The following is a 57,096-nucleotide window of genomic DNA, read 5'->3' on the forward strand; positions in this document are numbered from 1 at the left end:
GCAGTCGCAGGTGATCGCTGAAATGGTTGAGGTCGCGGCGCAAGGTCATCTCGGAAACGTCCAACAGTGCGGCCATTTCCTTCAGGTGAATGGCGTTCTGGTCCTGCAGGGCTTGTTGGATAAGCTTCAATCGCTCGGCTTTTCTACTGTCCACGAGTCTTCCAGGGCTTGATTGTTGGTGTTAAATAAGTAACATTAATTGTTAGTATTGTAACTAAATTATGTAGACGCTGGGACAAGCGCCTCACAATCATTGGCAACATACAGGCAAGGGCCCATTAAATGAACAGTCTCCCACCCGCCGCATTGGCCAAGTACATCGATCACACGTTACTGGCGCCCGACGCCTCCCAGGCACAGATCCGCACCTTGTGCGAGGAAGCCCGCGAGCATGGCTTTTATTCGGTGTGCCTCAATTCTGCGCAAGTGCCTTACGCCGCTTCGTGCCTGACCGACGACAGGGTGGTGATTTGCGCCGTGGTCGGCTTTCCACTGGGCGCCGGATTGAGCGATACCAAGGCTTTCGAAGCCCAACGAGCGATTGCCGCCGGGGCAGGGGAGATCGACATGGTGCTCAATATCGGCTGGTTGAAGGACGGGCTGCTGGACGCCGTGCGCGAAGACATCGCGCTGGTCCACCAGGCTTGCCGCGCCGTGCCGTTGAAGGTCATCCTGGAAACCTGCTTGCTGGACGACGAGCAGAAGGTTCAAGCCTGCGAGATCTGCCGTGACCTGGGTGTGGCCTTCGTCAAGACGTCCACCGGGTTCAGTCGAAGCGGAGCTACGGTCGAAGATGTGGCACTGATGCGTAGAACTGTGGGTGCCGGGGTTGGGGTGAAGGCTTCTGGTGGCGTGCGCGATTATCCGACTGCGTTGAAGATGATTGAGGCCGGGGCCACACGCTTGGGCAGCAGTTCAGGGATTGCGATTGTCGGTGGGGCGATGACGGCGGCGAGTGGTTATTGAAGCGTTTTTTCGCGGGGTAAGAATAGTTGCCATATGATAACTCAACTAAATAGTCATTTAGTTGAGTTATGCCCAAACCTTGGGATGTGAGAGGCCGTAGTGAGCGTGGAAGCGATAGTTACAAGCATCAAGGATAAGTGGGTCTATTTTACGGGGGGCAATGCTGAGCTCAATGCTTTTTGGCTGAAGTATCTGGCCGCGTTCGTAGTTTGGGCGATCGTGACAGGGCTTATTTATTGGGGAATCAACTCGGAGAAAAAATTCGGGGCCCTTAATATCGCGCGCAAGCATGTGCTTTGCGGTGTGTTTATGGTGGTTTTTTCTGTGGCACCAGGTACGTACGTCTGGTACGCGTTTATCGATTTCAAGCACAACCAACAGCTTAAAGCCGCGAATACGCTTGCTGAGTCACTGAAAAGTTGGTCGAGTGCCTGTGAAAAGGCCAAACAGACCAATGCATGCCCAGAGCCTCCCGACATCCCAAAAATGCTTGAGCCAGTCTTCGACACGATGACGCAATCAATGAGTTTTCTTGCAGGCTTGATGGGACTCTTGGGCGGCGCGCTGGGCGTCAATCTCATTACCGACGGATTACTGCGACGTGAAAAGCCGGTGCCGCGCTCAGGCCAATTCAGTGGAACGCGCATCCGCAAAACGATAACGCTGGAAGTGAACGGGAAAGTGCTGCAGCACGAAACCATCGTGGATTATCCGGACAAGCGTTAATCACGAGCAGTTGCGTGCACGACGGCGAATTTCTCGACTCAGAGAAATTCGGCCTGGTGAAAAGCAGCTGTGGAGATACCCGTGGGCGGTATATGCGGGTACGCATAATGTATATTATGTTAAATTACGTGTCAGGGTGGAACTTTCTATACTTGTGCTTGATGTGACGAGTCTGAAATTTTGAGAATCAAGGACATTAAAAAAAATCCAATACTTTCATAGGGCTGCGCATTTCAGTCTCTATTCGGTCTCCACTGTTGGAACCTATAAAAGATAATATCCGAATTTCTATATTGAAAAATGCTGACTTAAATAAAGATAAGGTTTTTTCAGTGTTTAAAAAAAATTCTCTAATTCAATGACTTATAAACTGTTGATGACAACCAAAAATGATAGTTTCTGAAGACAATAAAAATGATAGCAGCTTGGCTTTTTAGACGCGCCAGCTCTCTTGCTAAAATTAGATTAAACGACTAGCCTTTGACCAAACATATTAGGATGTGAACTGGAATGCGGTCGCCGAGCCCTATCTACTCAGGATTCGATAAGATTATGAAGGATGCCGAATCCTATTATCTTGGGCATCCTGATGTTCGACGTTATCTTTTGGATTTTGATGAGTCACTTGAAGCGCCTCGCTATGCTGAATTAGGTCGAGAATTTATCTCTGAGTTTATAACTGCGAATACTACAGTCGAATCGTCAGCCTTGTTTGGCGCCAGCAGAGTAATTGTTGAGCGCTTGCTTCTATGGTGTTGGGAAATACAGAAAATTTCCGTATGTGCAATGGGTTCTGACGAGTTTAAATCTTTTCTACGTTTTAACTCTTTTCCTCCTTCTGCATGGGTTGGAACATCGCCTCGCCACCGGTTTGTGTATAACGATGATGATGAGGAATATTCAATAAATAATAAATGGCGCTCTTTTTGCGTTAAGCCAGATGGCTCGACGCTGCCTACAAGATTTAATTTAGAAGTTATACGCTCGATATGTTCGCGTTTTTTTGAATTTTTGATTAGTCGAAAAATTCGGACTCACAATCCAACCAAGGGTCTAGCTCCATTATTTTTGGAAGAGTTGTCAAGAGATAGTGGTGCAATTGGTAGAGGTGTTGGAGCGATTCATCTAAACTTTGCTGTCTTATCAGCTGCAGATTTATGTGAGCAAGACGCAGATTTTGAGAGAGCACTTTTTATCATAGCAATGACAAGGTACTTGCTAGTTCCAATGAGGAAGTTGGCAGCGACCAAAAAGCACGTACCCTCTATGGGGTGTTTTGTAAAAGAGGATTGTTGGTATTATGAAGGGAATGATCAAACTACATCTCGCAGATCAAAATTACCGCTAGAGTTCATTCCCTACCTTGAGCGTTACTGTATTAGTAGACAGATATTTTCGTCGTCGCATAATTTGGATCGAGAGCCTCTGCTCATAACAAAGCACGGTCGTTCGGGTGTTTCGCAGAGACAAATTAGAAATATTGTGAAAGACGTTTTGCTACACGCAGAACTGATGATGGTCCGCTCCGGACATTCGAGGTCGGACGCAGCGATCCTAAGAACTGCAACACTTTACTCGCTTAGGGATGCAAGTATCAGGAGTTGCTTGGCGGAACGAGGACTTTACGAGACCCAGCAGCGACTAGGGAATGAAAGTGTGTGGTCGGTAATTAAGCGCACTTTCAGTTTCGTTGAGCCGTTCAGTGGGGACGCGGATAATTTTCAAGGCAATCAATTTACTGATCATAGTGGGTTGTGAATTTTAGCATTTCAAATGCTGCAACCACTGTCGAAAGAACTCTAACTTATTGCAGTAGCTTGAGCATGACTTCCGCCCTCCTCCCAATACACGATTTCCGCCTTTGAGGATTGGCGGAAATTCGAGAGCTGGCGCTCCTCCCTGTGCCTGGAAGACTTGGGTCGCAGATCAGAATGTCCGCCGCCAAAAGCAGTCATTGATAGATCCTATATGGCGGTAATTTAAGATTTGCGCCTTTACGCGTTAGTGACCTGCGCTCTAGCGCACTAACAGGGCTTTAGCTTTTCGATCTGCGCAGTGGAGTGCCAGAAAGGAAATCCAAATTTTATGTGGCCGGCGAAGTGTATGATTACGCCAGCTGTATACTTGAATCTGATGATCTTTATGTTTGCCATGAGACGTCATGCGCGACGGAGAGCGCTTTAAGTAATTGCTTTAGGGAAATAAGTTTAACAGTCTTCGGCAGGAAGCTACTCATTAGCCTGCATCAGTTCCAGAGTGATATGATCTGGCCCAGTCACATATACAACTAGAGTTCCCTTGCGTGGGCCTGCGGGAATCGCTTGAGGCTTGCCTCTTGCTTTCCAGCCTGCTTGCTCAATGCGTTCGAGTACGGCGTATATGTCTTGCACCCTCAATGCCAAATGCGCTGAACCAATCGCTGATGCCGTAGGTGTAGTGATACCGTGGTGGTCACCCTGCGAATATTCCAGCAACTCTACTCGACTGCCATCCGGGCCTTTGACTATCGCCGTTCGCACGCTCGGATCGGCGGTGCCGGTTACTTGCAAAATGAATGATCCGCCCATTTCCGACTGACGCTCAAGAATGAACCCAAGTCCAATTGTCCAGAAGCGAATGGCTTCTTCCAATGAACTGACTGCGAAGCCAATATGATCGACGGCATGCACCATGTGGTTAGAATTCATCAAATGATCCTTTAAAGGTTCACGGGCCAAATAGGGAGTTGAGCTTGCACATCCAGCTGTTACGGCCAAAACACAGAAAATAAATCTGTGAGAGGTACGCATAATCAGGCCAATCCAAGAGAGGCAACATTTGCGATTTTTAGACATTGAGTATTCCTCTGACCGGTCTTATTCTCCATTAGGCATTCAGGATATGGCTACCTCGGATATGACATTGGATAACGTAAACCAGCCATGAACCGCGCGCTTATGCCACTGCTGGCGATAGAGCAACGCGACCGGGCGATCCGCGAAACGGCGGCCCACACTCATACGACAGGCCAACTAATCGCAAGCCTTGCCGGGCTGCTTTCCGTGAGCACTGACGGCGGCTCATGGGTAGTGCCGGCTAGCCATGCCATTTGGATACCTCCCCGTGTCGCACACGCGATGATGTCGCATGGCGCTTTTGCAGGAGCGATGGTCTATATCGCGGAGCAAGAGTGCGGGATCCTGCATCAAATGCCATGCACATTTAGGGTCAGCAGTTTGCTGCGCGAAGCGGTAAGCCGCGCTGCGTCGTGGGGACAACCACCCCGCAACGAAATGGAGTCGCGGGTTGCAGCAGTCATCTTGGATGAAATTGCTACCTCACCCGCTGAACCCATCGGTCTGACGCACCCCAATGACCCGCGCTTGAGGCGTATCACCGATGCGATACTTGCTCAGCTTGATGACAATAGATCACTTGAGGATTGGGCTGCTTGGTCAGGTATGGCACCTAGAACACTTGCCCGGCGTCTGGTCGCTGAAACCGGTTTTAGTTTTTCTGAATGGCGACAACGTGCACGCACGTTGCGCGCTATTCAACTATTAGTCGAGGGGATGTCAGTGACGACAACGGCGATTGAGCTTGGCTACGAAAATATTAGTGCTTTCATTGCCATGTTCCGTCGGATAATGGGTGTTACGCCAGGACAATATGTGCGAGCGCAGACACTGATTAGCAAAGAGGCAATTTCTAGATCACGTTGATGGGTGTAAGAACCGCTGTACCATCCAACCCGATCTTGCACGGTATGCGTCCGGCCAAGTCATCTACCAGTGCCGGGAGTTGATCGGTATCCAGCTCCATTTCGCTGGATTGGGCACACTCCTGAATGACCTGGGCTTTGAAGGAGTTGGAGTCGGAATAGCGTGTTGGCTGCATGAAATACCCGCTTAAAAGGCTAGAACTGGTGTCCACTTAAACTTAAGTGCATACCATGTCTGGGCTTTGCGGGGTTGGGTACCCCCTCTGCTCTGAATATCGTCTGGATGTCTGATGAACCTGCGCGCAATCATTATTCTCGGTGCCTTGAGCGCCTTCGGCCCCTTGGCCGTCGACTTTTATCTGCCTGGCTTCCCTGCCATTGCCCTCGCGTTTGGCACTGACGAGAAGCATGTCCAGTTGACCCTGGCGTCATATTTTCTGGGCTTGTCCATCGGTCAACTGGCTTACGGGCCGGTGGCGGATCGCTTCGGCCGACGTGTCCCGCTGCTGTTCGGGGCTTCGCTGTTCACCCTCGCATCGCAGGCGTGTGCCTTCGCGCCGAATCTGGAATGGCTGATCGGCGCGCGCTTCGTTCAGGCGCTGGGCGGCTGTGCGGGGATGGTGATTGCCCGAGCCATTGTCAGCGACAGGTGCGATGCCGTTCAGTCGGCCAAAGTATTCTCGCAATTAATGCTGGTGATGGGCTTGGCGCCGATTCTGGCGCCCATGCTCGGCGGCTTGCTGGTCAACCTCTATGGGTGGCAGTCGATCTTCATCAGCCTGACGGCGTTCAGTGCGCTGGCTTCAATAGCCGTGGCGCTGGGCCTGCCGGAAAGCATGCCCGCCACTCATCCTCGCCAGCCTTTATCAGGCGCACTGACGCAGTACCGCCGCTTGTTGGGCGATCGTATTTTTCTAGGCCACGCGCTCACTGGCGGGATCGCCATGGCTGGGATGTTTTCTTACATCGCCGGTTCGCCGTTCGTGTTCATCAAGCTCTACGGAGTGCCGCCTGAGCACTATGGCTGGCTGTTCGGTACCAATGCGGCGGGTTTCATTCTGGTCTCGCAGCTCAATGCCCGGTTGGTGGGCAAAAAGGGGCCTGCGTTCCTGCTGTCGCGGGTTATCTGGATGTACCTCGCTGCTGCACTGGCATTGTTGGTGATTGCCGGTCTGCGCACCGAACAGCTCTGCCCCCTGCTGGTGCCCTTGTTTGTCTGCATTGCCTGCCTGGGCTCCATCACCCCAATGCCTCAGCCTGCGCCATGAACGGGCAATGGGCGCGTGCGGGCAGCGCGTCGGCATTGCTCGGTTGCCTGCAGTTCAGTGTGGCGGCAGCAGCGGCCGCGCTGGTGGGTGTGCTTCACGATGGTACGGCGTTGCCAATGGCGCTGGTTATCTGCTCATGCGGTGCGTTGGCCGTGACGCTTGCAATGCTGACCCGCCGTTTGCAGAACAAACGTGATGTAGCGCTCCCGGGCTCATAGGAGATTACTCGATGCTTCACCGCCGAGTAACGAAACAGGTACATACGGCAATGATCAGCAAGGCCAGAAACATGCCGCCGAAGCCTTGGGACAGGCCCAGGTTCCAGCCGGAATACTGCCCCGCCACCACCGCACCGACGCCGAAAATCAGCAGGGTGAAGAAGCCTGCATGACGCTGCAGGCGACGTTGCTCAAAGTAAAGCACCCAGAGGTCAGCGGCTTTGATGGCTCGGTTGATTGCTGCCAGTAGCGAGCCTCCGAACATGCCAAGGAGGAAACCAATCCCGGCGACGATCTTGGGCTCGGTGACATTCAGGTAGGCGCTGACCATGCTCGTCAGGTACAGCGAGCAGGCAGCACCCGTAACCAAGAACACCATCCAGGCGCGCCAGTCGGGCAAGTCGTCCTTGTGCCACCAGCTCGCAACTACGGCCCCAATGAGGCCCGCAATCAAAAATTCGAACCTGTCGATCTTGTCGAGCAGGCGCTGTAGATACTCCATGCGCTCGATTCCGTGGGGCATGTTTTTTGGAATTGAATCGGCTCACACAGCACTCCCAGCTCGGAGCAATGGGTGTGGTGGGTCGGAAACGAAAAAGCAGCGGGAGGTGTCAAGTCTCGGAAAGGCGCCTAACTGGTAGCACAAGTTTTCACGCTATGGATTCGAAAGCACTGGACCCATTAATCGCTGGTTAATCCCGAACTCTGAGAATGGCAAACGGAAGCGTGGCAACAGTATCTTCCATGACCATTATCAGAGAGATGCAAAATGAACCTTCGCAAGCTTGCCATTATTTCACTGCTCAGTATCAGTGCCACTAGCGCGCTCGCTGAAGGCGGTGCTGACCGTTTGATACAACGAAATTTGGAACAGCAGCAGGCCTATCTGGCCGCTCAAAAGTCCGCAGAGACGAAGTCAGAAATCGCAAAAAAACAGCCGAGTGTTGATGCCCCTAAAACTCAGTCGAGTTCAAACGATAGCTGACATCTGGCCGCTGGTAGGTCGCCCTTAGGTGGCTTGCCACAATCATATGAGACAACCGCTACCCAATCGCTGGAGCCCAGCTTCGCTCCCCTAACAGCTAGTGCTTCCAAAGGCTGCCCTGGCTGCAGTGAAACTCAGGCAATAAAATCTATGGTCACCCCCATTTTTGCAATACTGGGTGACGTGGTTGGCTTGCTTAAATCTATCCGGCGTCTGTTTGGGGCAGGCCCCAGCGCCACGATGAGAGTCGCGCCTGACGATCTTTAAAAACCCGTCGGCTTCTGAAGCTGATTTTTATGTCAGGATTTTCGTCAGGCCGGTGCGCCGTTCACATCATCTGTTGTTCAGCTATCGCAAAACCTGAAGGTGAATCGTTCTACTGCAACAACCGCAGGGTCAGGCGTTCAAGGCGTCTGGCCCTGTTTCATATTGCGTATGGTGAGCGGCTATTGCCCGAGCGATACGCGCCAGTTTGTTAGCAAGTGCACAAGCCACGTAAGCGCCTGGGCATCACACCTTGCGTGATGAAACCGGCTGCCACCTATGCGGCAGCAACTGATCGATTTCACTCGCCCGCTGCGTCGGCAGGCGCGTAAGCACATCCTTCAGATAAGCATACGGATCATGACCATTCAGCCGCGCAGACTGGATCAAGCTCATGATCGCCGCCGCCCGTTTTCCGCTGCGTAGCGACCCTGCAAAGAACCAGTTCTTGCGCCCAAGAGCCCATGGCCTGATTTGGTTCTCAGCCCAATTATTGTCTATGGGCACGACCCCGTCATCGAGGTAGCGCGACAGCGCTGCCCAGCGTTTCAGGCTGTAATCGAGTGCTCTGCTGATGCCTGAACCTTCGGGTACAAGCTCGCGCTGAGCGCTCGTCCAGGCATGTAGCATGTCCATTACCGGGACGGCTTTTTCTTGCCGTATTCGGCGCCGTAAATCCGGTTCCAGGTCGCGGACTTCGCTCTCGATTTCGTACAGCAACTGGATATAGCGCAAGGCTTGCTCAGCAAGCGTGCTTTTATTCGTAGCATGCAGCTCGAAGAATTTGCGCCGCGCATGGGCCATGCACCCGATCTCGGTCACGCCGAGTTCGAAACTGGCTTTGTAACCGCCAAAATCATCGCAGACCAGTTTGCCCTTCCAGTCTTTCAGGAAGTTGCGAGCGTGCTCACCGGCGCGGCTGGGGCTGAAATCGTAAACCACCGCTGACAGATCCGAGAATTGGCTGGTGGCGTAGGCCCAAACATAGGAGCGATGGGTTTTCTTTGTTCCCGGCATGAGCATCTGCACCGATGCGTTTGAGCGCGCAGCCGCATGGGCAGTGAGTGTTGTCCGGTTCGTGATGGATCAACGTGCGTGGAAATTCTGCCGGCAACGCGGTGCGCTGGGGATTTTGCTTTTTCTCGGTCGGCGCAGGCGCTGTTTGCAAGGCTTGAAGCTCAGCTTCAATCGTGGCGATATCGGTATCGATCAGGTCATCGAGCAAGCTGGCCTGCTCAGGGTTCATCTGCTCGCTGCGCTTGGCAAATTTCAAGCGCTTGAGCTGCGCGATCTCGAAGGTCAGCTTCTCGATCACCGTCTGATCGCGGTTGGTCTTCTTGCCAATGGTTTCGACCGTCTTACCCATTGCATCGACTTGCAAGAGCAACTGCGCAGCTAAGGCACGCAGTTGCGTCAGGAGTCATTTGGTCGAGATTGGGAGAAGAATTCATGCTGCAGATTGTGCCAGAGCAGGCCGTTCGCAGCGATACACCGATAGGCTAATGGCAGCCGTTAAAGCAGTGTGATCACACCGCCAGCCCCAGCGCGCTGCCAAGGCAAGCCCAGCACTAAAGCCTGAAGTTGCTCGGTATCCAACTCAAGTTCAGAGCCTTGACGAATTCCTGGTCAGTGAAACTTTCCTTGATTCAATCGGCGGGCAGCCAGCCAGATGCCAAACCCATCATGCACCAGGACTTTCATGCGAGTGGCGCGGCGGTTGGCGAATAGATAAGCACAGTGCGGCTTCGCCGCACCGAACACCGCTATCACCCTGGCCAACGCAGTGTCGGTGCCAGCACGCATGTCCATGGGTTCGGTGGAGAGCCAGATGGCATCGATGCGGATCATTGGGTGAGCCCTCGAATGAGTCGGGCGCATCCTTCGGGATCGGAAATTGGCCACTTCACCGTAAGCGTTTGCTGGCCAATCGGTAATTCAATGATCGCCGACGCTTGAGCTACTGGTTTCGATTCGACTTTCAAAGGAATGAACGCTGGCAAGGTGGCGACCGGCTGATCGCGGTAAAGCGGTAGCCAACGGCGCACGACATTAGCGTTGATACCATGACTCATCGCGATGGCTGCCACGGAAACGCCAGGTTGCAGGCATTCATGGACGACTTGGGCCTTGAAGGATTTTGTGTAGGAATTACGTTGGCGCATGGCGATCCTGACATTAAGGGTAGTTGTGTCCGCATAAAATTACGCGGACACAATTGCCCTTATTGGCCGGGGTCGGAAGGTGGGTTTGCCGGTCCCTTACCCTGCACGCTACAGGCTAGACCTTCAACCATGTGCCGGAACAGATGAAGAAAGAAATGCCAGCCACTTCAGGAGTCGCCAGAGCATCAGTTTTCTTTTAACTGGTGGGGCACTCACGCTGCACTCAGCTGGCGCTTGTAACTTCAACCGTGCTAGTTGCGTATTTCCCCCAATACCACCACAAGCATTCTACGAGCTGTTCGTTGATGCGCCTTGAAGGTCTGCGTTCTCAGACAGGTTATCGACGCCGCCCTGGAAAGTACGGCGGTAAGCCAGCGGTCGCCTCACCCAATTTGCTGAAGCGCCAGTTCGATGCTGCGTTCTCGACTCCTTGGGCTGCTGTGGCTCCTCTCCTCTCCCCCCCCCTTCACTTAGAAGCCGCTTCCATTTCTTCCTGCACCTGTCTGATCAGGGAGGCTAGATTAACTGTTGGGTCGAGGATCAGGAAAGTCTCGATTATCAGAGTGAGAGGATGAACGCCAGTGCGCTCGGCCAATGCAGCTGCCTTGTCAATGGTAACGTTTTTCAGCCCGCGCTCTAGCGTGCTGATGTAGGTCCTACTGCTGATATCGTAGAAATCTTCCTGCGTTAAGCCCCGACGAACCCTGGCATTTCGGAGCGCAATCCCGAACGCCTGCTTCACTTCCATGACCATTCCTCGCAAAAGGAACGATGAAGCCTTTTTGATCACTATAGGGCTACAATCTATAGTGTTCATTTCGGTAGAATTGCGTTGCGGCAACGCAAACCCGCAAGGGAAATTTCTTGGCGCTGCTGTGGGCTTTTTTTCTATCCATCGCAAGCAGAGCATTTTCCAAAACCGATGCCTTCTACCAGTCAGGGTGCCCTAATTGATTTTTGTTTATGACCCCGCTCAGCGTGAGGTACGGAATTGGACTCACGGCGAAATGGAGGGACTATGCTTTGTTGCCACTATCATCTCCCTGCACACGGGGCAGACCAATCGTGCAGCCATACTCAACTGTGCTTACGAATTACAGTACTACCTATCTGCAGTCACGGACGTAGAGGTTAGGCATGTGCACATGATGTGCCCTCCGTCCATCAGCGGTCGCACCTACTGGACTTTAGAGGAGCTAGAGAGCGTTACCGTCTTTAACGGCATCTCTACTGATCAAAGCGCGGTCGTTTACCGAACTGCTTCAGCCAGTTACAAACTGGGTGACCTGGATCTTCGTCGGAAAAAGAAATCACGGGTGTTGTATTGCCCCAGGCACCTTCAACAACAGAACTTTCAGCTATCAGAGAACTATTCGGCAGCATCCAATACCCAGCTTTTTGGACCCTTAGGGAGACAGTGAGAAATATAAGCTTCCATCAACCGCTCTATTAGTACTTTGCATGTTCAGGCCTGCTGGCCGCTACAGGTCAGCCAAGATAGTTGAGCTTGCTATACCGTCGTAGTCACTGCTGGTTCAATGACTCCGACCTGAATGACCTCCTCGGCTAACGCGCTGACTAGACAGCGCTGGCTGAATAACCGCATGGATACCAAACATGGAGATATGATGTGGTTTCACAGAGCACTCGTTCGCATCAGACTTTGCCAGGCGGTCGCATGCGATTCAAGCACCGACCTGCATCGAATTTCATCAAAGCGCTTCCAGGGCGAGGAAATTTCTCCAACGCACAACAACCCTGCCGCTCATCGTGTGTTCGGCAAATTAAGACAGTTACTCGCTTTCTGCGTTGGAGATAGTCTCCATCAGTGCTTGATGCACCTAGTATTACTATGACTTTTGAAACTCAAAAAGGGGGGATAATGAAGGGGAGACGAAAAGTAAAGACACTCAAGTGGAAAATGAAAGCAGATTTTGAAGAGCATGCTCAGGGCTTGCTTCGGAACAGATCTGATAAACAGAACAGGTTTCTGGACCGGGCCCTGTTAGGCGGATGCGAACTGGAACCGGGTTGAAGGCTCGCCGGCTGATCCACGCATCTAGGGATAACGTTTCAGTAAGAAATACCATAGATCTTTTGAACCCTCACCAAGTCAATGGATGTTTTCAAACACGCAACCAAGGACTGCTGATGGTGGGCGATGTTGGCTATTTGTCGGGGTTTGGTGGCTTCACTTCGGGCAGGGCTAACGTGTTCTGCACAGGAATCCGTTGCGCAGCATAACGCCGATTGATTTCGTCCAAGCACTCACGCATGGGGGCCTTAGCCTAAGGAACCTAGTAGCATGTTCTCTGTGTGGCCGATACGGCACGTCAACTAACTGTAGGTCAAGACATCATAGGAAGCACTCGCCAAGCGTGAGCACCTAATTGCGGCAGCACGATGACCAAGAGGGCTTAAACATGACCATGCCGATTGAACGTACCCGGGCAGTCATCCAAACGGGGGCGTTTCTGCTCGAGCTCTCCCGAGACTTATCGATGCCAGAAAGGGTACGCCGTGACGCCAAATTCCTCCTGCGTCACTATCCATCTCAGTTTCAGGTGCTTCTGGCAGGACGGATTGAAGAAGCGTCAGATACTGACGTGTCCCCGATGGGCCCAGTCTTCAGCTCCGCAATCGATAGCAGCTACCACACCCCGTTCGTTTGCTCTGCAGCCGACAAAGCTTCCAGAGGACATGCTGGGATCGCGCCATCAAAGCCGTGACTGACGCTCGAAAGGTTGTGTTTTTTACCGGCGCCGGCATGTCTGCTGAACGTGGAGTTCCGACTTTCCGTGACAAACTCACAGGCCTTTGAGAAAGGTACGATCCTGAGCGGTTGGGAACGGCAAAGTTTAGCCTTCAAAAGAACAGCAACACCGAGGACAGCGGAAAGAATGGAGCCCATTAGCACCCCAACCTTCACCTCATCGACCAAATGCAGGTTATCCGGGAAAGCCAGCGCCCCGATGAACAGGCTCATTGTGAAACCAATTCCGCACAGCAGCGCTACACCGTACAGCTGAGACCAATCACATTTCTCAGGCAGCTTGGCCAGCCCTGCGCGAATAGCCAGCGCAGCCAAACCAAACACGCCAATTTGCTTGCCTAGCAATAGCCCAAGCGTTACTCCCAGAGGTACCGGGTCGATCAGGTTATTGGGCGAGATACCGGCAAGAGAGACATCCGCATTGGCAAAACCGAAGATGGGTACAACGGCGAAAGCGACCCACGTGGGCATCACCAGGAACACAATAACGCTCAGTGAGGCCAGCAACATGCTGACCGACAAGCCGCTGGTGTAAAACAGGGCGATGATCAGTACAGAACCAAGGTCATCAAGAATCGCCAGCGCGGACAGAAAGATTCTCAACGAAATGGGCACACGTTTACCGAGCAGCGACAGTACGCCCAAGGCAAACGCGATACCGGTCGCTGCAGGAATAGCCGACCCTTGGCGAACAGTGCACGGTACTCAGCCGCGAAATGGCTGAGCGTCGTCTTGATGGTGATGCCAGGCTGGTTCATGTGGCTGGCAATTTTTTCTTATCAGCTAACACGTAACAGGAAGTCTAAAACCGTAGTTGAATATGCAGATCAATTCGGCTGAGTTTCTCCAAAAAAGCCTCTGCGCCAAGCCTGGCCAGCATCCGCTGACCAGGCAATGCAACTAAAGTCTGCTTGCGCCCCCGTTGCGATCTATCGGTCGATAGACTGGCCGACACACCGTAATCCCGAACAGTCAGGTACTCACCTGCCCTACCGCGCTCAATCCTCGAGCGCACGAACGCGCTGCATGCGCTTCTGCTCTACCGGTGCAGCGGCCACCTGCAGCTCAAAGTCGAAATCAATCCGCGCAAAGCGCCCTTGCACGCCCAACTCCCGCGCCAGTTGCTGATCGTCGCTGAAGCGGATTTCGGCGATCAGTTCATCGCGTGTGGCATACGCAAAATCGTCGTGCAAGTACGGGTCATCCGACAGGTTGATCTGTGTGGTCAGGTGCCGGTAACCCGGTGCCGAAATAAAGAAATGGATATGCGCCGGCCGCTGCCCGTGGCGCCCGAGTTGATCAAGCAACTGTTGGGTCGGCCCGGTCGGCGGGCAGCCATAACCCGACGGCACGATGCTGCGGAAACGATAGTTGCCCTGGGCATCGGTTTCGATGCGTCGACGCAGGTTGAACTCCGATTGCGTCGGGTCAAACCACGAATACGTGCCGCCGGTATTAGCTTGCCACACATCGACAATCGCGCCGGCTAGTGGATTGCCGTCGGTATCGCGCACCTGACCACGCATGAACAGCGGCGCGGCGGCATCGGTCCCATCATCCAGCCGCGCTTCGTACTTGGACAACGGCGCACCGGCCACGTAAAGCGGGCCTTCGATGGTACGCGGGGTGCCACCGGTCTTGCCGGCCTCGACATCGGCGGCGTCCATCAACATGTCCAGGTAATGCTCCAGCCCCAGCCCCGCGACGAGCAGCCCGGCTTCCTGGTTCTTGCCCAGTTCGTTGAGGTAGTTGACCGCCTTCCAGAATTCTTCGGGGGTCACCTCCAGGTCTTCGATGATGTTCACGGTGTCGCGCAGAATTCGGTACACCAACGCTTTGGTGCGCGGGTTGCCGCCATCGTTAAGGTTGCCGCTGGCCTCTTCAAGAAACTGTTGAGCGTGGTCGGTCTGTGACAGTCGGGTGGACATAGTGCATTCCTCATCTTGTAATTATTGGGTGAATGACAGGCTTAGCGGTCATCTTCATGGATCGACGAAGGGTGCCGGCACAAGGCGTTCACTTCGATGGCCATATAAGGGAAGAGCGGCAGTTGCATCAGCAGGTCGTGAAGGTCTTGCACGCTGTCGACATCAAACACGCTGTAGTTGGCGTAATGTCCGGCGATACGCCACAGGTGGCGCCATTTTCCTTCCTGTTGCAGACGCTGCGCCAGGGCCTTCTCATCGACCTTGAGGCTGGCCGCGCGCTCGGGGTTCATGTCCAGGGGCAGGTTCACGGTCATTTTCACATGGAACAACATGGCAGGTGCCTCTCAGTGTTTGTCACGACGAAAGAACGCCAGGCGCTCCTCATCGATGGCCAGGCCCAGGCCCGGTGCGGTGGAGACATGCAGGTGGAAATCACGGTACACCAGCGGCTCCGTGAGGATGTCGTCGGTCAGTAGCAGTGGGCCGAACAGTTCGGTGTCCCACGCCAGTTTGTTCAGCGTGAGGAATGCATGCGCCGACGCCAGGGTGCCGATACCGCCCTCGAGCATGGTGCCGCCGTACAGGCCGATGCCCGCCGCCTCGGCGATTGCCGCCGTGCGCAACACCGCGCGGGGGCCGCCGTTCTTGGCGATCTTGAGGGCGAACACCGACGCCGCGCCTTCGCGGGCCAGGTTGAAGGCGTCCTCCACAGATTCGATGGATTCATCCGCCATGATCGGTGCCGGGCTCGACAGGTTGAGCCGCGCCATACCACCGCGGTTATTGCGGGTAATCGGTTGCTCGATCAGGTCGATACCGTTGTCGCCAAGCACCTTGCACGCGCGCAATGCCACCGCCTCGTCCCACGCCTGGTTAACGTCCACGCGCACACTGGCGCGGTCGCCCAGGGCCTTTTTGATTGCGATCACGTGGGCCAGGTCGTGGTCGACCTCACCGGCGCCGATCTTCAATTTGAAGATGCGGTGGCGGCGCAGGTCGAGCATTTTCTCGGCCTCGGCAATGTCCTTTTCGGTGTCGCCGCTGGCCAGGGTCCAGGCCACCGGCAACGCATCGCGCACGCGGCCGCCGAGCAGTTCGCTGACCGGCAGGTTCAAGCGTTTGCCCAGCGCATCGAGCAAGGCGCTTTCGACGCCGGACTTGGCAAAGGTGTTGCCCCGAATACTGCGCTCCAGGCGCAACATGGCCGCATTGATATTGCTGGCGTCCTGGCCGATCAGCAGCGGCGCAAAATGGCGATCGATGTTGACCTTGATGCTGTCGGGGCTTTCATTGCCGTAGCTCAGGCCGCCAATGGTGGTGGATTCGCCGATGCCCTCGATGCCGTCGGCGCAGCGCACGCGGATGATCACCAAGATCTGGTTCTGCATCGTGTGCATCGCCAGCTTGTGCGGGCGAATGGTGGGCAGGTCGACGATGATGGTCTCGATCGACTCTATGGCGCAAATGGGCATGGCGATACCTGTTGAGTTCTTTTTAGATTTGATCCGATTCTGTTCCCTATTCTTCAGGGCATCCAATATAGAATGAGTCTCGAACAATACCCTTAGGGTATGGAGGGAGTGATCATGGAACTACGTCACCTGCGTTATTTCCAAGCGCTGGGGGCAACCCTTAACTTCACCCGCGCCGCCGAACGCCTGCACATCGCCCAACCGCCCTTGAGCCGGCAGATCCAGCAACTGGAGGATGAGCTGGGGGTTGTTCTGCTCGAACGCGGCCGGCCGCTGCGGCTGACCGAGGCCGGACGGTTTTTTTATGAGCATGCCAATGTGCTGCTGGAACAGCTGAACACGGTGTGCGCCAACACGCGGCGCATCGGCCAGGGAGAGAAGACTTGGCTGGGCATCGGCTTTGCGCCGTCGACCCTGTATGGCGTGTTGCCGGAACTGATTCGCATGCTGCGCACCCACGAGGCGCTGGAGCTGGAATTGGGGCTGTCGGAGATGACCACCTTACAACAGGTCGAAGCGCTCAAGGCCGGGCGGATCGATGTGGGTTTCGGGCGAATCCGCATCGACGACTCGGCCATCGTCCAGCGCGTACTGGTGGAAGATCGACTAGTCGCCGTATTGCCCGCCCGCCACCCGTTGCTGGCCGCACCAGCCACCCTCGCCCAGTTGGCCGCAGAGCCTTTTGTGCTGTACCCCGGCAATCCGCGTCCCAGTTATGCAGACCATGTGATCGCGCTGTTCGACGCCCATGGCCTGAGCCTCAAGGTGGCGCAATGGACCAACGAATTGCAGACCGCCATCGGCCTGGTCGGCGCGGGCATGGGTGTGACGTTGGTACCGGCTTCGGTGCAGGTGCTGCACCGCGCGGACATCGGCTACACGCCTGTTGTGGAAACCACTGCGACCTCGCCGATCATTCTGAGCCGGCGGATGAATGACCAGTCGCCGGGGCTTACACATTGCCTGCAGTTGGTGGAAGAATTGATCTGAGTTCCTCCGGCCGGGTTTGTCTGAACCCGGCTACCGTTCGCTCTCCAGCGAACGTGGCATTCAGCAAGCCTTGGAGGCTTCACCCAGGCGGTGATAGGCGCGGTTGAAATATACCAGGCCCTCGTCCGCACCGCTCTGGCGAATGGTCTGCACCTCGCAGTAGAAAATACTGTGGGAACCCACTTCGTGGACCTGCGCGATCCGGCAGTCGAAGTTCACCAGCGCTTCGAGCATCACCGGCGCGCCGCTTTCCAGGGTGGTCCACCCCGTCACAGCAAAGCGCTCATCCATGCTCAGCGTGCGGTCGGCGAAAGCACCGGACAGGTGCTGATGATCGCCGCATAGGGTGTTAACACACACCACGCCATTGCGCTTGAAATGCTCGTTGGAATGAGAGGAACGGTTCATGCACACCAACAGCGTGGGCGGTGAGTCGGTCACGCTGCAGACCGCCGACGCTGTAAAGCCGAACCGTCCTGCGGCGCCATCGGTGGTGATGACCGACACGGCACCGCCCAGCATGGCCATTGCATTGCGAAAGCTGCCTACATCTATCATGGTCGTTCCCCTTAGATATCCAGCACGAGTTTTTTGGATTTGGCTCGTGAACAGCACACTAGAATTTGGTCATTGCCGGCCTTTTCATCGTCCGTGAGGTACACGTCGCGATGGTCCGGCTCTCCTTCGAGCACGTCGCACAGGCAGGTCCCGCACACCCCCTGCTCGCAGGAAATCTCGATCTTGACGCCCACCTGCGCCAGCGCGGCGAGAATGCTCTGCCCTTCGGCCACCTGCACGGTCTTGCCGCTGCGTGCGGCCACCACTTCAAAACTGCCACCCGAGTTGTCCACTTCCACCTGGAAATATTCCTTGTGGATGTGCGACTCGCTGTAGCCCTGCTTGCGCGCGCCCTGGATCACCCAGTCCATGAACCCTGCGGGGCCGCAGGTATACATGTGCACGCCGGCCTCGCCCTTGCCCAGCACCTTGGCCAGATAGAGCTTCTGCTCGGGCCCTTCGTCATCGAAGTGGGTGAACACCTGCGCGGCAAACGGTGCGCTGGCCAGTTCCGCGAGGAACGCACTGCGCTTACGCTCACGCCCGCAGTAGTGCAGTTCGAAAGTTTGGCCGGCCGCGTGCAACGCATAGGCCATGGCAATGATCGGCGTGACACCGATACCGCCACCCAACAGCACTGAACGCCGCGCATCGGCCGCCAGCGCAAACAGGTTGCGCGGCAGGCTTATCTGCACCTCGTGACCTTCGAGCAGGATGTCATGCACCCCGACCGAACCACCGCGCGAGGCCGGATCCCTGAGCACACCCAGGCGATACAGGCTCGGGTCGGCAGGGTTGCTGCACAACGAGTACTGGCGCACCAGCCCCGGCCCGATATGGATATCGACGTGCGCACCGGCATCGAACATCGGCAGCGGCGCGCCGTCACGGCGGGTCAGGTCCAGGACGACAACACCGTCCCCTTGCAGCTCGCGCTTGCGCACGACTACGTCCAACAGTTCTTCAGTCATGGCCATTATTCCATGGAGTTCGCAAAGGCCGCCGTAGCGGCCGGTATCAGTCAGCGCATGAACAGGCCGCCATTCACATCCCAAGTGGCTCCGGTAGCGAAATACGCCTCGGGGCGTGCCAACTGCACAATCAAGTCACCGAGAAAATCCGCATCGCCCAGGCGCTGCACCGGAATATTGGCCATCAGGCCCGGCAAGCGTTCGGCCGGAATCGCCGCGCGCACCGCCGCCGATTCGATAGGGCCTGGGGCAATCGCGTTGACCGTCACCCCGCGCGCGGCAAATTCCTTGGCGAAGATCTTGGTCAGCGTCACGATGCCGCCCTTGCTCGCGGCATAATGCGCGCCGGTCGCGGTGCCGCCGTTTTGCCCGGCCAGGGAGGCCATGTTGATGATGCGTCCATAGCCGGTTTCGGCCATGTGCGCGCCCAGCACCTGGCAGCCAAGGAACACACTGCGCAGGTTCAGGCCGACCACGGCGTCGAATTCCTCGGGGCTGATCTGCATCAGCGGCGTGGTCTTAGTGACGGCCGCGTTATTGACCACCACGTGCAGCGCGCCGAAACGCGCCAGCACCTGCTCCAGGCCCGCTTCGAAATCGGCCTTGCTGCCGGCGTCCAGTTGCAGCGCAAGCGTGTGCTCGCCGGCGGGATCCAACTGTTTGGCGCAGGCTTGCGCGGCGTCAAGGTTGAGGTCGGTAATGACCACCGAGTACCCGGCCCGCAGCAGGCTCGCGCAGAAATGCTGCCCCAGGCCCTGACCCGCGCCCGTCACCAATGCGATCTGGCTCATTTCGGCGCTCCTTAAAGGATGTAGCCGATACCGGCAAGGGCATCGTCACTGTTGATCAGGCTGACCACTTTGCGCTGGATCTTGAAACCACCCTCGCTGCGGATCAGTTGGTAGGTGAGGTCGGCGCTGTAGAACTTCAGGCTTTCCTTGCGGAACTCACGGATGTTCTGCGCGCAGCGCACCGTCACCTGCACGCCGTCATCGGCCAACACCCGAAACCGCGACTGCATGCGCACCGTGCGCGGTTGCGGGCTGGTGGAAATCGATTCGCCGCCGGTCAGGCGTTGCACCCGCAGCTCACGCATATGATGGTCGTCGTAGGCGTAGTTGAGGGTGTTCTCGAAGTCGGTTTCCAGAGGATCGATGGGTATGATGTAGGTGCCCTTCTCGGTCCACATCTTCAACCAGCCGTCGTATTCCCCGTGGTCGAGCATGTCGCCTTCCTGCCAGATGAAAGCGGTCACTTCGTGCAGTAATTGCAGGTTCATAAGGTTCTCCACGGGTCAGGCCGACATCATCTTTTTCCACTGCTGATAGGCCGCGCGCATGCCGGTTTCGGCACTCACATCGGATACCAGCCCGTCTGCACTGGCCTGCTCGCCGGGCAAGCCGCGGTTGAGCATGATCCACAGGCGTTCACCGGCGCTGGCGCCCTTCTGGACCCGTTCCCAGGCCTCGGAATCGTCCGGGGTGCCGAAGCCCATCGGGCCCTGGAAGTGCTCATGCAGACGCAGGCGATAACGGTTGGCCACGGCCGGGCCGCCGTCCATGGTGATCACCGAGTGGTGGATTTCGGTCTCGGTCACCGAGATCGGTTGCAGCACCCGGAAGAACGCCATCGAGCAAGCGACATTGGGGAACAGGTTGAGGTTGAAGCCGGTGCCGCCGACCGCACGCACGATCCGGCGCACCTGTTGCTCTTCGATACCTCCGTCACGCAGCTCGGCCGCGAGGCCTTCGAAGCGCTCGGGGATCGGTTTGTCCAGGTCGGCTTCGAGGTCGATCAGGTCGGGAATCATCACCATCACGCTGTGGCCGTTGCCCAGGTCCTCGACGTAGCCGGGGCCCTTGACGAAGTCGAACAGCGCCAGGGTCTGCTCGTCCACCGACGACAGAAAGCTCTTGTGCACCAACGGGAAGTGGTAGGCGTCGGTGGTGTTTTCCAGCTGGATCTTCCAGTTGCCGGGGAAACGGAAGCGGTGTTCGCCCGGGACCTTGATGCCATAGCCGGCGCCCTGTTTCATGAACAGGTTCATCCATTTTTTCGCCGCGCCGAGGTAGTCCTCCAGCGGCTCGATGTCGTCCTTGAACGTGGCGAAGATCATGCCGGCATAGCTTTCGGTGCGCAGGCTGACCAGAGGCAGCTCGGCCTTGTCGATGCAATCGCCGTAGCTTTCCGGGTGCGGAATACCGCGCAGCGAGCCATCGAGCGCGTAGCCCCAGCCGTGGTACGGGCAGACGAAGCTGTTGGTCTTGCCTTTCTTGTGTTCGCATACGGTGGCGCCACGGTGACGGCAGCGGTTGAGCAGCACGTGCACGTCTTTCTTGCGGTCACGCACCACGATCACCGGCTGCTTGCCGATATAGGTGGTCTTGTAGCTGCCGTTGTCGGGGATCTCGCTTGCGTGGGCAACCCAGATCCAGGTGCTGTAGAAAATCTTCTCCAGCTCGGCGTCGAACAGTTGCGCGTCGGTGTACATCGAGGTGTGGACGCGGTCGGCCTGAACCAGGTCGGCGGGGTCGACGTCAAGGTTTACTGCGGGAATCAGCTTGCTCATGGGAGTGTCCTCGTCGGCATCAAGTACGCTGAATGATCAGCTCGCGCCCAACCCGGGCTTCGATCTTGGTGTAGCGCCACAGCTTGTACGGGCCATCTCCCACGGGTGTTGTGCGAAACAGGTTGCAGGCGGCATGCACGGTATCGATGTCCGGCACGTCGGCCAGCAGGTAGGTGGTCCAGGGGAAGCCATCGGAAGGCCCGACCATGCTCTGGTCGTCATCCATGTTGCCCAGCACCTTGACGCCGGCGAGGTCGTGAATGCCGTTCCACATTGCACTGAACGCTGCCCACACCTGCAATTGCTCGTCGCGCGCGGCATCGAAAAAATTCTGGTTGATGCCCATGCAGAACAGCACGCGCAAGGTCTTTTTATCGCTCATTTTATTTCCTCGACGGTTAGAGGTAGCCAGGCAAAGGCTGTTTGCCGAAGAACATGGCTCCGGCGTTTTGATAGGTGATGTCGCCCATGAAGGCGTGCTGGGTCACCACTTGGGCGTCGTTGACGCAGCGGGCCAGCGGGCTGTCGTTGTACACGCCGCTCATGCCCGAGAGCATTTGCGCGGTACGCGCCACATCGGCGGCGACGCGGGTGGCATGGGTCGACGACAGCCGCAGCAGGTTAGTCGCGGTCACGGGTACCGCGTCGCCGGCCAGGACGTAGTCCCAGGCGCGGTCGATGGATTCGTAGAAAAACGCCCGTGCGGCACGCAACTCGGCTTCGGCACGGGCAATGTCGACCTGGGCCAGGGGCCGATCGGCAATCGCCGGGGCGCCAGTGACCGAGACACGCCCACTGGCCATGTCGGCCAGGGCATCGAGTGCCGCACGGGCAACGCCCAAGCTGACCACCGAGAGCACCTGGGTGGCGAATGACAGCGATGGGTAGCGGAAGAACGGCTCGTCCAGATTCGGCAAGCCGCCACGCACGAACGTCCACTCTTCGCAGACCCGCACATGTTCGGCGACCAGGTCATGGCTACCGGTACCGAGCAGGCCGACGGTGTCCCAGGTTTCGTCGATGCGGATCGCGCTGCGCGGCATTACCGCAATGCGTGGCAGGCCGAAAGTGTCGCCGTTTTTCGGGGCGATGCCGACGCCGACAATGTCGGAGCCCAGGGAGCCGCTGGAATATTTCCAACGACCATTGACCACAAAACCGCCTTCGACCACTTCCGCCGGTTGCGGCGGGAAGATGCCACCGGCGAACACCACGTCCGGACCGTTGGCATACACCTTGGCGATGCTCTCCAGCGGCAGCGCCGCGAGGTACACCGGGCTCATGCCGAAGCTGGCAACCCAACCGGCGGAACCATCGGCCTGGGCAATACGCTCGATCACCTGGCAGAACTCGGCCGGCGAACACTCCAGGCCACCAAAGCGCTTGGGCACCAGTGCCCGGTAAACGCCGTGCTGCTTGAAGGCCTCGATCACGTCCTGGGAAATGTGGCGCTGGCAGTCGAACTCGCCGGCTCGGGCACGTTCACGCACATCGACCAGCAAGGCTTCGAAGGCGGGGCCACTGGCAAGCGAGCTCACCGTATCAACCGCTGGTTTTTTAAGCGAATGCATAGATTGACTCCGTTTTCAGGAACGGTATTGGGCTGGGCGGGAATTCAGCGTCGAGCGGGGACGCGGGGCGTAACGAGGGCGATGGATCGGCATAGTGGTTACCTTTGTTTTTGTGGGTGCCGTTGGGGTGAATTTGAGCTTGGTTACGTGAATTGTCAATTGATTTATCACGCTTAAAAACAATACTAATCACGTAATATTTTGCGTAAATATTGGATGAAATAAGTATTACTCATTGTTTTAAATGGGATTATCGTTAATAAATTAAAAATTTATTTTTAAAAAATATAAAAATTTAGGAGCGAGCTTGCCCGCTAAAAACCTCAACGATGACGTGTACCACCTGGATAAACGCGGTGTCTGAGAGTTCTCCGCTAGCAAGCTCGCTCCTACAGGGGGTGCTCTGTGCAATTTTTTCAGCGCAGCGGCGAGAACGGCGCCGGCAGATAGACCGTGGAGTGCATCTGCAACAGTTGCGGCGCGGAATTTTCCGGCGGCCAGGCGCCTTCGGCCACGGCGCGAGTGCGCACTTCAAGGCGCTGTTCCAGCGAGCTGTAGGGCCAGATGTGCAAGTAGCGCGGAATCTGCCCGCTGGTGGCATAGAACGCGGCATACACCTGGGAATAGTCCGGTCCGGTGCGCCGCTCCACGGCCTTGACCCAACCACGCAACGTCGGTGCCAGCCCGCTGGGCACGAGGTTGTATTCGCGCAATTCATAGAACGGGCCATGAGCCCCGGGAGGCAGCGGTTCGACAAAATCGAAGGCGCTGTAATCATCCACTTGCTGTTCAAGCAGAAATTCGCCGATCGCAAAGCCATCGGACGCCAGCAGATAGCGCTCGCGTTCGCGTTCACGACAGCCGCCATCGTCGAACCCGCGCAGCACCGCGATAAGATTCTGCGAGCCGATTTCCGATACCCAGCAGCCCATCAAATGCACGCCCTCGCCCGCCTCGCGCAAACTCTGCTCCAGGCGTGGCAAGGCTTGCGGCACGGTGCGTACACGCAAGGTGAAGGTCAACAGTTCGAACAGTTTCAAAGCAATCTCCAGGCGCCACGCGCACAGCGCGCCCGCCGTTATCGGCAGTCGCGGAATATGAAAGTCAGGGGTTATTCGTGAGCGCTATCGCTCACCTGTGCGGCAGGCTTGGGCACCGGCAGCTCGGCGTCGCTGCTCCACGCCTGTACCGGGCGGCTGAACAGGTTTTCGGTCTGGAAATGCGCCATGCGCCACTGCCCGTCTTCCTCGGCAAAGCGCACGCTCAGACGCGCGGCGTTGAGGTGGGAGGCGCCGCTGGCGAAGGTGGACGTCTGCAACATCACCCAACTGCCGACCACGGCGGCGTCCCGCGCCTCGATAAGCTCGCTGGCGAGGAAGTGCACATTGAGGGCAAAGTGCGCCGGGGTTTTCATGTAGCCGGCGAACATCGCGGCAATGGCTGCGCGCCCGCGATAGCCGCCGAAGCTCTGGACGTACTTGGCGCCCTTGCCCTCCCACACCGCATCTTCGGTGAACAAGCCGGCCAGTTCGTCGAGCGGCGTGTGTGCGTCGAGGGCGTCACACAACACCATGTAGCGGTTCATGCAGGCGCGGACGCTGTCCTGGATCTCAAAGCGACGCAGGCGTTGTTCCAAGTCTGCGCGGGGAATGCTTGTGCTCATTTCAGCCACCATGCCCAGCGTACAGGCTTTCAAGCAGGCGACCGGCGATGGCCAGCAGTTGCTCATCCGCGCCCTTGGCGGCCACCAGTTGCAGGCCAACCGGCAGGCCCTCGGCACTGGCTAGCGGGATGCTCAGCGCCGGATGCCCCGACAGGTTGAACGGGCGGACGAAGGCGGTCATGCCCAGCACCGCCTGGGTGTCGGTCGCCTCGGCCAGGGTCAAGGGGAAGTCCGGCATGGTTGGCAGCACCAGCACGTCGACCTGTTGCAGCGCCGCATCGACTTCGGCGGTGAAGCGCAGGCGCACCTGCTCGGCCTCGGCCAGCGCAGTGGCCGTGGTGTTGTCGGCGGCCGCCAGGCGCGCGGCGATGTCGGCGCCGACCTTGCCGGTGTCCAGCAAATGTCCGCAGGCATCGAAGGTCTCGCGGTTGATCACCACCATGCCGGCGTCATAGGCCGCCTTGAGGCTGGGCAGCGTGAGGGGTTCATTGGGCAATTGGCTGCCGGCGATGGCAGCGTCGATCACGCGCTGTACTTCCTTGCTGGCCTGCACCGTCACAATCCCCAGGCGCGGCGCGGCGGGTGTCGGCACGGGCTTGAAGGTCGTGTCGATCGCCTGCATGGCCGTGACCAGCATCGGCAGGCTCGCGGCAAACGGGCCGACACAGTCGAGGCTGCTGTGCGTCGGCATCACGCCACGGCGGCTGACCCGTCCGAACGTCGGCTTAAAACCGAACACACCACAGCAACACGCGGGGATGCGCACCGAACCGCCGGTATCCGTACCCAGGGAGAAATCCGCCAGCCCCGCAGCCACGGCAGCTGCCGAGCCGCTGGAGGAACCGCCTGGAATACGCCCCGGAAAACGCGGGTTCGGCGCGGTGCCGGCCCAGTGATTGATGCCCGTGGTGCCGAACGCCAGCTCGTGCAGACTGGTTTTCGCCGCCAGGCGACAGCCCTTGTCCAGCAAGGCCTGCACCACATCGGCGTGGGCGGTGGCCGGCGCGGCATCCGCCAGGGCCTGGCTCGACGCACGCGTTGGCAGGCCGGCGATATCGATAGTGTCCTTGACCATCACGGTCGGACCATCGCCGCCAAGGGAAAGCTGTTCAATCACCAGGGTCATGTCACGTCACCTTCAGTACGAATTACGGAATACGGACGCCCGATGCGCCCTTTCCTTTTTTTCACACTCACCGAATATTACGTGAATTGTCAATTATATTTATGATTGTCGACCCAGACCGTACGGCTCAATAACCGTGCCCAATTCACGAGAAAAGTCTATGATTACTCGCCTCCTCTGACATGAGCACGCCATGACTTCTGTAAAAAAAACCGCAAACCGCTACGACCCCGGCAGCGAAAACTTTCACAAGGAAGACTTTCCGTTCTACTGGCTGGCCATGGTGCATGGCCGCTACAGCCAGTACATGGAAAAGGCGTTGAAGAAAATCGGCCTGGATATCCCGCGCTGGCGCGTGCTGCTGATCCTCAAGGAGAACGGCCAGTCGAGCATTTCTGAGATTTCCACCCACGCGATCGCCAAGCTGTCTACCATCACCAAGACGGTCTATCGCATGAAGGAAGATGGCCTGGTCGATACCGCGCCCTGCGAGGACGACGGCCGCGTCACCCAGGTGCGAATCACCCCTGAGGGCCGCGCGGCGATCGAACGCATCCAGGTGGCGACCCGCGATGTATTCAAACGCAGCTTCACCGGCATGACTGAAGCGCAGATCCAGCGCCTGAGCCGCCTGCTCGAAACGGTGTTCGACAACCTCGGCGAGCCCTAGGCCAGCCGCGACATAGCCTGTCGCGCATAGTCAACTTCCTGGCAGGCTTGAACAAGCAGCCAGGCGCGTATCGGCTTTTAATGCAGAGGTCTTTCGAGCGCCCAACGGGCGCGACGAACCTTTCACTGGAGCCCCGCCATGCACATTGCCTTATTGCCCTCAGTCGTTGCTTTCCTGGGTCGCGATCATTCCAACTTCATCGATGGTGCCGTGCACACCAGCGCGTCAGCGCAGCGCATCGGCGTGATCGACCCCGGCACCGGCGAGACCGTTGCGCAGTTGCGTGATGCGCAGGCCGAAGATGTGAACCTGGCCGTCGACAGCGCGGCTACAGCCTTCAAGGGCGCTTGGGCACAGGTCACGCCTTACCAGCGCGGCGTCCTGCTCAACCGCCTGGCAGATCTGATAGAAGCCAACGGCGAAGAACTGGCGCAATTGGAAACCCTGAGTTCCGGCAAATCGATCAACCTGTCGCGGCATATCGAAGTGGGCCAGAGCGCGGTGTTCCTGCGCTACTTCGCCGGCTGGGCGAGCAAGATCGGCGGCCAGACAATGACCCCGTCGTTTCCGGCCATGGACGGCGAGCAGTACAGCGCCTACACCCTGCGCGAACCGGTGGGCGTGGTGGCGGCCATCGTGCCGTGGAACTTCTCGTTGATGATCGGCGTATGGAAGCTCGGCGCCGCGCTGACTACCGGCTGCACCGTCGTGCTCAAACCCAGCGAATACACGCCGCTGTCTCTGCTACGCCTGGCAGAACTGGCGATTGAGGTCGGGATTCCGGCGGGCGTGATCAACGTGGTCAACGGCCGTGGCCAGGTCGGTCAGCAGTTGATCGCACACCCGCAGGTGCGCAAGGTGTCGTTCACCGGCTCGGTGCCCACCGGCATTGCCGTGGGCAAGGCCGCCATGGCCGCCGACCTGACCCGCGTCACTCTGGAACTGGGCGGCAAGAACGCGGCGGCACTACTGGCCGATGCCAATGTCGATGACGCCGTGGCGCGCTTCGTGCAGTCGGCCTATGTGCATCAGGGTCAAGTGTGCGCCTCACCGGAGCGCTTGTTCGTGCACTGCTCCCTCGTCGAGCAAGTGACGCAGAAGATGGCCGCGATGCTGTCGCAGATGGTCATCGGTTCGCCCCTGGACGAACACGCCCAGTTCGGCCCGCTGTCGAACAAGCCGCACTTCGACAAAATCCTCGGCTTTTTCGACCGCGCCCTGCAGGGCAACCAGGTGGTGTGCGGCGCACGTGCAGTGGACCGCGCCGGTTACTACGTGGAACCGACGCTGATCGTGGCCACCGGCAAGGACGACCCACTGCTGCACGAAGAAACCTTCGGCCCGGTGGTGTGCGTGCTGGGGTTCGACGATGAAGAAGAACTGGTCGAGCTAATGAACGACAGCCCGTTCGGCCTTACCGCCAGCATCTGGACCAACGACCTGTCCAAGGCCTTGCGTCTGATCCCGCGAATCGAAGCGGGCACGGTGTGGGTCAACATGCACACCTTCGTCGACCCCAGCGTGCCGTTTGGCGGGATGAAAGCGTCGGGTGTCGGGCGTGAGTTCGGCAGTGCGTTTATCGACGATTATACCGAGCTGAAATCGGTGATCATCCGCTACTGACACGAAGGAACTTGAGGGCAGATCAAAAGCAGATCTCTATCTACCTGATAGGTAGAGATCCAACATTATTTGTGAACGAGTACGGCAGACACGCATCGCCCCGCCGTACTCAACTGCTCCTCGTTGCCGGCCGGAGTCACGTCCCACGTCACCCAGGTGTAGGCCGACTCATCGTTGAGTTGCACCAACCGGTTGAGATGGATGACGGTGCTCCTGGAGCCCGCCATCAGGTGCTGAACCAGGCCGGTAAGCTGCGCCTTGCCCTGATAACGCTCCGCTACCCCTTCGCCGGTGATCTGGGTCTGCTCGGTGTAGACCTGCTCGACAACTGTCCTGGCGTCTTTCTTCGGCCGGCTGGCGGCAATACCGTTCAGCTTGTTCTCAATGGTGCTCTGCAACGGTTCGGAGGATTGCGCCTGCGCGTGTGGAAAGCCGCAGGCCAGTGCAGCCAGAAGCACAAGGGAAGACGATACTTTCTTGGTCATGAAGCACCCGTTTCAATGAATGAATGGATCAGATCGCTGTGGGCCGGTTTCTAAGCTGGTACACAGAAATTCTGATGCAGTCGGGCGCCGATTGATTGGACATGCTGGACAGCATTTTGCAAATTATTGTCAGGTTGCGCTCAAATCGCGGACAACAAAACGCCGCGCGGATGCGACACGAAAGCAGTCATATCCGCACGGTTCGCTGAACCCGGACTCAGCGCCCGCGACTTCTGTAGGTGCTCGGTGTCAGCCCCGTCTGCTTTTTGAACGTCTTGGAAAAATGCGCCGAGTCGGCAAACCCCCAATAGCTGGCGATCTCGGTGATCGAGCGATGCGAGCAAACGGGGTCGCGCAAATCCTGCGCCGCCTTCAACAGCCGCTCACGCATAATGTACCGGCAAACACTGTCGCCACTGGCCTCGAACAGCCGGTAGAGCTGGCGGCTGGAAATGCCAAGTTCTTCGGACAACGACGCCGGCGACAGCCGCGGTGAGTCGAGCCGCTGCTGGATGACCGATTGCACTTCATGCAACTGCCACCCCGGCGAGTGGTCGCTGGCGCGGTACTCCATCACCGACTCAAGCAAGGCAACCAAGGCTCGTTGCACGCCGTCGCCATCCTGCGGGCAAGACCACTGAGCCAGCTCGCCTCCAGCGACCTGACGCACCAGCGTGCCAAGCAGTTGACCACAACCCCCCGTAGTCGACAGTTTGCCGAAGCGGGCGCGCTCCAGGTCCTTGAACAGCTCACGCGGCAGAGGGATCGACACATGGGAAAACAACCCCTGGGGGATCATTTTTACCCCCTCGGAAAAGTCGAGCAAAGCAAGGTCACCCGCCCGCAGGTCAACCACCCGGTCCCCCAGTTCAATGGCCATTGAACCCTGCTGTTGTAACACAAGGAAACACCGGCCCACTGAATCGCGCCCGCTTGACCGACTATCCATGGCAATCACATGGGCATTGCTGCGGATGTGAGCAACAGCCGTGCTGCCTATCAGTGTTTGTTTCATTTCCCCGATGAAAAGGCTCTGGCAATGGTCATAGCGCGTTTCGAAACGACCGCAAGCCGCGTTCACACTTTCGTTCCATGCCGACAACGCTTGACCATTCATCATATTCTCCCAGGGGCACGCCCATTATTAGTGCGCTTTTCACGTGATTCAGGTAACAAAAAAATCTTACTTTTAATGATTAAGCACAGAGCGCGCCAACTCGCAAAAAAATCAACTGGAAGGCCGTAGTTTGCCTGCTGTTGCCAAACCTTTGTGCAAGGGCGCCAGCCCATATAGTTCGCAGACCAGGCCCGATAGCCTGTGGTGTCGACCACGCGCTGCGAAATCCAACTTCAGCGCATGACTCAAAGGCCAGTCGGCGGCGTTGTACTACTGGCTGGCGCCCAAGCGCATGATCAAGACCATGGCGCAGGCCACCGGGGAGTCTTACAAAGAGCTGAATGCCGATGCCAGCGAACGCCTGGCGGCGTTCGTCGAGGCTCAGCGCAGCAGCGCAGTGCGCGCTGAATAACAGGTGGTCGCCTGCTTCACAGTCTGGACATGACTGCGGTGTCTGAATCCCTGGCGCGATTGAACGCCAACCGAGCTCTCAACACCGCAGCACCATAGATGGCCAGGACCGCAACCGAACAGGCGCCAGAGAACACGAATACCGCTGAGTAGCCAAACGCCTCGATCAGGAACCCACCGATAGCTGGCCCGAATGCCGCACCGAGAGACAGGCACAGTGCGCCCAACGCGACAAGCTTGCCCGACAGGTCGAACTCGGCCATGACGCCAAAGGTGTAAGCCAGCACGAAGCTGATCGAAAACAGGAAGCAAATGACCCCTACGACATAGGTCGTCAGAGAGGAAAACTGCGCCAGCGCCACCAGGCCCAGCAACTCCGCGAGTATGATAACCGCCACCGGCATGAAGCGCCCCACCTTCAGGCCGATTGCCGACGCGATGAAACCACCGCCTGCATTGATCAAAAAGCCCAGCGCCAGCACCATCCCGATGGTATCGGAGCTCAGTCCGGTCTTTTTCCCCATCAGTTCGAGAAACGCCCACACCGACATGATGCCGGTCAGGAACACCAGGCTGGCCACCAGACTCAACCACACGATGGCGCGACTCTCAGTACTGGCAATCTGGACAGCAGCATCGGACGCATCCAATTGGCGCTCGCTGCGACGCGGCACCCAAGGCAGCGGCAGAATGCCCATCACCACCATGGCAAGGGCGATGGTGATCAACATGCCTTCAAAGCCCCACACCGGCGCCACCGCCACTGGCAGCAGGATGAGCAGGAAGGCGCCCGGTACCGTCTCGATACCCAGCTTGAAACCAAACGCACGTTCGGGCCGAGAGCTGTCACCGAAAATCGTCATGGCCAGGGCATACAAGGCGCCTGTCCCGGCACCCGCCAAGGCCATGATCACCTGCAGCATTTCATAGGAAGGCTCGCGCAAAACAAACAACACCGCGCCCACCACCAGCGCCGACGACAACGCCGAAATAACCCGCCAGCTGAGCCGGTGAATCCACAGCAATGACGCCAGCCCGAACGCGCCGAATCCCAGGTTCATCGCCATGGCGAGGTTACCCAGTTGGTGCTCGCCCAGCCCGAATCGCTCGGCAAACGCTCCAAACAGGACCGGCAGCACGTTCAATAATAGTGCGCCCGCCCCCGAGACCAGCCCTGCACACAAGTAAACGGAAGTTTTATCGATCGGATTTTTTTTTGTAATTTTCATTGAGGTATCCCGGCTTGATGAACAGAAGTCCACGTTTGCTTAACGACGGCCTACACGGTAGGCATTGAGTTGGCGAGAAACCTTGCCCAGAGAGCACAGCACTGCCCTGAAACGATCCTTGCCGAAAATACGCTTGCGCGGAATTGAACTCATCGCGTCCCAGGCGGGCGAGCCACCGCTCATGCCGTCGGCGATGACTCTGGCGATCACCTGGCTGGGTGTGACCCCGAACCCGGAATATCCCTGCACATAGAACACATTCGGATGCTCATCCAACGTGCCGACCTGCGGGAAGAGGTTCAACGAGCAATCCGTCGGGCCGCCCCAGGCCAAATCGATTTTGGTGGTGGCAAGGTAGGGAAACAGTCTCAGCATCTTTTTATGGTTCCACGCCTTCAGGTCCAGCGGGACATACTCGAGCAGCATGCCGGCGGTGCCGTACATCAGCCGGTTATCCGCGGTGATCCGGTAATAATCAATGATCGGCGTGATATCGCTGAAGGCGCCACGGATCGGGCTGATGCGCTCGATCATTTCATTGGTCAGCGGCTCGGTGACCGTATTGATTGCGTAGACGTTGATGGTGGAGTTGTCGAGCGAGCGGTCCAGCTTGTTGAGAAAGGCCCCGCACGCAAACAGCAGTTTGTCGGCCTTGACCGACCCTTTTGCGGTTCGCGCGGGGACTTGAGTCCCATAGTTCACCTCAAGCACAGGAGACTGCTCGAAAATCCTGCTGCCATGGATTTCAGTGAATGCCTGAGCCTGCCCCAGCAGCAGGTTCAGCGAATGGATATGCCCATTGCCCATATGCTTGAGCGCGCAGGTGTAGATATCGGACCCGACGATGCTGCGCACTTCGTAACCTTCCAGGTAAGTGATTTCTTGATCCGGATTCAGGCTCTGGAAACCCTTGGCCCAGGACTGCAACAGCTTCCCCTGGCGCTTATTGAAGCCCAGGTAACCATAACCGTGCCGAAAATCTGCCTGGATGTCATACCGCGCGATGTGTTGCTTGATCAGGCTTGCACCCAGGTCGCTGATCTCGAAGATTGCCTTGAGCCCCTCGGGGCCGACGTCCTTTTCGATATTCTCCAGATCATGGCCGATGCCCGCCATCTCGTGGCCGCCGTTGCGCCCCGAACCGCCGAAGCCCAAGTAATTGGCTTCCAGCATCACCACGTTGGTGATACCCCGCTCGGCCAGCTCCAGCGCCGTGTTGATACCCGAAAAACCGCCCCTGATAATCACAACCTCTGCCTCGATATCCCCTTCGAGATCCCGATAATACAGATCGTATTTACGGGTCATGGTGTAGTACGAAGAAGGGTTTTCCAGAGACAACGACATACCAGACTACCTTTTTATTATCAGGGCCTATCACGCCTACAGTGTGTAGCGGATTTGCCTGGCTGGCATGTCCAGTATTGCCGAATTCTTGGTCAGGGCTGACAACTCAACTGCCACCGGACTCAAGCTTGCATTGCGACCGCCCGAGCAGGCAGGCGACGGCTCACCGCATAAGCGACGAGACTACCCAACCCGCAACACCCCACCACCAGGCACATCGGCCACGCGGTGCCATCAGCCAACTCGCTGACCCACACACTGGCCAGCGCGCCAGTGGCAAATTGCACCGAAATCCCCAACGCCACGCTCGCGCCGGCCCGGCGTGGAAACAGCGTCATCAGGCTGGCCATGCAATTGGCGCCGATCAACCCGGTCACACCCATGTACAGCGCCATGCAACACACGATACTCGCCAGTCCACCCCATTCGGTATAGCCGACCAGCATCAGCCCCAGCCCTGCCCCGCTGACCAGCACCGCGCCCACGCCGAGCATGCGTTGTGGCCCATAACGGCCGACCCAGCGCGCATTGATGAAGGTCACCAGGATGATGCCGAGGATGTTCAAGGCGAACAATGCGCTGAATACCCGAGGCGAGGCACCGAAATACACCACGTACACGAAAGGCGAAGCGGTGATAAAGGCGAACATGCCGCCAAAGCCCAAGGCCATGCACAGGATCAGTGCCACCGCCCTGGGCTGGCGGGCAATGGCAAGGTAGGCCGCGAAAGCCGCCGCCACGGACGCGCCGCGATCCTGTATCGGCAGGCTTTCCTTAAGCGTCAGGGTAACCAGCAACAGGCACAGGCTGGACAGGATGAACAAGGTCGCGAAGATCGTGCGCCAACCCTGGATCAGCACCAGCCAGGTGCCGATCATCGGCGCGACCAGTGTCGCCATCATCGTCAACACGTGCATCCACGACAGCACTTTGGCGGCCTCCACCAGGCCGACCATGTCCCTGGCAACGGCGCGCGCCAGTACCAGCGCGCCCGCGCCACCGAGCGCCTGGAAAAAGCGCCAGGCAATCAATTGTTCGACGCTGCCGGCAAACAGGCAACCCAGGGTCGCTGCCGCGTACAGCACCAGGCTGCCAAGCAGCAGAGGGCGTCGGCCATAGCGGTCGGACAACGGGCCGTAGCACAACATGCCCAGGCACAGCCCGGCGAGAAACGCGCTGATGGTGTGTTGCACCTGCGCAGTGCTGGTCGACAGGTCCTCGGCGATTTGCGGGAAGCTGGGCAGGTAAGTGTCAATCGAAAACGGCCCGAAGGCCGTCAATGATGAGAGCAATACAATCAGGCGTGCCCGCGGGTTCATCGACCGGAAATCGCGAGTCTGTGAAGAAACTCGATGACCAGGCGGTTGAGGCCCGCGCCCTGGTCGTCGTGCACATAATGGCTGGCGTCCGCGACTTCGGCGGTGCGCACCTGCGCATTGCAGTCGCGCATGGCTTGCAGGGTCGCCGCCGGCAGAAAGTCCGAGCGCAGGACATGCAGGTTCAGGCCTGCTCGAGTGGTGAAGAAACTGCTGGCTGAGTGCATAGCTTCGCTCCGCTAATCTGCGTAGGAGCGAGCAACCTCGCTCCTACAGTGGCATGAGGTTTGGGTCAAATCAGAAACGATCGAAGCGATACGCGCTCGGACAAGTAGATCAAGTCTATGTTTGTGGTAGTGGACATTATTATTCTCGACTGAAGGAGGTATCGACTGCTCCCACGCTATCGAGGTCGAGTATCGGCGTGCGGTTGGTGACGGTATTGTAAATTTCGGACATCAAGCTTCAAGCCGGCCCTCGGCGTTGGCGCGAAATGATGCTCGATGTCGCGGCGACGCTGTCAGGAAAGTCGATGGGGCTAAAATCGTGAGTGCTCCAGACGAAATAGTCTTGGGAAACGCAACGCCAGAATAAAGCGGCCAAGAACCGCTCAAAAAGAGTGGCTGTCTAAAAAGGGTGCCCTCGGGAACGAGGGCACCTCCACCAAGGAGCAAAAGTGGAAACTATTCCAGGCGCACGGATGAAACGCTCTGCCGGTTTCTAGTGCTGACTGCGTTATTTACGTCATGCTTTTCTTTGATCAAGCTAGATCTCGCAAGAAGTACAGAACGTTTGCCAGGCAAAACTCGGCGATCCGACGGTGAGCTATGGCGTGTGCAGGGATACAACTTTATCTAAACGGCGAGGAACAAAAACAGGTGACATCAGTCACCTGCCAGGTATCAAAATGTCGTAGAAAACACCAACTGGGTGTACACATTTGTATCGTTGTTACCCAACTGCGTCCCCCCCTTCTCTGCGCTCTTGTCTGGCTGGTAGATGCCTAACAACGGCAAAACGGTCAAGTGCTGATTAACGCGCCATTCGGCATACAAGTCGATTTCATGACCATCGGTGTTACTCACGTTACGATCGATGGTGTCGTAATTAAAGTACATGGCTCCGAGGGTCAGGCTTTCCAAAGGATTGACCTTGAACGTAACATTCTGGATACGAGCGTTATTGTTGAAGGGGCCGGCATAGTTACTGGCCACTTCACCCTGGAACCATGTGCCGTAGCCACGACCCGTCCCATAAAACAAGGTGTCATAACCTTCTGAAAAGCGGCTGTAGCGATAGCTGGCGCTCGGCCTCCACGGAGCATCAGCAAAGGTCCACCCTGCTTCCAGATACCAAGCGTCCTCATTCGCCGCATTCGGTTTGTTTTGCCTGGCGTATTCACCCGACAAAAACAGGTTTTCCACGCCAGCATTACCCACTGCGCGCACGCTGTAGGTCTTCATGCCTTCACGCTCAAGCTGCAGGGGCGAAGCGTACTGTTCAGCGATTTTCGTGGTGTTGATGTACGTCAGGCCAACCGTACCGGCTGCAGCCACGTGTTCCAGCGTACCGACGTACATCTCGGTATTGGCCTGAGAGGGGTTATCGGATTTAAGCCACATCAGATCGCCACGCCAGCCCTCTTTACCGCCAATGCGCAACACGGCTGTCTTATCGAACGCTTTGCGGGCAGCCACGTAGAAAGCACCTCCACGATTGTACTGTCCGTCGCCGAGGCCGCGACCTGCACTGAAGGCATCGCCCTGAATAAGGAAGCCGTCGCCCACTGCAATATTCTGTCGACCGAATGAAAAGTCGATGCCGTCTTTGCCAAGGACTTCAACCAGGTTGCCCGAGCGCCATCCCAAATAAGCATCTTCAATCTTGGTGGTGCGCTCAGATCCATCAGTGTAGCCAGCAGCGTCCCCGTCCCCCCAAGTGGCCGAACTGACCAGTGAGAAGGCACCATAGGCCGTCCCTGCGCCTCGCAATCCCTGATCGCCGCTCACGCCGTACTTGATGTAGCCCTCTCGCCATGAGGACGCCCCCTGTGTTAACCGGCCAGAGGCTGGATAACTTTCACGACTGTGGAAAACGCCAAAAACCGCATCCAAGTTAGCATTGAGATGGGTGTCATCTCGGGAAAAAAGCTCATAAGCGCCCGCGGGAGTTGTTGCATTGAACAGTGCAGCGAGGGTACAAAAGTGAAGCAGGGAATATCGACGCATGGTTGCATTTCCATTTTTTTTATTGGGTTAAGCGATACATTAAATGGGCTATTCCTCACCTGCATTTAAATGCCGCCAGGATTCTGCAGTCGTTGGGGTAGTCAATGCCAGCTACCGATTAATAGTTGCGCAGTCTATGCTTTAAACATCTGTTGCGTTTTTTTAAATCTTCACCTCCTCGCGATATCTTGCTTGAATACCTCTCTAGCAGGCCTAACATGAGCATTATTATCTGTACAACAATCGAGTCTGACGTGCTTTTTCTGTAGAGCCTGTGCCACGTATAAGAAGGGCTAAAAATTTGAGTATGCTGACCCGACAGAAAACACCCGCCTCTACAGAGACTGATATTTAAATCTATAACCGACACCCTCAGTAGACCCTGTTCAACCCCGACAAAGTGCCTTCCGATCAAAACGCTTGGCGAGTGTCAGAAGGCACCACTGTTATAGTCGGCAGAAACAGTTCGGACACTCCTCGTCTTCGGCACCCGAACTGTTAACTTAAAGTATATAACCTATCCCAGCGAGCGCGTCGTCAGCGTTGATCAAACGAATCAACTTACGCTGAATCTTGAAAGTGTCACTGACGCGTTCAAGCTCGTAGACGATGTCCGCGCTGTAATGTTTGAGCGAGTCCTTACGGAACTCGCGCACGTTTTGCGCGCAACGGACCGTCACTTTTTCATCGCTTTCGAACAGCACACGAAAACGTGACAGGGTGCGCACGGTACGCGGCTGCGGGCTGGTGGAAATCGAATCACCTCCGGTCAGACGCTGGATTCGTAACTGACGCATGTGATGATTGTCATAGGCGTAGTTGAGGGTGTTTTCGAAGTCTTCTTCCTTGGGATTGATCGGGATAATGTAAGTACCCTTTTCGTTCCACAGGCTCAACCAGGTGTCGAATTCGCCATGGTCGAGCATGTCGCCTTCAGCCCAGATAAAAGCGGTGACTTGGTTCAGTAATTGCAGGTTCATTTACTTAGTCTCTGCCGTCATCATCTTTTTCCACTGCTGGTAAGCAGCGCGCATGCCGGTCTCGGCGCTTACGTCGCTGACCAGCCCGTCTTCGGTCGGTTTCTCACCCGGCAGGCCACGGTTCAACATGATCCACAGGTCTTCGCCAGCACTGGCGCCTTTCTGCACACGCTCCCAGGCTTCGGAATCGTCCGGAGTACCAAAGCCCATCGGACCCTGGAAGTGCTCATGCAAACGCAGGCGGTAGCGGTTGGCTATAGCAGGGCCGCCGTCCATGGTGATTACCGAGTGATGAATTTCTGTTTCTGTCACCGATATCGGTTGCAGCGCGCGGAAAAACGCCATGGAACAGGCAACGTTGGGGAACAGGTTAAGATTGAAACCCGAGCCACCGACAGCACGAACAATACGGCGCACTTGCTGCTCTTCGATACCGTCTTCGCGCAATTGCGCAGCAAGCTCCTCGAAGCGCTCCGGAATCGGTTTGTCGAGATCGGCTTCAAGATCCACCAGGTCGGGGATCATCACCATTACGCTGTGCCCGTTACCAAGGTCTTCGACGTAACCCGGCCCTTCAACGAAGTCGAACAGTTTGAGGGTTTGCTCATCAACCGATGCCAGGAATGACTTGTGCACCAGAGGGAAGTGGTAAGCGTCTGTGGTATTTTCCAGCTGGATTTTCCAGTTGCCCGGAAAGCGAAAACGGTGCTCGCCTGGGACCTTGATCGGGTAACCGGCGCCCTGCTTCATGAAAAGGTCGATCCATTTCTTGGCAGGCCCGAGGAAGTCGACCAATGGTTCGATGTCATCCTTGAGCGTGGCAAACAGCATGCCCGCGTATTCTTCAACACGCAGGCTGACCAGAGGCAGCTCGCCCTTATCCAGGCAATCACCGTAGCTTTCAGGGCTCGGCACACCACGCAGTGAACCATCCAGCGCGTAACTCCAGCCGTGATATGGGCAGACAAAGCTGTTGGTCTTGCCCTTCTTGTGTTCGCATACCGTAGCGCCGCGATGGCGGCAGCGGTTGAGGTGCACATGGACCTGTTTCTTGCGGTCGCGCACCACGATCACCGGCTGCTTGCCGATGTAGGTGCTTTTGTAGCTGCCCGCCTCCGGGATCTCGCTGACGTGCGCGACCCAGACCCAGGTACTGTAGAAAATCTTTTCCAGTTCCATGTCAAACAGCTTGGCGTCGGTGTACAACGAGGTGTGCACGCGGTCGTGCTTGACCAAGCTTGCGGGCTCCATATCAAACCCGACAACGTTAATTAAATCGCTCACAATTAATTACCTTTCTATCGCAATGTGACGAGAGTCATTTTTAAATAACCTTAAGCCCGCACCCACAGCTCATCAACCGCCGACCGCGAGAGGTTTATTGTTTTAAAGACAACAAGCGTAAGCCCACCTGGATCAAGCTTAACGGCGGTTTAGGTAAGGCCTATATCATTTGATCCCGGAGGAGTCAGCTTTCCTGAAGCGCCCCTTGATTATCCCGTAGAGAAACAAGACAACCAGAAGTAATGGAGTGCCATTGACCCAGGCAGATTCACTGCCCGTTAGCATGCCGTAATTATCGTAGATAAGATAAACGGCAGTACTAAGACCCGCCAGTGCGATGAGTGGGCAGAGTAATGTTTTAAAATACCGTTTATCGTTGGCTTTTTTGAAGTGAACGACGACCCCCAATGTGACAAATGTCTGAAGCCCTATCAATCCAAGCGTCGACAATGCCACCGTTACGGGAAACAAAAATACAAAGGCGTCATAGCCCAGGGAGGAAGAGACGATAATGGTCAGCGCAACGAGCACGGTTACAAGAAGACTAGCATTGGCTGGAGATTTTTTCGTTTCATGAACATGTGAAAGCACATTCGGCAAGTGTCTGTCTTTGGCCAAAACTTGAACATAGCGCGTCGCAGCATTATGCAGTGACAACAAACAGCAAAAGTTGCTGGTGCAGAGCATGAGGGAAACAATCGTCGCCATCGTGCTACCCAGACGAGTCGTGAACAGATTAATGACCAACCCGCCCTTCGCTATTGCTGCCTCGTCCTTGATGGAGTCAAACCCAACCTCACCGATGATCAGCCAGATAATGATCAAGTAGGCGACGCCTACCAAAACGACCGCCAAACGAGTGGCATGCGGAATGGTTTTTGCTGGCTTCCTGGCTTCCATCGCATAAAGCGCGGCGGACTCGACACCGAGGAATGATGCCAGCGCCACCATGAGCCCAACCCCCAGCCCCGGCAACATTATTGCGTCTACCGAGATGGCTTGAACCGGGAGGGCGTTAAGACCTTTATCCAAGAATATGGAAATACCCAGTAGAAAAAGCACAAAGAACTCTGCAAGCACCAAAGGCACGAGGATCTTTGCGGCAAAATCAATATTCGCCCGACCCAGGTAACAGATCGCCCCCACATATAAGACGGTCCATGCTGCCCAGCCGATATCAATACCAAACCCTTGCAGGGTCATATTCGTGTAATACCCGGACGCCACAGCAATCGCCGTGGTAATCGCCAGATAAGAGGCTAAGGCAACCCATGCCGCCCCCGCTCCTACGCCCCGTCCAAAGATCACCGTGAGGTATTTGTAAAATGCGCCGGCCCCCGGGATCGCCCGGATTAATTCGCCATACCCTATCGAGAAAAAAATCATCAGAATTCCTGCCAGCAGGAATGCTCCGGCAAGGCCAGCGCCATTACCGTGCTCAAAAGCAATAGGGGCTGCGGTGAGAACCGCCCCTAACGGTCCTGCGGCTGCAATCACCAATAACGCGATTTTATAAGCACTTAGATTACCTTCTAATTGCTGGCCGCCTGCAGGCACATCTGCAGATAGGGGCTCGGATAGCTCTGTCATCCCAATTCTCCACTCTAATTATTTTATGAATAACGGAAATAAATCGATGCAGCAGCATCCTTGCGGACCAACGCGAGCGCTCCTCAAGCGCAAGCAATACCTGCGCGCTGCCCCTGAAAACCGCAGCCTGGCTATTCTTTATATCGCTCTCCACTCGTTGCCAAGTTCACCAAACGCTTATCTTGCCAAAAGGCGGGTACTCAGGAACTTGTCTTCGATGACACGATTCATGACGCCTATTCAATGAGGCATCAATGTGCAGTGTATATTCCTGGCCGTGGCAATCGGATTGAATCTGGTTCAAGCGTATCCTTCTAATTGTCGGCGCGATGTAGATTGCGCATCACATGTCGCCGGCTTCATAGCGGTGTACGGCCTACCGGTATCCTTGCAGTACTTCGCCGCGGAAACGATGACACCGTAAGCGACATTCGTTGTACAGATTGCAACGCTGCAACCTTTTGGGTGACATCCCTGATCAGGTCCTTGGTCGCCCGAGAAGGAACTGAGTCACTTTTTGCTTGCACCGCCTGCTGATTGCACCGCCTGACCCGCGTGCTTGCTGCGCTCGATGACGAACGCTGATTTATTCAAAGGAACGCACCAGCAATGGCACACAGACGTGCATCGTCACCCTTTGCTCCGATGAGTTGCAGGCCGGTTTTAATGGAGGAACCCGGATAGGGAATTGGCACACTCAATGCAGGGTGCCCGCTCAAGTTGAACGGCCTGAGGAAGCGCGTCAGATCGATCACCGATTCACCCTTGCACACATCGACCAATAGCGGTGGCAGACGAGGCAAACTCGGAAGGACGAGTGTATCGAAGCGTTCCAGCAAATGGTCTACCTGTTCGCTGAATGCCATGCGCACCGCATTCGCTGCTTGTACGGCCACGGCATCAGTGTCGGCCGCACGCAGTAACCTCGCCTCAATATCGGCACCCAGTAAAGCCTGGCCGGTGTAATGACTATAAGCAGCCCACGTTTCAGCATTAATGACGGTCAATGCAGCTTCGAATGCCTGATCAAGAAGCGGCAGCGTGACGACTTCCCAGGCCCAGCCGCGACGATTCATCTCGTTCCGTATGGCTTGCTCAATCGCAGGATCGCAAGAGACATTGACTAAACCTACCCGAAATTTCCCGAGAGGCTTATGCGCCGAGAAAGTTGAGTCCATTGAAGTCATCGCGGCCACGAGCGTCTCGAGATCACGAGCCATGGGTCCTACAACATCAAGAGAACTGGAGGCCGGATACACACCGTGACGACTCAAACGACCGAACGATGGCTTGAGACCCAAGACCCCACAGCAAGCAGCCGGCATGCGCACAGAACCTCCTGTATCAGTACCCAATGCCACATCCACATTTCCCTGAGCAACGATGACCGCTGAGCCACTGGAAGAGCCACCAGGTATCCGATCTGGTGCCTGTGGATTAACTGGCGTTCCAGCCCACTCGTTGATACCGGTCACACCGAAAGCCAGCTCATGCAGCACAGTCTTGCCAATGATTTGCCAACCATCGTCGAGAAGCGCCTTCACAACAGTTGCATGGTTTTGGGCTGGCGGGGCGTGTTCGAAAGCACGACTCCCACACCGTGTTGGCCAACCTGCCACATCCAAAGAATCCTTGATGGCGACCGTCCGACCTGGCCCCCCGATGCAACCTTCAATGACCAGCGGGCTCACAGTGACGCCCCCTGGACATTCTCGAGACGAAAGGCATCAACGCGTTCAGTTGAAAAAGAGGAGATGCGCCAGGCGTCTGCCTCCCAGAGAAATTCCACGCTGAGGGCGGCGACAATTGATCCTGATTGGCCAGACTCGTAGCGACTGAGTTGCTGCATTACCCATCGGCCTTTGGCTTGAAAACCATCGACAGATATCTGCTCACCGGAAAGAAAGTGCATATTTGACAGAAAGTGTGGAGCCGGCGGCAGGTAACTCATGAGCATCGCCACTATCGCTTTGCGTCCGCCTACACGACCAAACTTAAGGGCATACCGAGAACCGACCCCCTGCCAAACTGCGTCCTGGCAGAACAATTGGCCCAGCTCGCTTTCACGTGTTTCAGGCCCGGGAACGTCGCACAAAAACATATACCGATTCAGTAAATGGCGAACCGTAGATTCGGCCTCAAGTACCCGAATACGCTCTTCCAGCAGGGAAATGTCAGAAATGGGGGAAATCATGAAAAGGCTCCTGTCGAATCTGCAAAAACAAGACAAGGAAATTACTGACATAGAAATCGGGCCACAATCACAGCAACCAGGGATCATGTTGCTTTTTAGGCAATGATGTTGATCGGTGCTTGACCGGAATAGCCGCTATACCCCGCTAGCGCAAGCGTTGTCATTACCACAACAAGTGTCGCCTCGAATGTCATCGAGTTCAAAAAAACGAACTGTAGGATAAGCGTGGTCTGTTACCTAGTTTAGCTTGAGCGCCAGAACTCATGCCGAATGCTCCAAGGCTGATTTGGAGCAGTTAAGCGCCGAAAAAAGCGCATAACCGTCATGGCTCACCCGATTATTCGAAGGCCCTGCGATTTGGACCGTTCGATTCAGAATGACAACGGCGTTGAGGGTTAGAGCGCAACCGGTCAGATCACGTCCCCGCTGAGAAAGGTTCGTATCAGCGGCAAGAGCAGTATTTCAAAATGAGCATCAACGACTATGCACAACTTACCAAATATTGATTTCATTTACCTCTCCGAACCGGACATGATTCAGGCGGGCGTCACCAATATGGCAGCCTGTGTTGACACGATGGAAGAAATGTTTTCCCTGATGTACCACGGCGACTACAGGATGGCAGGTCCCAATAACAACTCCCACGGATCTGTGGTGGTATTTCCCGAAGACTCACCTTTTCCGGACATGCCCAAACCTACCCCCGATCGACGCTTCATGGCGATGCCTGCGTACCTTGGCGGTCAATTTCGAACAGCCGGGATGAAATGGTACGGATCCAACATCGCGAATAGAGAGAAGGGCCTCCCCCGCTCCATCCTTCTGTTCGTACTCAACGATGCCGATACGGGCGCTCCTCTGGCAATCATGTCAGCGAATCTTCTTTCTGCTTATCGAACAGGCGCCGTGCCTGGCGTAGGCGCCCGCCATCTGGCCAAAAAGAATTCGAAGGTGGTTGGCATCCTGGGTCCAGGTGTGATGGCGAAGACCTCACTTTCGGCATTCGTTGCCGAATGTCCTGAGATTGACACAGTTAAAGTCAAAGGACGCGGCCAAAAAAATATCGATGCGTTTACATCGTGGGTTCGTGAGACTTTTCCGCAGATTGTCAACATTCATGTGGTTGACACCAACGAAGCTGTGGTACGCGACTGTGACATCGTCACATTCTGCAATTCCGGAGCAATTGGCGATGCCTCTGCCTATCCTGTGGTGAAGCGTGAATGGTTAAGCCCTGGTACGTTTCTGTCCATGCCCGCCTTGACGAGTATCGATGAAGGCATGCAGTCACCCGACATCCGCAAGGTTCTGGACAATCCTTCTCTCTACCAGGCATGGCATGAAGAAAATCCCAAGCCAGTGCACAACATCGTGCCAGTAGTGGGCATCCAATTCCTGGATCTGATAGACGAAGGAAAAATGTCACCTGACCAGCTCGAGGATCTGGGCAAGATTGTTGTCGGTGAAGCACCTGGCCGCAAAAACGACGATGAAATCATCATCATGTCCGTCGGCGGTATGCCGGTAGAAGACGTTGCGTGGGGCACCGTGATTTATCGCAATGCCTGCGAAAAAGGCATAGGCGTCAAACTTAATCTCTGGGAAACCCCAACGCTAAGTTGATCCCGCACGGCCACCGCGCCTTCTGAGTTTTCATTGAATACCGGACACTCCACATGAAAGAAGTTATCGACGTTATTAAAGTTAAAACCGGATCCAAGTTTGAGGAGCTGGGTAGCTATTCGCGCCTCATCGCCGTCGGCGATCTGATTTTCGTATCCAATACCGCCGGCCGCAATCCCGCCACAAAGGAAATGCCCGAAGACCCGGCTGAGCAGACCCTTCAAGTCTTGGCCAATATAGAACATGCCCTTTCGGCCGTTGACGCTTCGCTTGGCGATATCGTTGCCGCGCGCGTGTTCATACCGTTTGCGAAGGACATAGATATCGTAATGGCCACCTACGCAGAAAAAATGCGCGGTATTAATCCAACGCTGACGCTGACCAGCCCTCCTCTGGGATCTGAGATATACAAAATTGAAATTGAAGTCACCGCCTATCGCGGGGTCTCAAAGGCCAATGTCAAAGAAATCACGATTACTCATAACAATACGTGACACTTAGCAGCCTCAGGGCGTAGCGATTCAGTGCACTTTCGATAACGTATACAGTATCAAGGACAAGAAACTTGGCCCCCTCTATCTCTCCCGTTCAGACTTCTGTCGTTCTTCCTGCCGCCACGACAGTGGTGGTGATCGGAGGGGGCATTATCGGACTCACTGCGGCATTGTCGCTGGCAGAACGTGGCATCCCCGTCACAGTACTTGAAAAGGGCCGAATTGCTGGCGAACAATCCTCGCGAAATCTGGGGTGGATCAGGAAAATGGGGCGGGCCAAACTGGACCTCCCTCTTTCAATCGCCGCAGAAAAACTATGGAGCACCATGGCACAACGGCTCAATGCCGATGTTGGCTACAGACAGACGGGTATTTTGTATACCGCCAGCTCAGCCGGGGAAATGGCTTCACATCAAGAATGGTTGAACTCAGTCGCTGATGCCTCGCTCGACTCACGCCTGGTCACGGCGAGAGAAATCGTTGATATTTCTCCAGGGTGCACCGTCGATTGGGCAGGCGGAATTTACACAGCCTCTGATGGCCGAGCAGAACCTACTCTTGCCAGCAGTGCCATCGCACGGGCGGCTATCGCTAAAGGCGTTATCATCGTGGAGAACTGCGCGGTGCGAACGCTATCCATGTCGGCAGGCAGAGTAAGCGGTGTTGTAACCGAGCGGGGGGAAGTGCGTTGCGATAACGTAATCCTTTCCGGCGGCATGTGGTCAAGACGCTTCCTGGCTACCTGCGGTGTTCCCCTGTTGACGTTACCGGTAGTCGCCTCAGTCCTTCGAACGGCTCCTCTGACGATAGAGGGCATGACTGAAGTCGCAGTAGGCACTCCAGATATCTCTTTTCGCAAACACCAGGACGGCGGATACATCATCACGAACCGGGGAGCTTTCATGGTGCCGATCGTACCTGACAGCTTGCTGATCGGGCATCACTACTTTTCCACACTGCGTTCCCAATGGAAAAACATGAATCTTTCCCTGGGACGAGATTTCATGACAGAACTGGCCCTGTCGCGACGCAATTCTGACCAAGGTACCTCTGCTTTCGAGCAGAGACGGACAATAGACCCAAAGGTCAATCACGGACTGAATCGGGCTGCATTACGCAATCTCACTGAAGCTTGGCCCGCTTTTAAAAAAGCCACCATAGAGCTCGAATGGGCTGGCATGATCGATGTAACGCCGGACGGCCTCCCAGTGATATCCCCCGTGGATAAAATCCCGGGCTTGACGCTTGCTTCCGGATTCTCAGGGCATGGTTTTGGCACCTCTCCAGCAGCCGGACAACTGGTCGCTGATCTCGTCACTGGCGACACACCCATAGTTAATCCCGCACCGTATCACCTCAAGCGCCAGCACAGCTGATCAAGCCAGGAAATCAGGGGTACCTCCGCAATCAAGAGCTCCATAGAACGTTAAACGTGCAACCTGGAACCGCAAATTTCGGCGCAGACAGAAACGCCCCTTAGATCAAAAAGCTATAAAAGTATTGTAGGTCACTGACCAAAAAAACTAGCCCGCAGTATTGCTTCCCGGCATTCACTAGCATAGATTCGTCAGCATAATAAAAAACTTGATGATGCGAACCGTGCGAGGCACCCATGATGAATTCCCAAACTGAGCTTCAAGATCAACGCTTCAAGTATCTGTATTTGAGCTCCAGACTGGGAACCATGCGCGCGGCGGCCGAAGAGCTGGAGCTCGCCGTCTCCTCCATCAGTCGACAGATTGCGAAACTGGAGTCCGATCTAGGTATTCAGCTCATACAAGAAGGTACTCACAGGATCTGCCTGACCGCCGCTGGTCAGGCTGCAGTTGATTATTATGTTGAGCGTATGGGTCATCACAATCAACTTTTGAAAAAACTCGGCCAACTCAAAGAAGGATATTTAAATAGAACCAGCATTGCGGTGGGCGAAGGATTACTCAGTACTCAGGCCATAGGTGAGCTTTATCAATTTTTCAAAGCTAACCGACAATCGCACACTGAGCTGTTGATTGCGCCCTCTCACGAAGTTGAGCGAATGGTCGCTGAAGACGAAGCAGACATAGGATTGGTGTTTTCCCCGACCAAGACCACCAACATCAATAGGCTCCATTCTTTCGATCAACCCATGAGAGCTATTGTCCACCCCGACCATCCGCTGGCGGGCAGATCGATACTCAGTCTTCAAGACCTGGCTGAGGAAGATATTGTTCTACCCCCGCCTGAGTACCGGATCAGAGGAATTATTGATCAGTTGCAAAGTGAAAGCAGCGCTCACTTCCAGCCTTACATTACTTCAAACTCACTGAAGATAATGTTGGACCTCACGCGCAATGGCATAGCCTCGACAATACTCAGTGACTTTCCCGTCATTGATGAGTTATGCAACGGTACATTAAAAGCTATTCCTATCGATTATCACGCATTGAATGTAACACAAGTACAAATTATTTCGCGCCAATCCAGGAAGCTGTCCCCTCTTTCGCGTGATTTGGTGCATTACTTGGCAATGGCGATAAACGCACAGATTCGGCGCATCCGTGACTGCACCAGCAGAAATCCCAATAAGATTTTCTTGGTTCGGAAAAATGCCATAGCTACGGCAGTTGACTAGCCTCTTTTTTCTGAGCGATGTTTTCCATGATTCTCCATATGATGGATTTAGCGTCTTGAACTATTCGCTCATAATTCTGCGCATCCGGCCAATCCACCATGTAAAGCACCATAATGCCATCGATGTGTAACAGCACCTGGGTTGCGACCCGCTTGATGGTCTCACGCGATGCATCAGGGTAAACCCTGGTAAGGATTGTCGAAAATTTTCGCCTATTGACTCTGTACAGTTTACGCTGAAAAAGGCGCGCCTCTACATCCCGGAGTGCCATCCCCCAGAGCTCGACGAAGATAGCTGTAACATCCAGTCGCATGAGATCGCTAAACAAATAATCCAACACAGCACACATCTGTTGTTCGGGACTATTATAGGACTCCATCATGATGAGTTTATAATTTTTCAGATAGTCATTTACGGTATACCTGACCATCTCCAAAAATAGTTGATCTTTGGTCGGAAAAAAATATTGAAGATGACTCAGCGACATATCGACTTTTTTAGCCACGCTTCTCATACTGAATCCAGCATTTCCCGAGTCGAGAAATACCATCCTTGCCTCGACCAAAATAGCCGTACGTTTCTCTTCAGTCTTTTGATTGTTTTTAGCAACCCTCATTGAGAATTTCCTTTTTACCTAAAAATTGCAGAAATTATACAACACTCTTAATTCGCCTTAAAGACCATACTTGCTTGTATTCCATACAGGCTAGATATACCTGCCCGGTCAGATGCACTACTGTTTTACCCGATATCGTCATCGTCTCAGCTTAGTGCAGTCGTGGTCCACGACCTAGGGCACGATCAGCAAAAACCAATCCGCCCTAAACGCAAGTGAGACATTGGACGCACCACCTGGATGATTCGCCTTTGTTGCAGCAAGGGCAACAATAGGTACCTCTGCTGTCATTGTCCAACTCGTGACGGTGCGGGATATTAATTTCCTTTATATTCCGCTAGTACGATAGCGGCCCCTGAAACAATAACAATGGGCATTCGATCATGACATTGGCAAATAACTACGAACACCTCACCGCTGGGGCTAAATCCAAGATCGGCAAACGTACCCAAATCTTCATTAATGGTGAGTTCAGGGACCCGCATTCAGAAAAATACTTTTCTATCGCCGATCCTAGTAACGGTCTTGAATTAGGTCAAATCGCACAGGCAGACCAATTTGACGTCGACCTGGCAGTGGCCGCTGCACGCAAGGCATTTGAAGACAGCGCCTGGTCCAGAATGAGACCCTATCAACGTGAAGCTTTGATGCTGCGGCTCGCTGATCTGATTGCGGAAAATGCTCAGGAGCTTTCTGAACTCGAGACGCTCAGCAGTGGCCGCCTTATTCGAAACACTCGCGCATTCGATGCGGACCTGTCGGTTTATACGCTGCGTTATATGGCCGGGTGGTCCACCAAAATCTCTGGAAAAACCCTGGATCTGTCCGTTCCTTACCTGCCGGATCAAAAATTCTTTGGTTTCACAAAACGATCGCCACTGGGTGTCGTCGCAGCAATTACCCCGTGGAACGTTCCGCTTTGCCAAGCGGTCTGGAAATTGGCACCTGTTCTTGCAACGGGGTGCACTGTTGTTCTCAAGCCCGCTGAGCAAACCCCGTTCACTACTTTGCGCCTGGCGGAGCTGTGTAATGAAGCTGGCATTCCACCTGGAGTTGTCAATGTCATTACCGGCCTAGGTCATGAAGTAGGTGCGGCGCTTGTTGAGCACCCTGGCGTGGACAAGATAAGTTTTACAGGCTCGACTGAGACAGGGAAACGAATCGCCGCAATAGCAGCGCCCCTGATGAAAAAATACACGCTTGAACTCGGCGGTAAGTCACCGGTCGTCATCGCCGAAGATGCCGATCTGAACATCGCTATTCCCGGCGCTGCCTGGGCTATTTTCGGCAATCATGGTCAAAACTGCTGCGCAGGTTCTCGGCTGTACGTCCACGAACGCCACTACGCCGAAGTCACTGCGGGAGTCGCTGAAATCGCACGGACCATCAAAATTGGCCCGGGTCTGGATTTAAGTTCGCAGATGGGTCCACTCGTTCATCACGCCCACCGCGACAAGGTGATGAGCATGATCCACCAGGGCCTTGAGTCCGGTGCAGAATTACTGTGTGGGGGCGAAACGATCAACAGCCCTGGCGCTTATATTCAGCCTACCATTTTGACCGACCTTACAAACAACAGCATCACATCCCAAAAGGAGATTTTTGGGCCGGTGCTAACAGCCTTTTCCTTCAAGGACGACCGTGAGGTTATCCAGCGCGCCAATGCGACCTCATTTGGTTTGGGGGCCAGTATCTGGACCAAAAACGTTGATCGGATCACGAGTTTCTTCGGCGGCGTGAAGGCAGGCACTATCTGGATCAATAACCACAATGTGCTGGATCTCAGTCTCCCCTTCGGCGGCATGAAGGATTCAGGCGCAGGTCATGAATTGGGTGAAGAAGGCTTACTCGCTCACACGTCACTCAAGGCCGGTGTTATGCGTGTTTTTGATCAGTCTGAATGAAGATTGGCGAGCTTTTTTAAACCATCAATATGAATTGTCTTCCCGCGTGCGTACAGGTATTACCCGATGAATGAACTCCTAAACGTAGTCGTGCTTAAACGAGTGCTGCAAGGTGATGATGTGGTCGTCATCGAGCTGGCGCGGGCAGACCGCGGCAATTTACCGACCTTTGAGGCCGGTGCCCATATTGATGTGCACCTACCCTCAAATGTGATCCGCCAATATTCGTTGTGCGGCGATCCCGCTGACGCAGGCATTTATCGCCTTGGGGTATTGAGAGATCCTCAATCCAGGGGTGGGTCCATTGCAGTCCATCAGGAATTACTTGAAGGCGTAAAGGTAAACATAAGCCTGCCTCGTAACCATTTCCCGCTGGACTTGAATGCCGAACGTTCAATCCTGCTCGGAGGGGGTATTGGCATCACACCGATGCTGGCCATGGCCTATGCGCTTGAAGCCAGGGGAAAGGCGTTTGAGATGCATTATTGCGCACGCTCACGTAGCCGAAGTGCGTTTCTTGAAGAGTTGGAGCTCTCCGGATTTTCCCAAGCTGTCCAGCTGCACTTCGACGATGAACCTGAAAGCCAACTGGACCTCAAACGCGTATTAGGAGGCAGCCAGGACACGGCTCACATCTATACATGTGGACCGGGAGGTTTTATGAAGTGGGTTATCAATAATGCTCTCGAACTCGGCTACCCTGATGCACACATTCACCGCGAATACTTTCAGGCCGACATTGATACCAATGGGTCTGGTTTTGAGGTTGTGGCGGCGCGCAGCGGTAAAACCGTCAATGTCATGACCGGGCAGACCATTTATCAAGCACTGGCTGAAGTAGGTATTGATATCGAAATATCCTGCGAGCAGGGTGTTTGTGGCACATGCCTCTGTGATGTTTTAGAGGGTGAACCAGACCATCGCGATGTGTATCTCACTGCTGATGAAAAAGCGGCGAACGATACGATATTGGTATGCTGTTCACGATCAAAGTCTCCACGATTGGTGCTGGACATATAACGTCAAAAGCGGTGCATCGCCGGCGTCATTTGCCTTGGCCGTCCTCAGCAATGTGATGACACACAGGCTATGGCGCAGGGATTGTCATGCGTTGCCGCTCAAGCAAACCCATTGAGCCCACCGGGATTTTTTCTTGCCGTATCGGCGGTTCAAATCCCCCTGTCTTACACATGACTACTGCTTTGCGCCGGTTAGTGTTGGCGCTAGCCATTCGGCAGTTTCAATCCAGCGCTGCCTGACAACGTGCAGCTGAGAATTTTATGCTTAAGAATAACCTTCAGGGTTTATGGAAATATCGAGTGCCGTTGTTGGGCATATTCAGTATCGCGACTGCTCTCGTGCTGGCTTTTGCCTGGGCAGGAGGATTCTTAGGCACCGGCGTTACCACAAAAGAGTTTCTGGGTGACTCCCTGGATAATTTTCCACCAGGCTATCGACGGGCCCACGGTAAGGGTATGTGTTTCAGTGGGACTTTTCATGCGAGCGGCGAGGCCGTCCCTCTGTCGACCTCACGTATTTTTCTACCGGCCAACATCCCAGCCGTCGGGCGTTTTTCAATCGGCACCGTGGACCCGCATGCGGCGGACAATTCGACGGCGACCGTCAGCATGGCACTCATGCTGGTAGGCGACGACAAGTCACAGTGGCGAATGAAGCTCAACAACGAACCCTACTTCGCGACTCGGGATGCCGAGGGTTTCCTGGCGCAGGTCGAGGCCTTTGAACCGGTGGCTGCCACTGGACAACCAGCCCCGGACAAGGTGGCCGCGTTTTTTCAAAAATATCCAGAGGCTCGCAAGTCTGTAGAGCGAGAGGCGAACGCGACTTGGCCGGCCAGTTTTGCAGGAACCGAATATAATTCCATCAACGCCTTCGTACTCATTGCAGCGGATGGAAAGCGTCAACCTGTGCGCTGGTCCATGCGCCCTCATGCGGCGGTAGAGATGTTGAGCAAAGAGGCTCATGCGCAAGCCAGTCATGACTTCCTGTTTGATGAAATAACTCAGCGTGTGGGTGTAGCACCCTTGTACTGGGATCTGGTATTCCAACTGGCCGAGGCGGGAGATCCGGTGAACGACCCTTCTCAACCATGGCCGAGCAACCGCAAGGAGGTAATCGCTGGGACGTTAGAGGTCAACCAGGTGGTAGAGCAAACTCATGGGGCATGTCGTGACATTAACTTTGACCCGACGCTTGTACCTTCAGGAATAGCGCTTTCAGACGATCCGGTGCTTGCAGCCCGTGCGGGTATTTACTCCCAGTCCTATAACGCCCGATTACGAGAAATAGGTTTTGGTAAAGCCACTGACGCGGTTGGCAAAAAGGAAATCAAATAATGCATACCCAGCAGAAGCACACCGGTGTGCAAAGTTTCAACTTCGCGGCACGGCTTCTCCATTGGCTCATGGCTGTCCTTATCCTGGCTATGCTATTTATAGGTGTAGGCATGATGTCTTCTCTGAGCCTGCGTCCCTGGCTCATTGATCTTCATAGGCCTCTGGGAATCGCCATTCTTCTTTTGGCTATCCTGCGTCTAGGCAATCGGCTTTTAAGCACCACGCCGCCATTGCCTGCCAGCGTACCGTACTGGCAGGCAATGGCGGCGCATGTTTCGCATCTATTGCTCTACTTGCTGATGCTCTGCCTGCCACTGCTCGGTTGGGCCACGCTCTCTGCCGGAAATTGGCCTGTCACCATGTTCGCGGGCTGGAACCTTCCACCCATTGCTCCTGTCAGCTCCGCGCTTTACGCTTGGTTTCGGGCCGCACATGGGTTATTCGCCTGGGTTCTGTTTCTGCTTGTGTTAGGACATCTTTGCGCAGCGCTGATACATGCTTGGATATACCGCGACGGCGTCTTTTCCAGCATCACGCGTAAGGCTCGTGGTAAATAAATGACGCACATCAACATGGCCACGATCGATCTGAATCTTCTCAGGACTTTTGTGGCTATTTGGGAATACCGCAGCCTGACAATCGCGGCCGAACGCCTACACCTCAGCCAGCCCGCCGTCAGTCACGCACTGCGTCGACTACGCGATGTGTTTGACGATCCGCTGTTCGTACGAACAGCAACGTCGATGGAGCCGACTGACGCAGCTATTCGCCTGCACGGCCCCATTGAACATGCGCTGATTATTATTCAAAGCGCATTAATGATGTTTTCGAACTTTGAACCGAAAACAGCGGATCGTACTTTTCGCATCTCCATGTCGGATATGTCGCAACTTTATGTGCTACCGACGGTGATGGAAGTGCTAGCGCGCGAGGCGCCGAAAGTACGCCTGGATGTGCGTCAAATGCCTATAGAGCAACTGGCTATGGCATTGCGCAAAGGTGATATAGATATCGCGATAGGCTATCTGGTAGAGCTTGGTGAAGAGTGCATCCACGAAAACTTGCTAGACGACGAATTCATTTGTCTGTTGCGCGACGGCCATCCTTTTCAGGAAGATGAATTGAGCGTTCAGGACATACTCGCCCTGCGCTATGTTGACGTTTCGAGCAATATTACCGGCCATGGCGTAACCGCCGATGCAGCATTCGGAAAGGCCGGCATTGCTCGCGAAATCGCTCTGAAAGTGCCTAACTTCACGATTGCCCCGAAAATCGTTGCCAACACTGATCTGGCATTGATTCTGCCGCGTGCCATTGCCATGCAGCTAAACCACGACCAGCGCTATCGGCTGCTGAGTCTGCCCATCGAATTGCCACCTATCTCGGTGGGACTTTATTGCCATAGCCGTTTCCTATCGGATGCCGGGATAACCTGGCTGCGCCGGTTAATCATTAGTCTGTTTGCCTCCGGCAGCCATACTGGAGTTCATATGAAATGAGGCGTGCGAGCATTCTTTATAAACCCTGTAACCCACGAATGGGGAACTGCAATTATTCAGGATGCCGACGTCTGTACGTTGACGGCTGCAGCCCGCCCCAGACGGTGAAAGTTTCTCCCAAAGTAAATCAGACTCTCCCCCTCTTCACGGACCTGAATTTGGTTAATTTCTACAAATAATACCGAATGCGATCCGACTTCCTTGATATCTACTATGTTTCCTTCGAGGCTTGCTAGGGCGTCGTTCAACACCGGTAGGCCCGAGGAGCCTGTCCGCCAATCCTGGCCGGCAAAACGTTCAGCAGGCGGCAGGTCGGTCATACCAGCAAACTGTCGCGCAACACCCTCCAGATCACCGGTCAGTATATTTACGCACAACGCCCTGTTGCCCAGCAACGCTTCATGAATTGAACTGTTACGGTTGATGCAAACCAATAATGTTGGGGGCGTATCAGTGACCGAACAGACCGCACTCGCAGTTAATCCGAAGCGACCATGGGGGCCATCGGTAGTAATGATATTCACCGCCGCAGACAACAATGACAGCGCTTGCCGGAAATGTTGTTTTGATTGATCGCTAACCATAACCTTCACCTGTTAATTATTGACTTGGTGAATCCATGTTGAGAGGGATTGTTCATTCGGTCAAATTCGCTTTACTCATACGCACTATTGACAGCAGGAATAGCCGTCGCACTTAAACGCCCTCCCCTTTAGAGGCGCATGGCACGACAGTTAATTCCCACGGATTATTTACCTTATTCATATTTCGAATTTGATTTTTTCTTATCAGTCCACGCATTCTGAACGTGTATGCAAACACCCTAGCCAGAGAACAATAAACATGAACAGCAAAAACAATTTCGATTATCGTGACACACGTAAAGGCGCTCCAATCAGCATCAAGGCGGTTTCCCTGGATGATGTGATTGCGGAGATTGCCGAGCGTCGCAGCGAGTTTAACCAACGCTCCCATGTCCCTTTAGACATGATCGAAAAAATGAAAGCAGTGGGTATCTTCCGCGCCAGTACTCCCAAATGTTTCGGTGGCGATGCGCTGCCTCCAGCCGAGTTCCTACGCATCGTAGAGCGGGTTTCCGAAGCCGACGGTTCGGTCGGTTGGGTGACCGCGTTCGGCTCAGCCAACATCTACCTGGCGGCACTCCCCCCGGCAACCCAAGCGTTGATTTATGCCAACGGGCCAGACCAGGTCTATGCTGGCGGCCTTTACCCTCTACAACCCGCCAAAGAGACTGAAAATGGCTGGGAAGTCAGCGGGCACTGGCGGTTTGCTAGTGGGTGCAAAGGCGCCAACTGGATTGGTGTAGGCATAGGTGGCACATCGGCCAACGGTGGAGGACCGACGGCAGGCAAACCGCTGACCGCTGTGTTCCCGGCAAGCGAAGTGCAGATCGTCGACAACTGGAATGTTGTCGGGATGCAAGGGACGGGGAGCCATGACCTCAAATTGCACCAAAAGAACATCCAACGCGAGTGGACTTTCGTGCGGGGCAGTGCCTCCACAATTGACGAGCCCCTCTATCATTACCCGTCCGTTTCCTACCAGGCGCAAGTTCACGCCGCCGTTAACCTTGGGCTGGCACGCGCAGCACTGGACTTGGTGATCGCAATGTCGGGCAGCACCAAGACTGTCACCGGTGCCCCGCGCTTGGGTGATCGAGCTTATTATCGCAGCGAACTGGGTAAGGCAGAGGCGATGCTGCGAAGCGCCCAGGCGTTTTTCTACGAATCCGCCGAAGCTGTATGGGCTTCGCTCATCGCCGGTAATGCGGTGACCCTGCAGCAGACTAACTTATTACGCCTCAGCGCCACCCATGCCGCTCATACCGGAGCGGACGTAGTCATGAAGGCTTATCGACTGGCGGGGACTGCAGCCATCTTCAATGACAATCGTCTGCAATGGATCGTACGCGACTCCATGGTGGTGACACAGCATGCTTTCCTCGGCGAAGCGACTTACGACGGCGCTGGCGCGGTGTTCGCCGGCATCGAACCGACCATCCCCTATCCTTGAGTACCATTATGCACAGCATCTTCTACCACGCTGCTGCAGCCTCTAGAACTGATTCTGCAAGAGAAATATGCAACCTTGTTAGCGCGTCTCTACCAACTGAACGAACGTCGCGTCCAGGTCGTTTGGGTTGAAGATTGTCGCCATCGGGCTGCATCGGGCCACCATCAGTCGATGTCTGCAAGTTGGTGAGTGGGCAATATCAGTTTTAATATGCGGCACACAGCTGTTTTCGCTCAAGTGTGTCATCAAGCGACCGATAAAAACTTATGCGCTGGGCCATCCGCCGCTGCTTGCGGGGAGCACATTCCACGATCTGGGAAAACCATGACAATAAGAACAATTAACATTGCTCCGCGCGCATTTCTGGGGTTCTCCCTGATAGGCGCGCTCATGCTGATTCTCGGCCTCTTCGCCTTGTCTCAGATGAGCAAGATCCGAGCAGCTGGCGACGATATCGCGATAAATGGCGTCCCTAGCTTTCAGACCCTGAATGCTCTCACGGTGACGGGCGTCCGTATGCGGGTTTTATCGCATCGGCTGTTGACTGATCGCGAACCGAATATTCAGAACAGGACCATCGAATTACTTGAGGAACAAAACCAACAACTTAACAAGTCGCAGGCAGCATACGCCAAACTGATTTCATCTCCTGTAGAGCAATCCGACTACAACGACTATATGCGGCTGATGGGTGAATATCGCAAAATTGAAACGCGCCTTGTTACCCTCAGTCGGGCTGGCGATCTGCAGGAGCTAACGCGCGTGCTGAACGCCGAATCTGCGGCTAACGCTGAGCAGATCAACGTAGCGTTGAATAAGCTTACTGACTTCAATAACGCCCAGCTGGCTATCATCAATCAATCCGCTGCTGACCAGTACAGCTCTGCGTTCAACTGGGTTGTCGGCCTCCTCATTATTGCCTCGCTACTGACTATGCTGTTTGCCTGGATGCTGACCAAGAGCATCACCCAACCGATAGCGTTGGCACTTGAAGCGGCTGAAACCATCGCCGAAGGTAATCTGACCCGACCGATAAAGGTTGATGGCACTGACGAAGCGGGCCGGTTGCTGCTCGCCATGCAAAAGATGCAAGAGAAACTGCGCGATACCTTGATGCGTATTTCCGGATCCGCAACACAACTGGCTTCCGCTGCCGAGGAGCTGAACGCAGTTACCGATGAAAGCGCCCGTGGCCTTGCGCAGCAGGACAACGAAATAGAGCAAGCTGCGACTGCAGTCAACGAAATGACCAGCGCCGTCGAAGAAGTGGCGCGTAACGCAGTGAGCACTTCCGAGGCGTCAAAAAACGCGACGGCGTCAGCAGGCGATGGCCGGGATCTGGTTCACGAAACCGTCAACGCTATCGAACGCATGAGCGGGGATGTGCAAAGCACCGCCGATCTGATTGGTAATCTTGCGGAAGAGTCCCGCGACATCGGCAAGGTTCTGGACGTGATTCGTGGCTTGGCGGATCAGACCAACCTGCTGGCGCTGAACGCAGCTATCGAAGCGGCCAGGGCCGGTGAAGCCGGTCGCGGCTTCGCGGTTGTCGCCGATGAAGTACGCGCTTTGGC

At 55.5% G+C, this 57,096-nt stretch carries 52 protein-coding genes and 6 pseudogenes (2 of these 58 cut by a window edge); 22 read left to right on the top strand and 36 right to left on the bottom strand.

Annotation, left to right across the window (positions count from 1 at the left end; translation table 11 throughout):
- Positions 1–154: the beginning of a DNA-binding transcriptional repressor DeoR gene (gene deoR / locus BFP90_RS22160; protein ID WP_065892742.1), read on the bottom strand. The gene continues 605 nt to the left of window position 1, outside the view; only the first 154 of its 759 coding nucleotides appear in the window; it begins with the start codon at positions 152–154; its stop codon lies beyond the left edge, outside the window.
- A gap of 128 nt (positions 155–282) precedes the next feature.
- Here deoR and deoC point away from each other — a divergent pair, with 128 nt between their 5' ends.
- The 3 genes from deoC (at position 283) to BFP90_RS28550 (ending at position 3,450) form a co-directional block, all read left to right on the top strand.
- Positions 283–966, top strand: coding sequence for a deoxyribose-phosphate aldolase (gene deoC, locus BFP90_RS22165; protein ID WP_065892741.1), 684 nt, complete (start codon positions 283–285; stop codon positions 964–966).
- A gap of 99 nt (positions 967–1,065) precedes the next feature.
- Complete coding sequence (locus BFP90_RS22170; protein WP_065892740.1) at positions 1,066–1,692, top strand: hypothetical protein; 627 nt, start codon at positions 1,066–1,068, stop codon at positions 1,690–1,692.
- Positions 1,693–2,244: 552 nt separating this feature from the next.
- Positions 2,245–3,450, top strand: a complete 1,206-nt coding sequence (locus BFP90_RS28550) for a hypothetical protein (RefSeq protein WP_141688994.1) — start codon at positions 2,245–2,247, stop codon at positions 3,448–3,450.
- A 470-nt stretch (positions 3,451–3,920) separates the two neighbouring features.
- Here the strand turns inward: BFP90_RS28550 and BFP90_RS22175 are convergent, their stop codons facing one another.
- Entirely contained in the window at positions 3,921–4,379 is a 459-nt protein-coding gene (locus BFP90_RS22175) for a VOC family protein (RefSeq protein ID WP_065892737.1), read from the bottom strand.
- A 234-nt stretch (positions 4,380–4,613) separates the two neighbouring features.
- Between BFP90_RS22175 and BFP90_RS22180 the strand changes: the two genes are divergently transcribed.
- The gene (locus BFP90_RS22180) at positions 4,614–5,393 is read left to right on the top strand and encodes an AraC family transcriptional regulator (protein ID WP_256097503.1); all 780 of its coding nucleotides are present in this window, start codon (positions 4,614–4,616) and stop codon (positions 5,391–5,393) included.
- A 289-nt stretch (positions 5,394–5,682) separates the two neighbouring features.
- Positions 5,683–6,878, top strand: a pseudogene (locus BFP90_RS22190) (multidrug effflux MFS transporter).
- Positions 6,879–7,077: 199 nt separating this feature from the next.
- Here the strand turns inward: BFP90_RS22190 and BFP90_RS22195 are convergent.
- Positions 7,078–7,380 (bottom strand): annotated as a pseudogene (locus BFP90_RS22195) (MFS transporter); the annotation flags it as partial.
- 267 nt (positions 7,381–7,647) lie between these two features.
- Here BFP90_RS22195 and BFP90_RS22200 point away from each other — a divergent pair.
- The gene (locus BFP90_RS22200) at positions 7,648–7,863 is read left to right on the top strand and encodes a hypothetical protein (protein ID WP_065873494.1); all 216 of its coding nucleotides are present in this window, start codon (positions 7,648–7,650) and stop codon (positions 7,861–7,863) included.
- Between the two features lie 510 nt (positions 7,864–8,373).
- Here BFP90_RS22200 and BFP90_RS29715 read toward each other — a convergent pair.
- Positions 8,374–9,150: an IS66 family transposase gene (locus BFP90_RS29715; RefSeq protein ID WP_370671705.1), complete on the bottom strand. Its 777-nt coding sequence runs from the start codon at positions 9,148–9,150 to the stop codon at positions 8,374–8,376.
- 30 nt (positions 9,151–9,180) lie between these two features.
- On the opposite strand from BFP90_RS29715, the pseudogene BFP90_RS29720 reads away from it, so the two are divergent.
- Positions 9,181–9,324, top strand: a pseudogene (locus BFP90_RS29720) (hypothetical protein); the annotation flags it as partial.
- On the opposite strand, the pseudogene BFP90_RS29725 reads toward BFP90_RS29720, so the two are convergent.
- The 4 genes and pseudogenes from BFP90_RS29725 to BFP90_RS22215 form a co-directional block, all read right to left on the bottom strand.
- Positions 9,278–9,493: pseudogene (locus BFP90_RS29725) on the bottom strand (transposase); the annotation flags it as partial. The pseudogenes BFP90_RS29720 and BFP90_RS29725 sit on opposite strands and share 47 nt — an antisense overlap.
- A gap of 260 nt (positions 9,494–9,753) precedes the next feature.
- Positions 9,754–9,975: an IS66 family insertion sequence element accessory protein TnpB gene (gene tnpB, locus BFP90_RS22210; RefSeq protein WP_083203302.1), complete on the bottom strand. Its 222-nt coding sequence runs from the start codon at positions 9,973–9,975 to the stop codon at positions 9,754–9,756.
- Positions 9,972–10,289: an IS66-like element accessory protein TnpA gene (locus tag BFP90_RS27720; RefSeq protein ID WP_083203303.1), complete on the bottom strand. Its 318-nt coding sequence runs from the start codon at positions 10,287–10,289 to the stop codon at positions 9,972–9,974. Before BFP90_RS27720 ends, tnpB begins: the two co-directional genes overlap by 4 nt.
- A gap of 466 nt (positions 10,290–10,755) precedes the next feature.
- On the bottom strand, positions 10,756–11,037 hold the full coding sequence (locus BFP90_RS22215) for a helix-turn-helix domain-containing protein (RefSeq protein WP_042944669.1): 282 nt from the start codon (positions 11,035–11,037) through the stop codon (positions 10,756–10,758).
- A gap of 1,681 nt (positions 11,038–12,718) precedes the next feature.
- Here BFP90_RS22215 and BFP90_RS29440 point away from each other — a divergent pair.
- On the top strand, positions 12,719–13,018 hold the full coding sequence (locus tag BFP90_RS29440) for a BPSL0761 family protein (RefSeq protein ID WP_305117495.1): 300 nt from the start codon (positions 12,719–12,721) through the stop codon (positions 13,016–13,018).
- A gap of 140 nt (positions 13,019–13,158) precedes the next feature.
- Here BFP90_RS29440 and BFP90_RS22220 read toward each other — a convergent pair.
- The 4 genes and pseudogenes from BFP90_RS22220 to BFP90_RS22235 form a co-directional block, all read right to left on the bottom strand.
- Positions 13,159–13,746, bottom strand: a pseudogene (locus BFP90_RS22220) (Na+/H+ antiporter NhaA); the annotation flags it as partial.
- Positions 13,747–14,060: 314 nt separating this feature from the next.
- Complete coding sequence (gene catA / locus BFP90_RS22225) at positions 14,061–14,990, bottom strand: catechol 1,2-dioxygenase (RefSeq protein WP_015372100.1); 930 nt, start codon at positions 14,988–14,990, stop codon at positions 14,061–14,063.
- A 41-nt stretch (positions 14,991–15,031) separates the two neighbouring features.
- Positions 15,032–15,322 (bottom strand): muconolactone Delta-isomerase, encoded by a 291-nt coding sequence (gene catC / locus BFP90_RS22230; RefSeq protein ID WP_015372101.1) that lies wholly within the window; start codon positions 15,320–15,322, stop codon positions 15,032–15,034.
- Positions 15,323–15,334: 12 nt separating this feature from the next.
- On the bottom strand, positions 15,335–16,462 hold the full coding sequence (locus BFP90_RS22235) for a muconate cycloisomerase family protein (RefSeq protein WP_065892731.1): 1,128 nt from the start codon (positions 16,460–16,462) through the stop codon (positions 15,335–15,337).
- A 114-nt stretch (positions 16,463–16,576) separates the two neighbouring features.
- Between BFP90_RS22235 and BFP90_RS22240 the strand changes: the two genes are divergently transcribed.
- Complete coding sequence (locus tag BFP90_RS22240; RefSeq protein WP_015372103.1) at positions 16,577–17,452, top strand: LysR family transcriptional regulator; 876 nt, start codon at positions 16,577–16,579, stop codon at positions 17,450–17,452.
- A 60-nt stretch (positions 17,453–17,512) separates the two neighbouring features.
- Here the strand turns inward: BFP90_RS22240 and BFP90_RS22245 are convergent, their stop codons facing one another.
- The 10 genes from BFP90_RS22245 to BFP90_RS22290 all read right to left on the bottom strand — a co-directional run bounded on the left by BFP90_RS22245 (position 17,513) and on the right by BFP90_RS22290 (position 25,910).
- The gene (locus BFP90_RS22245; RefSeq protein WP_003232688.1) at positions 17,513–18,010 is read right to left on the bottom strand and encodes a flavin reductase; all 498 of its coding nucleotides are present in this window, start codon (positions 18,008–18,010) and stop codon (positions 17,513–17,515) included.
- A gap of 11 nt (positions 18,011–18,021) precedes the next feature.
- Complete coding sequence (locus BFP90_RS22250) at positions 18,022–18,981, bottom strand: PDR/VanB family oxidoreductase (RefSeq protein ID WP_015372104.1); 960 nt, start codon at positions 18,979–18,981, stop codon at positions 18,022–18,024.
- Positions 18,982–19,031: 50 nt separating this feature from the next.
- A complete protein-coding gene (locus BFP90_RS22255; RefSeq protein WP_015372105.1) occupies positions 19,032–19,772 on the bottom strand; it encodes an SDR family NAD(P)-dependent oxidoreductase in 741 nt (246 codons plus the stop codon).
- A gap of 11 nt (positions 19,773–19,783) precedes the next feature.
- Positions 19,784–20,260, bottom strand: coding sequence for an aromatic-ring-hydroxylating dioxygenase subunit beta (locus BFP90_RS22260; RefSeq protein WP_015372106.1), 477 nt, complete (start codon positions 20,258–20,260; stop codon positions 19,784–19,786).
- 15 nt (positions 20,261–20,275) lie between these two features.
- A complete protein-coding gene (locus tag BFP90_RS22265) occupies positions 20,276–21,550 on the bottom strand; it encodes an aromatic ring-hydroxylating oxygenase subunit alpha (protein WP_065898000.1) in 1,275 nt (424 codons plus the stop codon).
- Between the two features lie 19 nt (positions 21,551–21,569).
- Positions 21,570–21,932, bottom strand: coding sequence for a hypothetical protein (locus BFP90_RS22270; protein ID WP_015372108.1), 363 nt, complete (start codon positions 21,930–21,932; stop codon positions 21,570–21,572).
- A 16-nt stretch (positions 21,933–21,948) separates the two neighbouring features.
- Entirely contained in the window at positions 21,949–23,121 is a 1,173-nt protein-coding gene (iacA, locus tag BFP90_RS22275; RefSeq protein WP_015372109.1) for an indole-3-acetate monooxygenase, read from the bottom strand.
- Positions 23,122–23,537: 416 nt separating this feature from the next.
- The gene (locus BFP90_RS22280; RefSeq protein ID WP_015372110.1) at positions 23,538–24,161 is read right to left on the bottom strand and encodes an NIPSNAP family protein; all 624 of its coding nucleotides are present in this window, start codon (positions 24,159–24,161) and stop codon (positions 23,538–23,540) included.
- Between the two features lie 71 nt (positions 24,162–24,232).
- The gene (locus BFP90_RS22285) at positions 24,233–24,784 is read right to left on the bottom strand and encodes a nuclear transport factor 2 family protein (protein ID WP_065892729.1); all 552 of its coding nucleotides are present in this window, start codon (positions 24,782–24,784) and stop codon (positions 24,233–24,235) included.
- Between the two features lies 1 nt (position 24,785).
- Positions 24,786–25,910, bottom strand: coding sequence for an amidase (locus BFP90_RS22290; protein WP_065892728.1), 1,125 nt, complete (start codon positions 25,908–25,910; stop codon positions 24,786–24,788).
- 193 nt (positions 25,911–26,103) lie between these two features.
- Between BFP90_RS22290 and BFP90_RS22295 the strand changes: the two genes are divergently transcribed.
- Both BFP90_RS22295 and BFP90_RS22300 read left to right on the top strand, forming a co-directional pair.
- Complete coding sequence (locus BFP90_RS22295; protein ID WP_015372113.1) at positions 26,104–26,580, top strand: MarR family winged helix-turn-helix transcriptional regulator; 477 nt, start codon at positions 26,104–26,106, stop codon at positions 26,578–26,580.
- Positions 26,581–26,718: 138 nt separating this feature from the next.
- Positions 26,719–28,203, top strand: coding sequence for an aldehyde dehydrogenase family protein (locus tag BFP90_RS22300; RefSeq protein WP_015372114.1), 1,485 nt, complete (start codon positions 26,719–26,721; stop codon positions 28,201–28,203).
- Between the two features lie 65 nt (positions 28,204–28,268).
- Here the strand turns inward: BFP90_RS22300 and BFP90_RS22305 are convergent, their stop codons facing one another.
- From BFP90_RS22305 to BFP90_RS22360, 12 genes and pseudogenes are all read right to left on the bottom strand, one after another.
- The gene (locus BFP90_RS22305) at positions 28,269–28,688 is read right to left on the bottom strand and encodes a hypothetical protein (protein WP_015372115.1); all 420 of its coding nucleotides are present in this window, start codon (positions 28,686–28,688) and stop codon (positions 28,269–28,271) included.
- 217 nt (positions 28,689–28,905) lie between these two features.
- Positions 28,906–29,805, bottom strand: coding sequence for a transcriptional regulator FeaR (feaR, locus tag BFP90_RS22310; RefSeq protein ID WP_065892727.1), 900 nt, complete (start codon positions 29,803–29,805; stop codon positions 28,906–28,908).
- Positions 29,806–30,233: 428 nt separating this feature from the next.
- Positions 30,234–31,478 (bottom strand): MFS transporter, encoded by a 1,245-nt coding sequence (locus BFP90_RS22315; RefSeq protein WP_240998955.1) that lies wholly within the window; start codon positions 31,476–31,478, stop codon positions 30,234–30,236.
- Positions 31,479–31,484: 6 nt separating this feature from the next.
- Positions 31,485–32,792: an NAD(P)/FAD-dependent oxidoreductase gene (locus BFP90_RS22320; RefSeq protein ID WP_065898001.1), complete on the bottom strand. Its 1,308-nt coding sequence runs from the start codon at positions 32,790–32,792 to the stop codon at positions 31,485–31,487.
- Between the two features lie 122 nt (positions 32,793–32,914).
- Positions 32,915–34,111 carry a multidrug effflux MFS transporter gene (locus BFP90_RS22325; protein ID WP_065892724.1) on the bottom strand — a complete coding sequence of 399 codons (1,197 nt, stop codon included), beginning with the start codon at positions 34,109–34,111 and terminating at the stop codon, positions 32,915–32,917.
- Positions 34,108–34,278 (bottom strand): annotated as a pseudogene (locus BFP90_RS22330) (alpha/beta fold hydrolase); the annotation flags it as partial. The pseudogene BFP90_RS22330 and the gene BFP90_RS22325, both read right to left, overlap by 4 nt.
- A gap of 732 nt (positions 34,279–35,010) precedes the next feature.
- Positions 35,011–36,336, bottom strand: coding sequence for a hypothetical protein (locus BFP90_RS22335; protein WP_041931474.1), 1,326 nt, complete (start codon positions 36,334–36,336; stop codon positions 35,011–35,013).
- A 503-nt stretch (positions 36,337–36,839) separates the two neighbouring features.
- Complete coding sequence (locus tag BFP90_RS22340) at positions 36,840–37,316, bottom strand: aromatic-ring-hydroxylating dioxygenase subunit beta (RefSeq protein WP_015372122.1); 477 nt, start codon at positions 37,314–37,316, stop codon at positions 36,840–36,842.
- Positions 37,317–38,600, bottom strand: coding sequence for an aromatic ring-hydroxylating oxygenase subunit alpha (locus BFP90_RS22345; RefSeq protein WP_015372123.1), 1,284 nt, complete (start codon positions 38,598–38,600; stop codon positions 37,317–37,319). It abuts the gene before it with no gap.
- Between the two features lie 165 nt (positions 38,601–38,765).
- Positions 38,766–40,190, bottom strand: a complete 1,425-nt coding sequence (locus BFP90_RS22350) for an APC family permease (protein WP_065892723.1) — start codon at positions 40,188–40,190, stop codon at positions 38,766–38,768.
- 590 nt (positions 40,191–40,780) lie between these two features.
- Complete coding sequence (locus BFP90_RS22355; protein WP_065892722.1) at positions 40,781–41,881, bottom strand: amidase; 1,101 nt, start codon at positions 41,879–41,881, stop codon at positions 40,781–40,783.
- On the bottom strand, positions 41,878–42,384 hold the full coding sequence (locus BFP90_RS22360; protein WP_065892721.1) for a nuclear transport factor 2 family protein: 507 nt from the start codon (positions 42,382–42,384) through the stop codon (positions 41,878–41,880). Before BFP90_RS22360 ends, BFP90_RS22355 begins: the two co-directional genes overlap by 4 nt.
- Positions 42,385–42,867: 483 nt before the next feature.
- On the opposite strand from BFP90_RS22360, the gene BFP90_RS22365 reads away from it, so the two are divergent.
- The 4 genes from BFP90_RS22365 to BFP90_RS22380 all read left to right on the top strand — a co-directional run bounded on the left by BFP90_RS22365 (position 42,868) and on the right by BFP90_RS22380 (position 47,112).
- Positions 42,868–44,007 (top strand): tyramine oxidase subunit B, encoded by a 1,140-nt coding sequence (locus tag BFP90_RS22365; RefSeq protein ID WP_015372127.1) that lies wholly within the window; start codon positions 42,868–42,870, stop codon positions 44,005–44,007.
- A 53-nt stretch (positions 44,008–44,060) separates the two neighbouring features.
- Entirely contained in the window at positions 44,061–44,501 is a 441-nt protein-coding gene (locus tag BFP90_RS22370) for a Rid family hydrolase (protein WP_065898002.1), read from the top strand.
- 71 nt (positions 44,502–44,572) lie between these two features.
- Positions 44,573–45,877: an NAD(P)/FAD-dependent oxidoreductase gene (locus tag BFP90_RS22375; RefSeq protein WP_015372128.1), complete on the top strand. Its 1,305-nt coding sequence runs from the start codon at positions 44,573–44,575 to the stop codon at positions 45,875–45,877.
- A gap of 236 nt (positions 45,878–46,113) precedes the next feature.
- Entirely contained in the window at positions 46,114–47,112 is a 999-nt protein-coding gene (locus tag BFP90_RS22380; RefSeq protein ID WP_236277690.1) for a LysR family transcriptional regulator, read from the top strand.
- Here the strand turns inward: BFP90_RS22380 and BFP90_RS22385 are convergent.
- Positions 47,096–47,728: a TetR/AcrR family transcriptional regulator gene (locus BFP90_RS22385; RefSeq protein WP_015372130.1), complete on the bottom strand. Its 633-nt coding sequence runs from the start codon at positions 47,726–47,728 to the stop codon at positions 47,096–47,098. The two genes, BFP90_RS22380 and BFP90_RS22385, sit on opposite strands and share 17 nt — an antisense overlap.
- 383 nt (positions 47,729–48,111) lie before the next feature.
- Between BFP90_RS22385 and BFP90_RS22390 the strand changes: the two genes are divergently transcribed.
- The 5 genes from BFP90_RS22390 (at position 48,112) to BFP90_RS22410 (ending at position 53,488) form a co-directional block, all read left to right on the top strand.
- Positions 48,112–49,632: an aldehyde dehydrogenase family protein gene (locus BFP90_RS22390; RefSeq protein WP_015372131.1), complete on the top strand. Its 1,521-nt coding sequence runs from the start codon at positions 48,112–48,114 to the stop codon at positions 49,630–49,632.
- Positions 49,633–49,698: 66 nt separating this feature from the next.
- A complete protein-coding gene (locus BFP90_RS22395; RefSeq protein WP_015372132.1) occupies positions 49,699–50,652 on the top strand; it encodes a PDR/VanB family oxidoreductase in 954 nt (317 codons plus the stop codon).
- Between the two features lie 260 nt (positions 50,653–50,912).
- Entirely contained in the window at positions 50,913–51,989 is a 1,077-nt protein-coding gene (locus tag BFP90_RS22400) for a catalase family peroxidase (protein WP_041931476.1), read from the top strand.
- Positions 51,989–52,546, top strand: a complete 558-nt coding sequence (locus BFP90_RS22405) for a cytochrome b (protein WP_003232751.1) — start codon at positions 51,989–51,991, stop codon at positions 52,544–52,546. The genes BFP90_RS22400 and BFP90_RS22405 overlap by 1 nt, the downstream gene beginning before the upstream one ends.
- Positions 52,547–53,488, top strand: coding sequence for a LysR family transcriptional regulator (locus BFP90_RS22410; RefSeq protein ID WP_015372134.1), 942 nt, complete (start codon positions 52,547–52,549; stop codon positions 53,486–53,488).
- A gap of 56 nt (positions 53,489–53,544) precedes the next feature.
- On the opposite strand, the gene BFP90_RS22415 is transcribed toward BFP90_RS22410, so the two are convergent.
- Positions 53,545–54,072: a flavin reductase gene (locus tag BFP90_RS22415; RefSeq protein ID WP_003232755.1), complete on the bottom strand. Its 528-nt coding sequence runs from the start codon at positions 54,070–54,072 to the stop codon at positions 53,545–53,547.
- Positions 54,073–54,331: 259 nt separating this feature from the next.
- Here BFP90_RS22415 and BFP90_RS22420 point away from each other — a divergent pair, with 259 nt between their 5' ends.
- Together BFP90_RS22420 and BFP90_RS22425 are read left to right on the top strand one after the other, a co-directional pair.
- Entirely contained in the window at positions 54,332–55,522 is a 1,191-nt protein-coding gene (locus tag BFP90_RS22420) for an acyl-CoA dehydrogenase family protein (RefSeq protein WP_015372136.1), read from the top strand.
- Positions 55,523–55,846: 324 nt separating this feature from the next.
- On the top strand, positions 55,847–57,096 hold the 5' portion of the coding sequence (locus tag BFP90_RS22425; protein ID WP_065898003.1) for a methyl-accepting chemotaxis protein. It continues 376 nt past the right edge of the window; only the first 1,250 of its 1,626 coding nucleotides appear in the window; its start codon is at positions 55,847–55,849; its stop codon lies off the right edge, out of view.

It is taken from the genome of Pseudomonas sp. 24 E 13, from assembly GCF_900004715.1.
In the GTDB taxonomy this organism is placed as follows: Bacteria; Pseudomonadota; Gammaproteobacteria; order Pseudomonadales; family Pseudomonadaceae; genus Aquipseudomonas; species Aquipseudomonas orientalis_A.

What these genes read in the sequence shown, in the direction of transcription:
- BFP90_RS22335 (WP_041931474.1), bottom strand. Translation starts at nt 36,336, where the DNA reads ATGCGTCGATATTCCCTGCTTCACTTTTGTACCCTCGCTGCACTGTTC.
- BFP90_RS22250 (WP_015372104.1), bottom strand. Translation starts at nt 18,981, where the DNA reads ATGACTGAAGAACTGTTGGACGTAGTCGTGCGCAAGCGCGAGCTGCAA.
- BFP90_RS22395 (WP_015372132.1), top strand. Translation starts at nt 49,699, where the DNA reads ATGAATGAACTCCTAAACGTAGTCGTGCTTAAACGAGTGCTGCAAGGT.
- BFP90_RS22200 (WP_065873494.1), top strand. Translation starts at nt 7,648, where the DNA reads ATGAACCTTCGCAAGCTTGCCATTATTTCACTGCTCAGTATCAGTGCC.
- BFP90_RS22300 (WP_015372114.1), top strand. Translation starts at nt 26,719, where the DNA reads ATGCACATTGCCTTATTGCCCTCAGTCGTTGCTTTCCTGGGTCGCGAT.
- BFP90_RS29715 (WP_370671705.1), bottom strand. Translation starts at nt 9,150, where the DNA reads ATGCTCATGCCGGGAACAAAGAAAACCCATCGCTCCTATGTTTGGGCC.
- BFP90_RS28550 (WP_141688994.1), top strand. Translation starts at nt 2,245, where the DNA reads ATGAAGGATGCCGAATCCTATTATCTTGGGCATCCTGATGTTCGACGT.
- deoC (WP_065892741.1), top strand. Translation starts at nt 283, where the DNA reads ATGAACAGTCTCCCACCCGCCGCATTGGCCAAGTACATCGATCACACG.
- BFP90_RS22320 (WP_065898001.1), bottom strand. Translation starts at nt 32,792, where the DNA reads ATGTCGTTGTCTCTGGAAAACCCTTCTTCGTACTACACCATGACCCGT.
- BFP90_RS22260 (WP_015372106.1), bottom strand. Translation starts at nt 20,260, where the DNA reads ATGAACCTGCAATTACTGCACGAAGTGACCGCTTTCATCTGGCAGGAA.
- BFP90_RS22360 (WP_065892721.1), bottom strand. Translation starts at nt 42,384, where the DNA reads ATGATTTCCCCCATTTCTGACATTTCCCTGCTGGAAGAGCGTATTCGG.
- BFP90_RS22410 (WP_015372134.1), top strand. Translation starts at nt 52,547, where the DNA reads ATGACGCACATCAACATGGCCACGATCGATCTGAATCTTCTCAGGACT.
- BFP90_RS22365 (WP_015372127.1), top strand. Translation starts at nt 42,868, where the DNA reads ATGCACAACTTACCAAATATTGATTTCATTTACCTCTCCGAACCGGAC.
- BFP90_RS22340 (WP_015372122.1), bottom strand. Translation starts at nt 37,316, where the DNA reads ATGAACCTGCAATTACTGAACCAAGTCACCGCTTTTATCTGGGCTGAA.
- iacA (WP_015372109.1), bottom strand. Translation starts at nt 23,121, where the DNA reads ATGCATTCGCTTAAAAAACCAGCGGTTGATACGGTGAGCTCGCTTGCC.
- BFP90_RS29440 (WP_305117495.1), top strand. Translation starts at nt 12,719, where the DNA reads ATGCCGATTGAACGTACCCGGGCAGTCATCCAAACGGGGGCGTTTCTG.
- BFP90_RS22255 (WP_015372105.1), bottom strand. Translation starts at nt 19,772, where the DNA reads ATGAGCCAGATCGCATTGGTGACGGGCGCGGGTCAGGGCCTGGGGCAG.
- BFP90_RS22295 (WP_015372113.1), top strand. Translation starts at nt 26,104, where the DNA reads ATGACTTCTGTAAAAAAAACCGCAAACCGCTACGACCCCGGCAGCGAA.
- BFP90_RS22180 (WP_256097503.1), top strand. Translation starts at nt 4,614, where the DNA reads ATGAACCGCGCGCTTATGCCACTGCTGGCGATAGAGCAACGCGACCGG.
- BFP90_RS22285 (WP_065892729.1), bottom strand. Translation starts at nt 24,784, where the DNA reads ATGAGCACAAGCATTCCCCGCGCAGACTTGGAACAACGCCTGCGTCGC.
- BFP90_RS22265 (WP_065898000.1), bottom strand. Translation starts at nt 21,550, where the DNA reads ATGAGCAAGCTGATTCCCGCAGTAAACCTTGACGTCGACCCCGCCGAC.
- BFP90_RS22235 (WP_065892731.1), bottom strand. Translation starts at nt 16,462, where the DNA reads ATGCCCATTTGCGCCATAGAGTCGATCGAGACCATCATCGTCGACCTG.
- BFP90_RS27720 (WP_083203303.1), bottom strand. Translation starts at nt 10,289, where the DNA reads ATGCGCCAACGTAATTCCTACACAAAATCCTTCAAGGCCCAAGTCGTC.
- BFP90_RS22400 (WP_041931476.1), top strand. Translation starts at nt 50,913, where the DNA reads ATGCTTAAGAATAACCTTCAGGGTTTATGGAAATATCGAGTGCCGTTG.
- tnpB (WP_083203302.1), bottom strand. Translation starts at nt 9,975, where the DNA reads ATGATCCGCATCGATGCCATCTGGCTCTCCACCGAACCCATGGACATG.
- BFP90_RS22405 (WP_003232751.1), top strand. Translation starts at nt 51,989, where the DNA reads ATGCATACCCAGCAGAAGCACACCGGTGTGCAAAGTTTCAACTTCGCG.
- BFP90_RS22420 (WP_015372136.1), top strand. Translation starts at nt 54,332, where the DNA reads ATGAACAGCAAAAACAATTTCGATTATCGTGACACACGTAAAGGCGCT.
- BFP90_RS22215 (WP_042944669.1), bottom strand. Translation starts at nt 11,037, where the DNA reads ATGGAAGTGAAGCAGGCGTTCGGGATTGCGCTCCGAAATGCCAGGGTT.
- BFP90_RS22290 (WP_065892728.1), bottom strand. Translation starts at nt 25,910, where the DNA reads ATGACCCTGGTGATTGAACAGCTTTCCCTTGGCGGCGATGGTCCGACC.
- BFP90_RS22390 (WP_015372131.1), top strand. Translation starts at nt 48,112, where the DNA reads ATGACATTGGCAAATAACTACGAACACCTCACCGCTGGGGCTAAATCC.
- BFP90_RS22415 (WP_003232755.1), bottom strand. Translation starts at nt 54,072, where the DNA reads ATGGTTAGCGATCAATCAAAACAACATTTCCGGCAAGCGCTGTCATTG.
- BFP90_RS22350 (WP_065892723.1), bottom strand. Translation starts at nt 40,190, where the DNA reads ATGACAGAGCTATCCGAGCCCCTATCTGCAGATGTGCCTGCAGGCGGC.
- BFP90_RS22305 (WP_015372115.1), bottom strand. Translation starts at nt 28,688, where the DNA reads ATGACCAAGAAAGTATCGTCTTCCCTTGTGCTTCTGGCTGCACTGGCC.
- BFP90_RS22385 (WP_015372130.1), bottom strand. Translation starts at nt 47,728, where the DNA reads ATGAGGGTTGCTAAAAACAATCAAAAGACTGAAGAGAAACGTACGGCT.
- BFP90_RS22325 (WP_065892724.1), bottom strand. Translation starts at nt 34,111, where the DNA reads ATGAACCCGCGGGCACGCCTGATTGTATTGCTCTCATCATTGACGGCC.
- catC (WP_015372101.1), bottom strand. Translation starts at nt 15,322, where the DNA reads ATGTTGTTCCATGTGAAAATGACCGTGAACCTGCCCCTGGACATGAAC.
- BFP90_RS22175 (WP_065892737.1), bottom strand. Translation starts at nt 4,379, where the DNA reads ATGAATTCTAACCACATGGTGCATGCCGTCGATCATATTGGCTTCGCA.
- BFP90_RS22380 (WP_236277690.1), top strand. Translation starts at nt 46,114, where the DNA reads ATGATGAATTCCCAAACTGAGCTTCAAGATCAACGCTTCAAGTATCTG.
- catA (WP_015372100.1), bottom strand. Translation starts at nt 14,990, where the DNA reads ATGTCCACCCGACTGTCACAGACCGACCACGCTCAACAGTTTCTTGAA.
- BFP90_RS22370 (WP_065898002.1), top strand. Translation starts at nt 44,061, where the DNA reads ATGAAAGAAGTTATCGACGTTATTAAAGTTAAAACCGGATCCAAGTTT.
- BFP90_RS22270 (WP_015372108.1), bottom strand. Translation starts at nt 21,932, where the DNA reads ATGAGCGATAAAAAGACCTTGCGCGTGCTGTTCTGCATGGGCATCAAC.
- BFP90_RS22245 (WP_003232688.1), bottom strand. Translation starts at nt 18,010, where the DNA reads ATGATAGATGTAGGCAGCTTTCGCAATGCAATGGCCATGCTGGGCGGT.
- BFP90_RS22240 (WP_015372103.1), top strand. Translation starts at nt 16,577, where the DNA reads ATGGAACTACGTCACCTGCGTTATTTCCAAGCGCTGGGGGCAACCCTT.
- feaR (WP_065892727.1), bottom strand. Translation starts at nt 29,805, where the DNA reads ATGAATGGTCAAGCGTTGTCGGCATGGAACGAAAGTGTGAACGCGGCT.